This window comes from Pseudomonas sp. PGPPP1 (assembly GCF_002255865.1).
Classification (GTDB): domain Bacteria; phylum Pseudomonadota; class Gammaproteobacteria; order Pseudomonadales; family Pseudomonadaceae; genus Aquipseudomonas; species Aquipseudomonas cremoris.
Map to the genome: position 1 here is coordinate 1 of NZ_NKIG01000005.1, position 57671 is coordinate 57671.

Below are 57671 nucleotides of genomic sequence, written 5' to 3' on the forward strand. Positions count from 1 at the left end.
ACAAGATCCTCGATGCAATCGGTGACCTCTACCTGCTGGGCAATAGCCTGATAGGCGAGTTCAAAGGCTTCAAGTCGGGCCACGCCCTTAACAACCAGCTGCTGCGCAAGTTGATTGAGCAGACAGATGCTTGGGAAGTCGTGACCTTCGAAGATGCCAGCACCGCACCGATCTCTTACATGCGTCCCGTTGCGGCGGTGTAAGTAACAACTCTCTTTCTTTAGTTTTGAAAGGCTGCCTTCGGGTGGCCTTTTTTTATGCCTGATCGTTCCCACGCAGAGCGTGGGAACGATCAGTCGGACTCCACAATCCGATTCCGCCCCGTATGCTTGGCCTCGTACAACGCCTGATCCGCACTCAACAGCAACGCTTCCAGTGACATGCGGCTGCGCTTGTCCCAGGTGCTCATGCCAATACTCACGGTAATCGGCCGCTCATCTCCCGCCATACGGGGCAAATGCTCGATGCTGCTGCGGATGTGTTCGGCAATCACCAGCGCGCCCTTGGCGTCGGTGTGCGGCAGGACCACGGCGAACTCTTCACCGCCATACCGCGCCGCTAGATCGGCGGGACGGCGAATATTGGTGCTAATCACCTGAGCAACCCTACGCAATGCCTCATCGCCTCCGTGATGGCCATGGCGGTCGTTGAATGCCTTGAAGTGGTCCACGTCGATCATCAGCAGCGTCAAAGGATCAGCTGAGCGCTGGGCACGGTCCCATTCCAGGCGCAGACGTTCGTCGAGTACGCGACGGTTGGCAAGGCCGGTCAACGCATCGGTGGCTGCCAGTTCTGACAGCACGCGTTCGGTGCGATAGCGACGCCGCAGCTCTCGGCGCAACATCCAGGTCAGCCATAGCAGGCCAATGCACAGCACGCCGGTGGCGCCGCTGGTGAGCAGTGCGGCACGGTTCCAAGGGGCGAACACATCATCGCTGGCCAGGGCCACTACCACTATCAGCGGCAACTCACCGACGTTGCTGAAGGTATACAGGCGTTCTTGCCCGGTAATGGAGGAGATCGCCTGAAAGCTGCCTTCGCCTTCGAGCAGCATGCGTTTGAAGTTAGGGCGGTCGCTCAGGTCCTTGTCGATCATGTCGCGCTCGGACAACGGCTGCTGGGCCAGGAGAATGCCTTGGGCGTTCAGCAGGTTGACGGTGCTGCCATTGCCGATGGTCAGGCGGTTGAACAATTGGTCGAAGTACGCCAGCCGCATCGTTGCGACGGCTACCCCGGCAAACTCACCATTGGGCCCGGAAACCCGACGGCTGAATGCAATACGCCAGACTTGATCGCACGCGCAGCGGATCTTGAACGGGCGACTGATAAACAGCCCTGCTTGGGGATTGTTCAGATGGGCCTGGAAATAATCGCGGTTGGCGAAGTTGCGCGGCGTCGGCCACAAGGTCGAGGAGTCGGCAATCACCGCGCCGTTGGCGTTCAGCAACAGCACTTCGCCTTTGAAGGGGGCCGCGATGGACTGGTCAAACTGCACCAGATGCTGGATGTCCGGGGACACCAGGGATAAATCCTTGCGCGTGGTCGCGCTGATCAGCCCTTGTAGTGCAAGGTCGTATAGCTCGACGTTGCGCAGCACATCGGCATTGATCAGTTGGGTAATGTTGGTGGTCGAGCGCTGGGCAGCCTGCAGGGTGCTGGCATGTTCGCGAATCAGCAGCGCAGCAACGATCACCATGATCAAGACGACAGTGACGCTACTGCCCAGAATCAAAAAAAGCTCTGGGCGTGAGCGCCGGTGGCGGGCGTGGGGTTGACTCATCGGGCAAACTTCAGCGGTGAGAATACTGGCAGTTTAGTTCTACGCGATGAAAATTAAATGAGGCGTGGCAAAGAAAGATCCAGGTCTCAGAACACGTTGATCGGGTAGTCGATAATCACGCGGTACTCATCCACGTCCCGATCGACTGCCGAGTAGCCGTTGCTGCCCCGATTGGTAGCCCATTGCAGGCGCACGGCCAGGTCCTTGGCCTTGCCGCCTTGCACCACGTATTTCAAGTCGATGTCCCGTTCCCAATGCTTGGCGTCTTTGCCGTCAGCGCTGTACCAGCTGCTGTAGCCACGGCTTTGCGGGTCGACTTTGGTCAGGTCGGTCTTGCCGCTGATATACGACACCGCCGAGGTCAGGCCAGGCATGCCGAGCCCTGCGAAGTCATAGGCGTACTTGAGTTTCCACGAGCGCTCGTTGGGGCCGTTGAAGTCAGAGTACTGCTGGGAGTTGTCCAGGTACACGCTGTCGCCCTGGGCGATGTAGTCGAACGGCGTGTTGCCGTTAACCCGCTGGTAGGCGGCGGTGACGCTGTGGTTGCCCACGCCCACGGTGAAATGCAGGCTGTAGGTGTTGTTGTCGATGTTCCCCAGCAGCGATTGACCGGTGTCCTGGGTGTGGTAGTAGTGCAGGCCCGGGTTGAGGCTGACCAGGTCATTCAGCGCGTAGGTGTAGTCCAGGTCGTAGTAGTACTGATGCCATACGTCCTTGAGTTCGGACGCGTAGAGGTTGCTGGTCAGGCCAGGAATACCGCTGAACGACACGCCCGCCCAGTTCATGTGCTGGCTGTCGGTATTGGGCGGCAGGGTGCCATAGCTGGTGCCAATGCGCCGGTGGCCACTCTGGTTGTAGAGCTTGGTGAAACTGGCTTGGCCGCCTTCGAACATCCAACCGTCGAGGCTGTGATTGGTCAGGCTGACGCCACGGAATGTCTGCGGCAGCATGCGCGTCATGCCGCCGGCAATCACCGGGTTGTTGAGAAACAGGTCGCCGGCCTTTAACTCGGTATCGAACGCGCGCATTTTCAAGGTGCCGCCCGCTGTGGAAAACGAACCTGGCGCCTTGCCGTTGCCACTGCCGTACGGAAGGATGCTGGAACCGTCGGTGCCGCCACCGCCGTCAAGCTTAAGACCCAGCATTGCGTTTATGTCCAGTCCGAAACCCACGGTGCCTTGGGTGTAGCCGGATTCGAAGGTGCCGAGAAAACCCTGGCCCCATTCCTTGCTGTCATCGGTGTGGATATCGCGACGGTCGCGGTTCATGTAGTAATTGCGGGTGTTGAGGGTGAGGTGCGAGCCTTCGACGAAACCGTCGGCGGGGGTGGAGTCTGCCGCGTGGGCAAGAGGGGCGATCGTTGCTGTAATCGCTAGGAATAGCGGGGTGAACGTCAGCGAGTTCTTCACCGGTGGAGCTCCTTTGGTCAATCGAAAACGGCCAATGTCGTGGGGGTGTGCCTGGCCTTTTTTACGGCAAAAAAAAGCCGCTGAAGTCAGCGGCTTTAAGACAGATTCCCAGTGTAGAGCCCTGGAAAAAAGTCGAGGGAAATTCGGGTAAGCGGGGACTGCCTTTGCCGTCGCGCTCATCGATGCGTCAAATTAACGCAGGCGAGCGGTACGATACAGAGTGTAACAAGATAATGACTGTTGCCCAAATCGCAACAGTTAGAGACGCCGAGGTGTTTGGGAGCTACACGGGCAAGGTAATGCCAAATGTATTGCCGCCGTGCTCACTGCGCACAAACACATCACCGCCGTGCATCAGTGCAATCGCCTTGACGATCGCCAGCCCCAGGCCGTGATTGGCCCCGCTGTTGCTGCGCGATGCGTCCACTCGATAGAAGCGTTCGAACAAACGTGGCAGGTGCTCGCTGGCGATCGCGTTGCCAGGGTTGGTGACGCCGATGGCGACCTGGTGCTCCTGCACTTCAATGTTCACTTCAATGGCCTGCCCCGGCGCGGTGTGCCGTACCGCATTGCTCAGCAGGTTGATCAGCGCGCGGCGCAGGTGGGCTTTTTCGATTTGCACTTGGGCATCGCCGTGGACAAGCACCTTGACCTGGGCGTCCTCAAGGATGAAGTCCAAGTAGTCGAGGGTGGTCGCCACCTCATCAGCCAGTGAGCTTTGAATCAGTTTGGTGGCTTTGCTGCCCTGGTCGGCGCTGGCGAGGAACAGCATGTCGTTGATGATCGAGCGTAGGCGTTCCAGCTCTTCAAGGTTGGATTGCAGCACCTCGAAATAATGTTCGGCTGAACGCCCGCGTGTCAGGGCCACCTGGGTCTGGCCGATCAGGTTGGTCAACGGCGAACGCAGTTCGTGGGCCACGTCGGCGTTGAACGACTCCAGGCGCGAATAGGCCTGTTCGACGCGGTCGAGGGTGGCGTTGAACGAGTTGACGAACTGGCTCAGCTCCGGGGGGAGCCGCGACAGATGCAGGCGCCCAGAGAGTTTTGGCGGTGTGAGCTTCTGTGCTTCATCCGACAATTTGCCCAACGGCTTGAGCCCGATACGCGAGACCCAGAACCCCAATAGCGCAGCGAGCACCACGCCGACAAACGCCAGGCCGATCAGCGCCATCAGCAAATGATGTTGGGTGGCGTGGAAGTTTTCTGTGTCGATGGCAATGATGAAACGCAACGGCGGCCGCTGGTCCTTGGCCGGGAACTGACTCACCAGTGCCTTGAACGGATGATCGTAGCCCGGCAGATGCAAATCACGCTTGCCAGTACCACCCTGGGCAAAGGCGCGGATCTGCGCATCGGGGTTGCCGTATTCGTAGAGCGGGTCACCACTGATGACCCAGAAACGGATGCGCTGGTCTTCTTCACCGAGCAATTTGAGTTTGGCAGTGATCTTCGCCCAGTGATCGGGCGTGCCGAAGCGGCCTACTGATGATTCCAGCACGCTGTAGCGAGCGTCCAGTTCGGCCCCCGGCAACGCCCCGAGGCTCTGGTCCACCTGCTGGTACAGCGCACCGCCGATCAACATGAAGATCAGCAACGCCACCAACGTGAACATGCCGCTCAGGCGCAGGGCAATGGAGTTAGCCACCACTTGGGTTCTCCTGCATGCGGCTCTCCAGCACATAGCCCATGCCGCGGATAGTGTGCAGCAGTTTCTGTTCGAAAGGCCCATCGAGCTTGGCACGCAGGCGCTTGATCGCCACTTCCACCACGTTGGCGTCGCTGTCGAAATTGATGTCCCAGACCATTTCCGCAATGGAGGTCTTGGACAGGATCTCACCCTGGCGTCGCGCCAACACGCTGAGCAGCGAGAACTCCTTGGCCGTCAGGTCCAGGCGCAGGCCGTTGCGGCTGGCTTTGCGGCTGATGAGGTCGATCCACAAGTCGGCGACCGTCACCTGCACCGGCTCATGGCCACCGCTACGGCGAGTCAGGGCTTGCAGGCGCGCCACCAGCTCCAGGAACGAAAATGGCTTGCCCAAGTAATCATCGGCACCTTCACGCAAGCCACGAATGCGGTCTTCGACACGCTCGCGGGCGGTGAGCATGATCACCGGCGTCTGCTTGCGCGCACGCAGGGCACGCAACACGCCGAAGCCGTCCAGGCCCGGCAGCATCACGTCGAGCACGATCACTGCGTAGTCGTTCTCCAATGCCAGGTGCAAACCCTCGACGCCTTCGCGGGCCACATCGACGGTGTAGCCTTGTTCCGTCAGGCCGCGATGCAGGTAGTCTGCGGTTTTTTCTTCATCTTCAATAATCAGGACGCGCATGACACCGCCTCAGTGTGTGGTCGCCAACGCAGGCGTTGGTGTGGGCCGGTGGAAGAACTTCTCAAGGTACAAGTATATGACCGGTGTGGTGAACAGCGTCAGCGCCTGGCTCACCAGCAACCCGCCGACCACTGCGATGCCCAGTGGCTGGCGCAGTTCGGCGCCGACGCCGTAACCGAGCATCAGCGGCAGGGCGCCAAGCAGGGCCGCCAAAGACGTCATGATGATCGGACGGAACCGTGTGATGCACGCTTCGAAAATCGCATCCTGAGGCGTCAGCCCGCGTGTGCGTTGCGCCTCCAGGGCGAAGTCGATCAGCAAGATACCGTTCTTCTTGACGATGCCGATCAACAGCACCAGGCCGATCAACGCCATGATCGAGAAGTCCTGGCCCAGCAGCCACAGCATGATCAGCGCGCCCAAGCCTGCCGAAGGTAGGGTCGAGATGATGGTCAGTGGGTGCACAAAGCTCTCGTACAGCACGCCAAGAATAATGTAGACCGCCACCAGCGCCGCGAGAATCAGCCACGGCTGGCTGGCCAGCGAACTCTGGAATGCCTGGGCCGCACCCTGGAAATTGCCGATGATCGAGGACGGCATGCCGATCTCGTTCTTGGCCTGGTTGAGCAGAATTACCGCATCCCCCAGCGCCACGCCGGGCGCCAGGTTGAACGACAGGTTGGCAGCCGGGAACATGCCGTCATGACTGATGGACAGCGGCCCGACCGTGGGCGCATCGACCTTGGCCAGTGCCGACAGCGGCACCATTTCATTGGTCAGCGGTGAGCGCAGGTAGAAGTAGTTCAGGCTCTCGGCCTTGCCGCGCTGGCGGGTATCCAGTTCCAGCACCACTTGGTACTGGTTTATTTCGGTCTGGAACTCATTGACCTGGCGTTGGCCGAACGCGTCGTACAGCGCTTGGTCAACGTCGGTGGCGGTCAGGCCGAAGCGTGCGGCGGCACGGCGGTCGATGGTGATCTGGGTAATGCTGCCGCCCAGTTGCAGGTCGTTGGATATATCGCGGAACGCCGGAATGGCGCGCAGTTTTTCGGTCAAGCGCTGGGTCCAGGTGTTCAGCGTCGCACCGTCGTTACTTTTGAGCACATATTGGTATTGGCTGCGGCTGGGGCCGGAGCTGAGGTTGATGTCCTGACCGGCGCGCAGGTACAGGACAATCCCCGGCACAGCGGCCAGCTTGGGTCGGATGCGGTCGATGAATTGGCTGGCGGACACGTCCCTGTCACCCCGGTCTACCAGGGAGATCCAGAAGCGGCCGTTGGCGATGGTCTGGTTGCTGCCGGTCACGCCGACAGAGTGGGAGAACGCCCGCACGGCGGGGTCAGCCTTCATGATTTCGGCCAGTGCCTTGTGCTTGGCGACCATGTCTGGATAGGACACATCCGCCGCTGCCTCGCTGGTACCGAGGACGAAGCCGGTGTCCTGTACCGGGAAAAACCCCTTGGGGATAAACACATAACCGGCCACGGCCAGGCCCAGGGTCAGCAAGAAGATGCCGGCCATCGTACGTGGGTGGGCGAGGGCGCGGCGCAGGTATTTTTCGTAACCTGCCAGCAAGCGTTCGCCAAAGCCGGGGTTGTCATGGGGCCGATGGCTCGGCGCTTTCATGAACAGTGCCGCCAGGGTCGGTGCAAGTGTCAGGGACACTACGACGGAGATCAGGATGGTCGAGGTGGCAGTCAAGGCAAACTCCTTGAACAACCTGCCGACTACACCGCCCATGAACAGCAACGGAATGAAGGCCGCCACCAGCGACACACTGATGGATACCACGGTAAAGCCAATCTCACTGGCGCCTTTGATGGCGGCCTCGCGCTTGTCCAGGCCGGTTTCCAGATGGCGATGGATGTTCTCCACCACGACGATTGCGTCATCCACCACAAACCCCACAGCCACCACAATGGCCACGAGGGTCAGATTATTCAGGCTGAAGCCCATCACGTACATCAGGGCAAAGCTGGCGATCAACGACACCCCCAGCACGCTCGACACAATGAGGGTGGCCGACCATTGGCGCAGGAAAATCGCCATGACGCCGATCACCAGCAGAACGGCGATCAGCAGGGTCATTTCCACTTCGTGCAACGAGGCGCGGATGGTGGTGGTGCGGTCCATCAACACGCTGACCTGGACCGAGGCCGGTAGCATGGCTTCCAGGCGCGGCATTTCGGCCTGGATGCGTTCTACTGTTTCGACGATGTTGGCGCCGGGCTGACGGGTGATTACCAAGTTGACGCCGGGAGTGTCGCCGGCCCACGCCTGGACGTAGGCGTTTTCCGAGCCGTTGACCACTTTGGCCACATCGCGCAGTTGCACCGGTGCGCCGTTCTTGTAGGAAATGATCAGGTCGCCGTATTCATCCGGGTGAAACAGTTGGTCGTTGGTCGCGAGGGTCGACACGCTGTTCTGGCCGTACAGTGCGCCCTTGGCGAGGTTGAGGCTCGATTGCTGGATCGCCAGGCGCACATCCGCCAGGGTCAGGCCGATGGCGGCCAGTTTGTCGGGCGAGGCCTGCACGCGGATCGCGGGGCGCTGCTGGCCGGTGATATTGATCTGGCCAACGCCATCGATCTGGCTGATTTGCCGGGCGAGCAGGGTTTCCACCAAGTCACTCAATTCGGTGCCGGGCATGTCGTTGGAGCTGACACTGACGATCAGCACCGGGCTGTCTGCCGGGTTGACCTTGCGCCAGGTCGGCAGGCTTGGCATATCGCTGGGCAGTTTGCCGGCCGCGGTGTTGATGGCGGCCTGAACCTCCTGCGCGGCGGTGTCGATGCTCTTGTCGAGGGTGAACTGCAGGGTCAGCAGGCTTGAGCCCAAGGCGCTGCTGGACGTCATTTGGGTCATGCCGGGGATGGCACTGAATTGCACCTCCAACGGAGTGGCCACCGACGATGCCATGGTGTCGGGGCTGGCGCCGGGTAACTGTGCGGTGACCTGGATCGTCGGGAATTCGGCTTCCGGCAACGGGGCGATAGGCAATTTGGGGAAGGCAATCAGCCCCAACAACACCAGGGCGAAGGTGAGCAGCAAGGTGGCGACCGGGCGGTCGATGCACCAGGCAGAAACCGACCCCCGCGCCGTCATGGCTGCACCTTGACGTCAGCGGTCTCGATCGTCTGGGGCGGCTCTTTGAGAATCTCGACCTGGGCACCGGCCTTGAGCCGCGATTGACCATCGCTGACCAGTACGTCACCGGGCTGGACGCCCTTGAGGATAGAGCGCTCGCTGTCCTGGTACACCACTTGTACCGGCACGATGTCCACCTTGTCGCCGTTGACGCGGTACACGAAGTGCGAGTCCAAGCCGCGTTGCACCACGGTCGGCGGTACGGCCAGGGCGTTGCGGTCTAGGGCCGTCTGGATCTTGATTGTCACCAGTTGGCCTGGCCAGAGCTTCTGCGCGCTGTTGCGGAACTCGGCCTTGGCGCGAATGGTGCCGGTGGTGCTGTTGATCTGGTTGTCGATCAGGCTCAGGCGGCCTTCGCCCAGTAGCTCACTGTGTTCACCTTCGGTATCGGCACCGAGGAAGGCGTCGACGCTGGCCGGATACTCGGCGGCGATCAGGCCCTGGAGGGTCGGCAGCATCTGCTGGGGCAAGGAAAACTCGACTGCAATTGGGTCGATCTGGGTCACCGAGAACAAGCCTTGGGTGTCGCTCATGCGCAGGAAGTTGCCTTCATCCACCGTGCGAATACCGACGCGACCCGTCACCGGGGAGCGAATTTGCGTGTAGGAAAGCTGAACCTGGGCCGAATCGATCGCGGCCTGATTGCCTTGCACGGTTGCTTTCAATTGGTTGACCAGGGCTTGTTGCTGGTCGTAGGTCTGCTTCGACACGCCGTCATCGACACTCAGTTCTTTGTATCGCTTGAGGTTGACCAGCGCCACTTGCAACTGCGCCTGGCTTTCGCCCAATTGCGCCTTGGCCTGGTCGAGGCTGGCGCGAATCGAGCGGTCGTCGATGGTTGCCAGCAGGTCGCCGGCCTTGACCAGTTGCCCTTCCTTGACCAGCAATTTGGTGAGGACGCCGTCGATCTGCGGGCGGATCACCACACTGTGCAGCGACAGCACTGAACCGATCCCGCTGAGATAGCGCGGCAGGTCTTGTTCCACTACGTTGATCACGCGCACTGGCACGGTTGTCGAGGCAACCAGTTTGGTCTTGGCGGGCCGGGTGAAAAACCAGGCAGCAACGGCCACTATTATGAGGGCGCCTACGATCAAGGCGGTTTTGCGTTGAATATGCATGCTGTAGGGCGCCGGGACGAAAATTGGGAAGAATGACGCGTACTTATAGCGTGTGAACCCGGTCAACAAAGTGACCGCTATCTGACAGTGGCGTCAGTTAAGCCCTGACCATTCGTACGACAGTGGTTAAAGATTACGGGGCCGCAGGTATACTGCGCGCCAGTGTGGCCCGCAAGCCGGCCCGCCTCATTTTTTGCACGCTCCGGAGCTTCCATGACTTCCCCGACACAATCCCCTGTTGAAGCGGCCGACCTGGTCGATCCGGCAAGCGCCGAAAGCGTTGAAAAAACCGAGATTCCGGCGTTCAAGTTTCCGTTCAAGCCGGGTGAGCTGGCCGGGGCCAAGAATGCCGCCCAGCCTTGGTACAAGAATGGCGCCAAAAACGGCCATACGAAGTCTCCGGGCATGGCCCCACCGGGTACTCGCCGCTCGATGGGTAAACGCTAAGAGTAATAGGCTGAAGTCTGTTAGGGCTATTTCCTACAGATTGCGCTGAAGTTTCCGATTGTATGCCAGCGACCGTTTCTTGAAAGTTTGCACAGCTTTTGCTCTGCCCTGAGTTTTTTACCCGGGTGGAGCAGAGGTTGCTCTTTCCGGAAAAGGACGTTTCCCGTGGCGTTGATACACCTCTGTGCAGTGTTTGCTCTATTGCTCTCGGCGAATGCCGTTGCGGCCGTTGATCAACCGCGACGCGAGATCCGCTTCGCCATTGCTGCGCAATTCCCTCCTTTCCAGAGCCGCACCCCCCAAGGGCAGTTGGTCGGGCTGAATATCGAACTGGGCAACGCCCTGTGCCTGCAATTGAATGCGCGCTGCACGTGGGTCGACCAAGTACTGATCGAAAACTTCAAAGCCCTTGAAGCCCTGCAGTTCGACGCAATCATGGGCATCGCTCCCACGCCCGAGCGACGACGCTGGGTAAGCTTCACCGACAACCTTTATCCCTTCACCACTCGCCTGGTGGCACTTAAAAACTCAGGCCTGACACCGACTGCCAGGTCGCTGAAAGGCAAGCGAGTCGGCGTGTTGCTGGGGAGCAATCGTGAAGCCTTCGCCCGTTCCAAATGGGCACCCAAGGGCGTTATCGTCGAGAGCTTCTGGCTCAACGACGAGCTGGTCCGCAGCCTGGTGGCCGGTGAAATCGATGCAACCCTGCAGGGCACCGTGGAAATCCGCGACGTCTTGCTAGACACCGACACAGGCCAGGACTTCGACTTTGCAGGGCCCGCTGTTTCCGCGGAATTGCTGGGTGATGGTGCCGCGATCGCGCTGCGCAAACCGGACACGGCGCTGCGCAATGAACTCAACCATGCGCTTGAACAGTTGATGCAAAACGGCGAGTACCAGCGGATCGTCCAGCCTTATCGCTTGGAAATACAGTGATGGCCAATTAATTGCGCAGAACATGAGCTAGATCAGTATTTGCCCGATGGGGGCGCTTAGAGTCGACGCCCTGCCGACTCTTCTAACAATCACGAGCGCGCTTGCCCATGAAGATCAATCTGCCGGTCACCGGTCGAAATGTGGACTTTGCCCCTGACGCCAACATCCTTTCGACCACCGACCTGACGAGCGCAATTACCTACGCCAACCAAGACTTTATCGACATCAGTGGCTACAGCCGCGATGAGTTGTTGGGCACGCCGCATAACATCTTGCGTCACCCGGACATGCCGCCGCAGGCATTTGCCCACATGTGGCAAACCTTGAAAGCTGGGCGCTCATGGATGGGCATGGTGAAAAACCGTTGCAAGAACGGCGATCACTATTGGGTCAGCGCGTACGCCACGCCCGTGACGCGGGACGGTGTGACGGTGGAGTATCAGTCGGTGCGCACCAAGCCGGATGCGCGCACGGTAGCGGTAGCGGAACGGGCCTATGCGCGTTTGCTCACGGGTAAGCCCGCGCGCTGGCCGGTCGTGGGCCTGGGCCTGAAATTGTCGGCTTGGGTCGCTGCTGCCTGCGGTGTGACCGGGGCGTTGGTGTTGGGCTTGGCGGCCTATTCGCTGACCTGGCAACTGTTAGCGCTGGCTGCGGGCTGTGCGGCAGGCGCGGTGGGTGTAAGCGCGATCCTTCGACCTCTGGCCCAGTTGAGTCAGCGGGCACGCGTCATTGCCGATAACCCGTTAAGTCAGGCGATCTACACCGGCCGTCGGGATGAGTGCGGGCAGATCGCGTTCGCCCTGCAGATGCTCGAAGCCCAGGTGGGCGCGGTGGTGGGGCGTATCGGCGATGCTTCCCAGCGTCTGTCCGGGCATGCGTCCCAACTGGTGCGGCAACTCGATAGCAGCCACGCCAGTAGCCTGGGCCAGCAAGCCCAGACCGACCAGGTGGCCGCGGCGATCCATGAAATGGCCGCCAGCGTGGCCGAAATGGCCAACCATGCCCAGCAGGCGTCCAAGGCGGCAGACCAGGCCGGCAACGAGACCCGTGAAGGTCATCAACGCGTGGACGAGAGCCGCGACGCGGTATTGCGTCTGTCTCAGGAGTTGGCGCGCGCCACCGAGGTGATCCACCAACTGGAACACCACAGCGGCGAGATCAGCGGTGTACTTGAGGTGATACGCACGATTGCCGAGCAGACCAACCTGCTGGCGCTGAATGCCGCCATCGAAGCCGCGCGCGCCGGTGAACAGGGGCGCGGGTTTGCGGTGGTGGCCGATGAGGTGCGCGGCCTGGCCCAGCGCACTCAGCAATCGACCGATGAAATCCAGCGCATGATCAGCACCCTGCAAGGCGGCGCGCGGGATGCGGTGCAGGCCATGGCGCACAGCAGCGAGCATGTCGAGGCCAGTGTCCAACAGGCGCAACGGGCTGCTGCGGCGTTGGACGGCATCAGCCAGCGTGTCATGCAAATCACTGCCATGAGCCAGCAGATCGCGGCGGCCGTGGAGGAACAAAGTGCCGTGAGCGAAGACATCAATCGCAATGTCGTCGGCATTCGTAACGCTGGGCAGGCCACTGTCAGTGCCGGGCAGCAGAGCCAGCTCAGTTCGGAGGATGTGGCGGCGTTGGCGGAGGATTTGCGGCAGTTGGCGCGGGAGTTTTGGAGTGGGCGGCGCTGACTGTTGGTTTGATGGTGAATATTCCGGCCTCATCGCGGGCAAGCCCGGCTCCCACCTTTGACTGCATTCCAAAGTTGGAACACGGTCAAGTGTGGGAGCTGGCTTGCCTGCGAAAGCGGTGCTAAGGCTTACGCCGCCCTCAGCGAAATAAACGCATAATTGGCCGGCACCTGCGTCGCAATCTGCGCCCCGGCATCCAGCACCTGCTCGGCAATATCCATCCCCGACACATGAAACACCCACTCACTGGCCACCGCCGGCCGCTCCACCGCCAACTCAATCGCCTGTGCAAACGCGCCCATGTCCGGCAGGTACGCCGTAAACCCATCGCCCTTGAGCGCCGTGGTGCGAATGCCCAGCAACGCGCACACCGCCTCCTTGGCCTGCACGTCGTCGCGGTCGGCCTGGCGTGAGCGTTGGATCAGCTCGGCCAACGCCACGTCCATCAACTCACCCCCGACGATCAGCGCCGGCCCCTGCTCCCAGGACTCCGGCGGGCAATCCTTGGCGGCGGGGCTCAACGGGATATGTGGGTTGATCTCCATCGGATAAATGCGACACACCAAGGGCCGCCGTTCATAGATGCGGCAGCGATTGTCTTCGTCAAGATTCCGGCAGCGTCCGGCGTTGTAAGCGGCAAAAGTGATCGCCACAAACGCCTCGATGTTGCCGCTGGGCACCACCACCGAACGACGCTCGGCATGTTCGCGTTGTTGTTGGGGCAGGCCGAGGCCATTGCCGAGGAAACCTTCCACCAGAACAATGACATTACCGCCGTCGGCCGCCCACATACGGGCTTCGTCGAGGGTGAGGGGGACGTGATGGTCGGTGCAGCATTTACCGCAACCGACGCAGGAAAAGTGAGTGTTCATGGCGGATCTGTCACCAGGCAAGGTCAGAGGGCATGCTGGAACGGTGACGGGTTTTTACCTCTGTCCACCGAGCTGGCTCTCTGGAAGCAAGTTGTGCGCCAGCGCCTGTCAGTCCTCTTGCACTACATCCCGTAGGACGAATTTCATTCCCGCGCTTTCGTATAGCTGCCGGGCACGCAGGTTGCTTTCCAGCACCTTGAGGTCCACGTAGGGTTCGCCGCGCTGCTTGAACACCTGGAAACTGTGCAACAGCAGCGCGCGACCGAGCCCCTGGCCTTGGGCGCAAGGGTGCACGGACAGGTTCTTGATGAAGGCGCTGGTCCAGCACTGAGCTACGCCGATAATGCCCTCGGCGTTACTCGCCACCAGGCACAGCGTGGGGTCGAACTCGGCATCGGTGGTGAACTGGCGCTGCCAGGTTTCCAGGTTGGGCACGCGGCCGCCGCCTTGCTCCTGAGTCATGCGCAACACTGCGTGAATCGCTGGGGCCAGGTCGTCGCGGTAATGGTCCAACTGGGTATCGGCCGGCCATTGCGGGGCGGGCAGGCTGCCGGTGAGGTCGCGGCGCAGCAGTTGGAAATATTCGCTCACAGGCCTTTTTGCGCCACGGTTTGCGCAGCCACCACCAGGCACTTGGTCAGCTCGGGCGACGAGAACTTGGTCAGCACCGCGTCAGCGCCAGCCAGGCGGGCTTTTTCACTGTTCATCGCGCTGTCCAGGGAGGTGTGCAGCAACACGTAAAGCTCTTGGAAGTCTGGCGTTTCACGCAGGGTACGGGTGAGGGCGTAGCCGTCCATCTCGGACATTTCGATGTCAGACACCACTACGTTGATCTGCTGCGCGGTGCCTTGCAGTTCCAGCAGCACATCGATGGCTTCCTTGGCACTGCGTGCGGTGTGGCACGTGAGGCCCAGGTTGCGCAGGGTGTGCACCGACTGCTGCAGGGCCACTTGGCTGTCGTCCACCACCAGGATGCGCGCATTGCCGAGCACTTCCGCCTCTTCCATGGTCAGGTCGGTGGGCGCGGCTTCGATCTGCGCCGGGGCGATGCCGTGGATGACTTTTTCGATGTCCAGTACCTGCACCAGGCCGCCCTCTACCTGGGTAACCCCGGTGATAAACGAGCGATTGCCGCCGGACCCGAAGGGGGGCGGGCGAATGTCAGTGGTCAGGCAGTGCACGATCTTGCTCACCGCCTGCACATGCAGGCCCTGCTTGGAGCGGCTCACATCGGTGACGATCAGGCAGCCGCCGTCCGGGTCTTGCAGGGGCATTTCCCCCAGGGCACGGCTCAGGTCGATCACCGACAGCGAAGCGCCGCGCAAGGTGGCGATGCCTTTGACGTGAGGATGGGACTCCGGCAGCTTGGTCAGCGGCGGGCACGGAATGATTTCGCTGACTTTCAGCAGGTTGATCGCCATCAGCTTGCCGCTGCGCAGGGTAAAGAGCAGAAGCGAGAGTGAATCTGCGCGGGCTTTGGTGGTGGACATAAAAACCTTCTGTGGATCAGGGATGACATCTATAGAAGGTTATCGACTTGAGCGGCCCATGCTTTAGGGGCATGGGCCGCTAAAATCAGCCCTTCCAGACCTGCGGGTTCACGAGGTCCTGCGGACGCTGGCCCAGCAGGGCGCTGCGCAGGTTTTCCAGGGCGCGGTTGGCCATGGCTTCGCGGGTTTCATTCGTCGCCGAGCCGATGTGCGGCAAGGTCACCGCATTGCTCAACTGGAACAACGGCGACTCGCTCAACGGCTCCTGCTCATACACATCCAGCCCGGCACCCCGAATACGTTGGGTTTGCAGCGCTTCGATCAGCGCCGGCTCATCCACCACCGGGCCGCGAGAGATGTTGATCAGGATTGCGCTGGACTTCATCAGGCCCAGCTCGCGGGTGCTGATCAGGTGGCGAGTCTTGTCGCTCAACGGCACCACCAGGCACACGAAGTCCGACTCGGCCAGCAACTGGTCCAGGCTGCGGAACTGGGCGCCCAGCTCCTGCTCAAGCTCAGTCTTGCTGCTGTTGCCGCTGTACAGGATCGGCATGTTGAAACCCAGGCGACCGCGACGGGCCACGGCTGCGCCGATATTGCCCATGCCGACGATGCCCAAGGTCTTGCCGTGCACGTCGCAACCGAACAGCGGCGCACCCACGCTGGCTTTCCACTGGCCGGCTTTGGTCCAGGCATCCAGTTCGGCCACACGGCGTGCGCTGCTCATCAACAGGGCAAAGGCCAGGTCGGCGGTGCTTTCGGTGAGCACGTCGGGGGTGTTGGTGAGCATGATCCCGCGTTCATTGAAGTAGGGCACGTCGTAGTTGTCGTAGCCCACCGACACGCTGGACACCACTTCCAGCTTGCTCGCACCTTGCAACTGCTCGCGGCCCAGCTTGCGGCCCACCCCGATCAAACCGTGGGCGTGGGGCAGGGCTTCATTGAATTGAGCGTTGATATCACCCAGCTTGGGGTTAGGCGCGATCACCTCGAAATCCTGTTGCAGGCGTTCGATCATCTGCGGGGTGACACGGCTGAAGGCGAGGACAGTCTTTTTCATTGCAGGCGGGCTCATCGACTACGGAAGAATGCCAAGCACGCTAACATTCCTGCCCACGCTTGTCAGGACACCACCACGCTAAAGTGAGCAGCGTACCCCTGTGGGAGCTGGCTTGCCTGCGATAGCGGCGTACCAGGAAAACCGCTATCGCAGGCAAGCCAGCTCCCACAGTTGATCTCGGTTGTCTGGCAGGAATCAGTTCGCTAAACGAGCGCTGCCCAACCCGCCACTCACTTCATACGCCACCAACTCCGCCTGATGCGCCGCCAGAATCTCCGGCAACGAACCGCGCAGGTATTCCACCCAGGTCTTGATCTTCGCATCCAGGTATTGGCGCGACGGGTAGATGGCGTACAGGTTCAGCTCCTGGGAACGGTAGTTGGGCATCACCCGCACCAGGGTGCCGTTGCGCAGGCCTTCGATGGCCGCATACACCGGCAGCAGGCCAACGCCCATGCCGCTGGTGATCGCGGTTTTCATCGCGTCGGCCGAGTTCACCAGGAACGGCGAGGTGTTAATGGCCACGCTTTCCTGGCCTTCGGGGCCGTTGAAGGTCCATTTGTCCAACTGGATCACCGGGCTGACCAGGCGCAGGCACGCGTGGTTGAGCAAGTCATGGGGGCGTTGTGCGCAGCCCTTGGCCTTGACGTAATCCGGCGAGGCGCAGGCGATGCTGTAGGTGATGCCCAGGCGTTGGGACACGAAACCCGAGTCCGGCAGCTCGCTGGCCAGCACGATGGACACGTCGTAGCCCTCGTCGAGCAGGTCCGGTACACGGTTGGCCAGGGTCAGGTCGAAGGTCACGTCCGGGTGGGTGCGGCGGTAGCGGGCAATCGCGTCGATGACGAAATGCTGGCCGATGCCGGTCATGGTGTGCACTTTCAGCTGCCCGGCAGGGCGTGCGTGGGCGTCGCTGGCTTCGGCTTCGGCTTCTTCGACGTAGGCGAGGATTTGTTCACAGCGCAGCAAATAGCGTTTACCGGCTTCGGTCAGCGCTATGCGACGGGTGGTGCGGTTGAGCAAGCGGGTTTGCAGATGGGCCTCTAGGTTGGAGACCGCGCGCGAGACGTTGGCCGTGGTGGTGTCCAGTTGCACGGCGGCGGCGGTGAAGCTGCCAGCCTCGGCCACACAACTGAAGGCGCGCATGTTTTGCAAAGTGTCCATGGAGTGTTCTCAGGGGAGATAACAAATTGTGACAGAAAGTTACGCCGTCCAGTGATCCCTACCAACGGATTATCGCCTGAACGGTAACAAAGATTCACAGGAATGCCAGCTTATCGTCCTCAATGCCGCCGCCTAGAATTGCGCCACCTTCCCCCGCAACACCACCTCAGGAATTCGTTCGCCGTGCCGCGTCGCATCAGCAGAGAGCTCAAGACTCTCATTAACGGAGGGCTGAAGGCTCTCAGTGTTTGCGCCTTATCGTTAGCAATCAGCGGCTGTATCGGAACCGGAGGAATTGCCCCCCAAGGCCAGGCCCTCAGCGCCAACAACCTGGCCACCGACGAAGCGATCCAGAGCGCGGCCCAGGACGCCCATTGGCCCACAGCGCTTTGGTGGCAAGCCTATGGCGACGCCCAGCTCAACCATTGGGTCGACCTCGCCACCCAAAACAGCCCGAGCATGGCCATGGCTGCCGCACGCGTCCGTGAAGCACGGGCCATGGCCGGGATTGCCGAGTCAGCCGAGTCGTTGCAGATCAACAGCGACACCACCCTCAAGCGCCACAACTGGCCGAAGGACCAGTTCTACGGCCCCGGCGAGCTGAGCGGTGCCAACACCTGGGACAACAATTCCTCCCTTGGCCTGAGCTACGCCCTCGACCTGTGGGGCCGCGAAAGCAACACCACCGAGCGCGCCGTGGACATGGCGCACATGAGCGCCGCCGAAGCGCGCCAGGCCCAACTCGAATTGCAGAACAACGTCGTGCGGGCCTATATCCAGCTGTCGTTGCACTACGCCAACCGCGATATCGTCTCCGCCACCCTGGCCCAGCAACAGCAGATCCTGGACCTGGCCAACAAACGCCTGAACGCCGGGATCGGCACGCACTTCGACGTCAGCCAGGCCGAAACCCCGTTGCCGGAAACCCACCGCCAACTGGATGCTCTGGATGAAGAAATTGCCTTGAGCCGTAACCAGCTTGCCGCCTTGGCGGGCAAGGGACCGGGGGAGGGCGCAACACTGCAGCGCCCGACCTTGTCCCTCGCGGCCCCCTTGAAGTTGCCATCGAGCCTACCCGCGCAACTGCTCGGCCAACGCCCGGACGTGGTCGCCAGCCGTTGGCAGGTTGCTGCCCAAGCCCGTGGCATCGACGTGGCCCATGCCGGGTTCTATCCCAACGTCGACCTGGTGGGCAGCCTCGGCTACATGGCCACTGGCGGCGGCATGCTGGAGTTTCTGGCGGGCAAGAAATTCAACTACAACGTAGGCCCGGCGATCACCTTGCCGATCTTCGACGGCGGGCGTTTGCGCGCCGAACTAGGCGAAGCCAGTGCCGGTTACGACATCGCCGTCGCCAAGTACAACCAAACCCTGGTCAACGCGCTCAAGGGCATCAGCGACCAGTTGATCCGCCGCGAATCGATGGACAAGCAATCCAACTTCGCCGCCCAGTCGGTGGCCTCGGCGCAGAAAACCTATGACATCGCGATGATCGCCTACCAGCGTGGCCTCACCGACTACCTCAATGTGCTCAATGCCCAGACCTTGCTGTTCCATCAGCAGCTGATCGAGCAACAGGTACAGGCCGCCCGCCTGAGTGCACATGCCGAACTGGTCACCGCCCTGGGCGGCGGCCTCGGTGCCGGCAACGACGTACCCCAGGATGCCAAGACCCTCCCGAGCAAGACCCCGGCGGCACTCGCCGTGTTTGATCACTGAGTAGGACTGAATGACTCCCTTGCCTGCACCGCTGCGCTGGCTGCACTCCCTTGAGTGGCGCCGCGGTTTCTTCGACTGGGCACGCAGCGACGGCGTGACCTGGGTGTATATCTTCAAGGTGCTGATTGCCGCGTTCCTCACGCTGTGGCTGGCGATGCGTCTGGAACTGCCGCAACCGCGCACCGCGATGATCACCGTGTTTATCGTGATGCAACCGCAGAGCGGTCAGGTATTCGCCAAGAGTTTCTACCGCTTCCTGGGCACCCTGGCCGGGTCGGCGGTGATGGTGTTGTTGATCGCCTTGTTTGCGCAGAACACCGAACTGTTCCTTAGCGCGCTGGCGATCTGGGTTGGGGTTTGCACCGCTGGTGCAACGCGTAATCGCAACTTTCGCGCCTACGGTTTTGTACTCGCCGGCTACACCGCGGCGATGGTCGGCCTGCCAGCCCTGGCGCATCCAGACGGCGCATTTATGGCGGCAGTGTGGCGGGTGCTGGAAATTTCCTTGGGGATTTTGTGTTCTACGCTGGTCAGCGCCGCGATCCTGCCGCAAACCTCCAGCGCCGCGATGCGCAACGCCTTGTACCAGCGCTTTGGTGTGTTCGCGTTGTTCGTCACCGACGGCCTGCGTGGGCGCAGCCAGCGCGAAGGTTTCGAGGCCAGCAACGTGCGCTTTATCGCTGAAGCGGTCGGCCTGGAAGGGCTGCGCAGCCTGACCGTGTTTGAAGACCCGCACATGCGTCGGCGCAATGGTCGATTGAGTCGCCTCAACAGCGAATTCATGAGCATCACCACGCGCTTCAACGCCTTGCACCAATTGCTTGAGCGGCTGCGTACCGATGAGGCCGATCACGTGGTGGCGGCGATCAAACCCGGCCTGCACGAGCTGGCCGAGCTGCTCGATGGTTTCTCCGGACGTGCGCTTACCAGCCCCGATGCCGCGCGCCTGGTGGCGCAACTCACGGCCTATAAGGACGGCCTGCCGGCCAAGGTGCGTGCGTTGCGCGCGGCCTTTCAGGACGGCAACCCTACCGAAGCCGAGCAACTGGATTTCCACACTGCCTACGAGTTGCTCTACCGCTTTGTCGACGACTTGCACAACTACGCACAAACCCACGCCTCCCTGGCCGACCACAGCCACGCCCGGGAAGACTGGGACGAACCCTACACGCCCAAAACCAACTGGCTGGCCTGCGCGGCGTCGGGGATTCGCGCGTCATTCATCCTCATCGTGCTCGGCAGCTATTGGGTCGCCACCGCTTGGCCCAGCGGCGCGACCATGACGCTGATCGCTGCCGCCACCGTTGGCCTGTCCGCCGCCACGCCCAATCCCAAGCGCATGGCGTTCCAGATGGCCTGCGGCACCTTGATCGGCGCGCTGGTGGGTTTTGTCGAAATGTTCTTCGTGTTCCCCTGGATCGACGGCTTCCCGCTGCTGTGCGTGATGCTCGCCCCGGTGATCATCCTCGGCGCGTTCCTCGCTTCACGCCCGCAGTACGCAGGCGTCGGCGTTGGCCTGCTGATTTTCTTCAGCACCGGTTCGGTGCCAGACAACCTCACCATCTACAACCCCTACACCTTTATCAACGACTACATCGCCATGGTCATCGGCATGCTGGTGTGCGCGGCGGCGGGGGCAATCATCCTGCCGCCCAACAGCCGCTGGTTATGGCGCCGCCTGGAGCAGGACCTGCGCGAGCAAGTGGTGTACGCCATCAGCGGCAAGCTCAAGGGCCTGGCGTCGAGTTTTGAAAGCCGCACCCGTGACCTGCTGCACCAGGCCTACGGCCTTGCGGTTGGCCAGCCGCAAGTGCAGCGCGATTTACTGCGCTGGATGTTTGTGGTGCTGGAAGTCGGTCACGCGATCATCGAATTGCGCAAGGAACAGGCGATCCTGCCGGTGCACCCGGCGTACGCCGAGTCGCAGCCATGGCGCCAGGCGATCCGCGTGATGGGCCGCTCGTTGGTGCGGCTGTTCCTGCAACCCAGCGCCAGCAACCTGGAGCGCGGTTTGATCGCCGTCGACCATGCGATCAGCCGCGTGCAGGCCACCGATGAACCCTTCGCCCCGCACTTCGACACCTCGGCCCTGCGCCGGGTGAAAAGCTACCTGCACTTTATCCGCACCTCGTTGCTGGACCCGCAATCGCCACTCGCTGCCCTTAAAGGAGCTGCGCATGCCCCGTGAAATCGCGTTCCACGGCATCTACATGCCGACCATGACCTTGATGTTCCTGATCGCAGCTGGGCTGGCCTGGGGGCTGGATCGTTTTCTGGCCGGGTTCGACCTGTACCGTTTTTTCTGGCACCCGGCGTTGCTGCGCCTGAGCCTGTTCGTCTGCCTGTTCGGCGCCCTGGCGCTGACCGTCTACCGTTGAGAATGCCCCGATGAAAAAGTTTTTCAGCCTGCTTGCCACCCTGCTGGTACTGGCTTTGGCGATCTGGATTGGCCGCACGTTGTGGGTGCACTACATGGAGACTCCGTGGACCCGGGACGGCCGCGTGCGCGCCGACATCATCAACGTTGCCGCCGACGTGACCGGTGAAGTGGTCGACGTTCCGGTGCGTGACAACCAGTTGGTAAAAAAGGGCGACCTGCTGATGCAGATCGACCCCGAGCACTACCGTATCGCCGTCAAGCAGGCGCAGTCCCTGGTGGCATCGCGCAAAGCCACGTGGGAAATGCGCAAGGTCAACGCCCACCGCCGAGCGGATCTCGATGCGCTGGTGATTTCCAAGGAAAACCGTGACGACGCCAGCAACATCGCCGACTCAGCGTTGGCCGATTACCAGCACGCACTGGCGCAACTGGAAGCGGCCGAGCTGAACCTCAAACGCACCCAAGTGCTGGCGGCGGTGGACGGTTACGTCACCAACCTCAATGTGCATCGCGGCGACTATGCGCGCATTGGTGAGGCCAAGATGGCCGTGGTGGATATGAACTCGTTCTGGGTCTACGGCTTCTTCGAAGAAACCAAACTGCCGCATGTAAAGGTGGGCGACAAAGCCGATATGCAATTGATGAGCGGCGAGACGTTAAAGGGCCACGTGGAAAGCATCTCGCGCGGTATCTATGACCGTGACAACCCCGAAAGCCGTGAGCTGGTAGCGGATGTGAACCCGACGTTCAACTGGGTGCGCTTGGCGCAACGGGTGCCGGTTCGGATTCATATTGATGAAGTGCCGGACGGTGTTTTGTTGGCAGCCGGCATAACGTGCACGGTAATCGTCAACCAAACACCGAACTAACCGGTGGGCGCTGGCTTGCCTAAGGTCAGGCCTTGATGAAGGTTTCGTGCAGGTGGCGCCACAGCAGGGCGCCGCTGGCCTGTTTTTCGAATACCACGGTGGCGCGGCGATCTGTCTGCGTACCGCTGTCATCCACCTGATGCTCGCGATACGTCACCGTGGCACCTCGCGCATGCCGATCAATCCCGGCCATTTCACTCAAGGTGATCTTCAACCCCGGCCGCATGCCGCCCAGGCGCGTGAATAAAGCGTTGACCCCGGCAGCATTTACCCGTGTACCGGTGGCGGGGGCGATCATGCTGAACTCCGGGGAGAAGCGCGCGAGCAGGCTTTGCAACGTGCCTTCGGGTGCGACACCGGCGAACCATTGTTCGATCTCGACGTGGGTCTGGATCACTTCTTCGAAAAAGTCGCTGTAGTCGATCATTACAAACTCCGTTCCAAGCCAAAGCGCTTCTTCAACACGCTTTCCAATAAACCTTTGGGCAACAGGGCTGCCATCAACGGCAACGCCCGGCTGCCGTTTCCGGCGCGTAACAAGCGCGGTGGCGCGGGTTGTTGTACGCCTTTGAGCACTTGCGCGGCAAACCGACTGGCCGGTGTGGGGTTGTTCTGCGAGGCCTGAGAGCGTGCACGAATACCTTCACGCAGCGGCCACCAGGGAGATTTCTCGCTGATCAACAACTCAGCCTGCGCGCCCGCGTTTTTCGCGAAGCTTGTGTCTATCGCCCCCGGTTGCACTTCCATCACCCGCACTCCAAATGGCGCCAGCTCCATACGCAAGGCGTCACTCAGCGCATGCACGGCGGCTTTGGATGCGCAGTAAGCCCCGGCAAACGGCGTGACCAGCACCCCGGAAACACTGCCGATATTCACCACCAATCCTTTGCCGCGGCGCAGGGCCGGGAACAGTGCCTGGGTCACGCCGACGATGGAGAACACGTTGGTTTCGAATTGGCGTTGCATGGCTTCGGTGCCGCCGTCGAGCAGCGGGCCCATGGCGCCGTAGCCGGCGTTGTTGACCAGCACATCCAGTTCGCCCAGTTGTTCGGCCAGGCGTTGCAAGGCGACGCTGTCGTTGACGTCCAGTTCGACGGCGTTGAAGCCTGCGGCTGATAAACCGGCGACGTCTTCCGGGCGGCGGGCGCTGGCCCACACGTTGAAACCTGCGGTTTTGAAGGCATCTGCCAGGGCGCGGCCGATGCCGCTGGAACAGCCGGTGATGAGTACGTTAGGCATGGGGCAGTCCTGGCTCAGTTTGCGTTTAAACGATACGCCTACAGTAGCACCATGCTCTTCGTCGGAAATACGCCCCACCTGTTAGATTTCACAGGTTCGCCACCGCTTAAAGATGCCTAGGGTCTTCCAGTAATCACTCAAGCGACGCGGGAGCTGATCACGCAAGCCAGAGAAAAATACAAGCACCACAAGACCTCCGACCAAAAGTCAATCGAAGGCTCAATTTACGGCCAGCATTGGCCAGGAGTAGCCCTCATGAGTAATGACGAGTCACTGAACATCACCCCACCCAGCCTGCCCAAGGGCGGTGGCGCGATTCGCAGTATCGGCGATGGCTTGGGGGCCGTAGGGGCCAGAGGGGCGGCGTCTTACGAGTTGCCCTTGCCCATTTCCCCGGGGCGCGGGTTTGCGCCGGCGTTGGCGCTGAGCTACAGCAGCGGCGTGGGCAACAGCCCATTTGGCTTCGGCTGGAGCAAGACGATCAATGCCATTGCTCGGCGTGCATCCAAGGGGGGGCCCACCTATACCGATGAAGATTTATTTGTTGGCCCTGATGGCGTTGTGTTGATGCCGGAACGGGACAGCCGCGACGGCACAGTGACATCCAGGACCGAGACCCATTACCTCGCTATAGCCGTGGGCAGTCACCAAGTGACGCGTTTTTGGCCAAGGTCCGAAGGCGCATTCGCGTTGATCGAGCGCTGGACCGCCGACGCCGACCGCAGCGTGTTCTGGTTGATTCATACGGCGGACGGCAACCTGCATCTGTATGGAAAGACTACCGATTCACGCAGGGCCGACCCTGACGACCCGTCACGGGTAGCGGCCTGGCTGATTCAGGAAAGCGTCGATCCTCGCGGTCAACATGTGGCCTATGAATACAAGCCCGACAGTGATCCACCTAATCCAGACGAGCCCCACGACTATCGCGCCCAGCGTTTTCTGAGCTGTGTGCATTACGGCAACGCGCAAGCCAGTGAGCACCTTTACTCATGGGCGGCCGCTGGCTGGAACGATGTGCGGTGGCACTTTCACCTGGTGTTTGATTACGGTGGACGCCCTCACGCAATGGACGCGGTGCCCGGGTATGACGAAGTTCAACCTTGGAGCACGCGTACCGATGCGTTCTCGGACTACAGCTACGGTTTCGAACTACGGATTCGACGTCTTTGCCATCAAGTCCTGATGTTTCACAGCTTTACGCAGCTGAGCGACAAACCGGTGCTGGTGCAGCGATTGTTGTTTGAACATCGTGTCACTGCGCTGGGCTACACCCATCTGGTGGCGGCTCACTCCCAGGCCTGTGATGGAGAAGGCAGGCTCCACAGTCGTCCGCCTACGGAATTCGCCTACCAGGCATTTACTCCCCGGCTGGGCACCGTGGGCTACCAGCCTTTCGATGCAATGCCCGGCTTGAATGACGGCCTTAGATATCAACTGGTGGACTTGTTTGGTGAAGGGATGGCTGGCGTGTTGTATCGCAGCGACAAAGCCTGGTACTACCGCGCGCCCAGGCGCGCAGATCCGGCTGAGGTCCCCGATCAGGTCGCTTATGACGAGTGGCGTGAACTGGCGCGTATTCCTTCCGCCGACAGCACCAAATCGGTACGTCAATTTCTCGCAGATATCACCGGTGATGGCAGCCTCGACTGGGTTGTGTCCCAGCCGGGATGGAGCGGCTTTTTCACCTGCAAGACGGACGGCACTTGGGGCACATTCACCACCCTGAGTGCGGTGCCCAATGAGTTTTTCCATCCGCTGGCGCAAATGACGGACCTGATGGGCGCAGGTTTGCAAGACCTGGTGATGATCGGTCCACGTAGCGTGCGCCTTTACCCCAGCTACCGCGCTGAAGGTTTTGCTGTTGCCCAAGAGGTTGACCGCGATATCGACGATGACCGGCTGCCGGTGTTCAGCGATGCACGCAACCAACTGGTGGCCTTCGCTGACGTGCTGGGCAGTGGGCAGCAGCACCTGGTCGAAGTGCGCCATGACCAGATCAAGTGTTGGCCCAACTTGGGACGTGGCCGCTTCGGCAAAGGTTTTGTGTGGCAAAAACTACCGTTTACCTACGATGAATTCGACGCGTCCCGGATACTGCTCGCCGACTTCGATGGCTCGGGCGCAGTCGACCTGGTGTGGCTCCAGCCCGACTGCGCGCTGATCTACATGAATCGCTGCGGCAACGGTTTTGACGACGAGCCACTGCGCCTGCCCTGGCCATCCGGTGTCACGTGGGACCGCTTTTGCCAGGTCAGCGCCGCCGACCTGCAAGGGCAGGGGGTCTCCAGCCTGGTGTTGACCGTGCCGCATAGGGATCCCCGGCATTGGCGTTGCGACCTGATTCAGACCAAACCGTACTTATTGTGCGCGACGAACAACAACCTCGGCGCTGCGGGAAATATCGTCTACCGCAGCTCAGCCCAGGAGTGGTTAGATGAAAAAGCGGAGTTGACAGTAAGAAGCGCCGCTGCGGTCAGCCATCTGCCGTTTTCCATGCCCCTGGTCAGCGTCCAGACCCAAACCGATGAAATCACCGGCAACCAACTGACCCAGCGCTTTTCCTACCGCAACGGCTTTTACGACGGCGTAGAGCGTGAGTTCCTTGGGTTCGGCCAGCAGATTTCCAGTGACAGCGAAACCCAGGCTCATGCCGAGCGTGAGGAGGGCTACACCGCTCCGGTGCTGCGTAAAACCTGGTTTCATGTTGGCCCCGAACTAAAACCGCCCAGGGACGATTTCTTCAAGGGTGATCCAAAAGCTGAACCGTTGGGCGAGACGCTGCTCAGTCACTATCACCAGACCGACAAGGTCGATCAGTGGGTCGAAGCTGATGAGCTTGCGCGCGCGCACATGCGCTACGCGCTGGCGGGGCAGATATCGCGCAGCGAAACCTATGCACTGGATAAGCCTGATGGCGTGCCCTATGCCGTCGAGGAACACCGTTATGCGTTGCGCCGGCTGGACCCACCGATAGGGGGCACCCATGCGCGCTACCCCGTGATGCAAGTATTGCCACTGGAAAACATTACCTACCAATACGAACAAGACGCCACAGACCCCATGTGCCAGAAGACCCTGAGCCTGGCCTGGGATGAGTTCGGCAACCTGACCCAAGGGGTCGCCGTGGCCTACGCGCGGCGCCTGACGGCCGCCGACGACCCTGCCTGCGCCCTTGACCCTAGTACCATTGCGCCTGAAAAACGCTGGTGGTGCGACGCCCATGATTCGGCGCAACAGTCTTATTACCTGACAGAGACCCGCGCGCAGTTCATTCATCTGAACAATTTGCAGGGCTGGCGTTTGGGCCTGCCGTATGTGCAACGCAGCAACGCATTGGTCTTGAAAAAAGGCGCCGGGCCGGATGGTTTGACGCCCGAAAGCATCAGTTTTGAGCACTTCACCGCGTCAACGCCAGAGAACCCTCTCAACCTCAGCGCGCAGCGGGTACTAGTCGGGCAATCGCTACAGCGTTATCGCAAATTGCCGGAGAACACGACATGGGCCGAAGGGCAGGCCGATTTTTTGGCATTGCCGGACTATCTGGAAGTCGCCGAACTCGACAAGAACGCCCTGACGGCCTACTCGCTGCTCGAGAAAGATGGGGTTATGCCCTTTGATCTTGACAAAAAATTACTTGAGGTTGGCTATCACCCAATGGCGTGGGTCCTTGGCCCGGACTTGGATGGCAAACCGCTGTGGTCGGTCAAGCGCGGCTTCAACACTTATGGGAAAAAAGAAGACTTTTACCCGGTAATTGCGGTTCGCCAGACCCAGAGCCATGGCCTCACGTTGCTGGGTTATGACACTCATCTTTGTCTGAACACATCGCTAACGTTGCCCGATGGTTGCGAGACCCGGGTCGATAAGATCGACTACCGCCTGATGCAGCCCGTCCGCATCATCGACCCCAATCAGAATGTGAAGGAAGCCCTCCATGGTGCTTTCGGCCAAGTGCTTGCGACCAGTTTTCATGGCACCGAGCACGGTGTACCTGTGGGCTTCAAACCGATCGGTAATTACCACCGCCCGGAGGACGATAGCCCCGCCACGGCAATCGAAGCACCGGACGACGCACTGCAAGATGCCGCCACGGCCTATTTCGAGAACCCCTTCAGTTGGATGGGCCGCGTGTCGGAACACGAACGGCAGGACACGACCTGGATAAGCCAGTGCGTGACACAAGGCGACCTGTTGCCCAGCGGCTATGTACGCGCCAGCGTGCGCTGGTTGTTAGCGCCAGATGAGTTGACGCCCGCGCGGCAACGCTTGCTTGCGCTGCTGCCGAAGATACTGCGCGAACCAACCCATGCGGTGGGCCTGCAAGCGGATCGTTACCCTGAGGACCCCGAAAAGCAGATTCGCATGGCGATCAGCTGTTGGGATGGTTTTGGCCGCTCCTTGCAAACCAAGCACAAAGTCGAAGATGGCTACGCCTATAAGGTGTTGGAGGACGGAACACTGGCCCTGGAAGGGGGCAAGCCGGTCACCCTGCAGGACGTGGAGCGTTGGCGCGTGAGTGAACGCGTCGAATACAACAATAAGGGCCTGACAGTACGGGTGTATCGTCCTTACTTTGCTCAGGGCTGGCGTTACATCAACGATGCGAGCCTCCGTCAGCATGGCTATCACGATAAACAGTTCTATGACCCTTTGGGACGTCCGACCAACACCGTTCTGGCCAAGGAAGGCTACCTTCGGCGCGTGACTTACCGGGGTTGGTACACCATCAACGAGGATGAAAACGACACGTACGAAGAAGTGATGGCCGCCAAGGCGAGGCCGGCATGAGTCGTGTGGTGCACACGCAGACCCCGAGCCTGGCGGTGTTGGAGCCGCGTGGCCAAGTGGCGCTTGAGGTTGCTTATTGTCGAAGCCGTCCAGAGGATTTGGCGCAGCGCCGCATCACCCGGACGCGGTATAACACTGGTGGCCAGGCTGTGGCCCAGTGGGATCCGCGCTTGCATGACTTGCATAACGACGACCCGACAGTACCGCCCAACCTGGCGACGGTTTACTCCCTGAGCGGTCAGGTCTTGAGCACCCAAAGCGTCGATGCAGGTCTACGTGTCCAGCTATTTGGCGAAGCCGGGCAAGGCGTGTACTTCCAGGATGGCCGAGGCACGCAGCGCCAGGTTGAATTTGATGCCTTGTTGCGGCCGCTCGCTGTGTTCGAGCAAGACCTGTGCACGGAGCGTTTCAGCTATGGGGGCTCCTCTGCCGGGCATAACCAGTGTGGGCAGCTCATCCGACATGATGACCCTGCGGGCACAAGCCATTTCCCTGAGTACGCCATGGACGGCGCCGTGCTGGATCAGGTGCAGCAATTTCTGAAAACCCTGGATACGCCGGACTGGCCAGCGCCGCCGAATCAGCGGGATGACTTGCTCGAACTTGGCGAAGGCGCTCGCACCCTGTCGCAGTTCAATGCGCTGGGCGAGGCGCTGCAACAGACTGATGCGGCCGGCAATCGTCAGGGCTCCAACTACACCGTCGGCGGCCAACTTCGTGAGGCATGGCTGCAACTCACAGGTTCGCCGAGCCGCAAGATACTGGTGAGCGCCACCGCCTACGATGCTCATGGCAGAACCGAGCGCAAAAGCCTGGGCAACGGCGTCGTCAGCCAGTTTGATTATTGCCCCCAAGACGGTCGCTTATTGCGGCTGCACAGCCGACGCAGCAGCGGCGAACCGTTGCAGGATCTGCATTACGTCTACGACCCGGTGGGGAATATTGTCAGCATCGAGGACAAGACCCTGGCCGTGCGCTTTTTTGCCAACCAGCGTATCGACCCGATCAACCGGTACACCTACGACAGCCTGTACCAACTGATCGAAGCCACGGGGTTTGAAGCCGGCAGCGTGCGCCAAGGCCCGGATCACCGGGTCGATCCCCTGGCCGTTGCCAACTTTCGCCAGACCTATCGCTATGACCTGGGCGGCAACTTGCTTGAGCTGATTCACCACGGGCCGCAGAGCCACGGGCGGGTGTTGACGGCGGCTCGCTACAGCAACCGCTGTTTGCCTGAGCGCGATGGCGTACCGCCGACCGAGGCTGAGATTGCCGCTGCGTTTGATGCCAGCGGCAACTTGCTGGAGCTGGAGGCGGGCCGAGCGTTGCATTGGGATTGGCGCAACCAATTGGCGTACGTGCGGCCGGTTGAGCGCAAGTCTGCCCTCGACGACATTGAGTGCTACATCTATGGCGCCGAAGGTATGCGCCAGCGCAAGGTTCGCACAGCGCACACCAACGCCCGCGCGGTTGTCAGCGAGACGCGCTATTTGCCTGGGCTGGAGATCCGCAATGTGTACGGTGATGTGCTGCATGTTGTCAGTGCGGGCGAGGTGCAGGTGTTGCATTGGGAAACTGCACCGCCCACGGCGAATGATCAATATCGCTACAACCTGGCAGATCATTTGGGGTCCTGGTCATTGGAACTGGACAGTCAGGCGAAGGTGGTCAGCCGGGAAAGTTATCACCCGTTTGGCAGTACGGCGTTTTGGGAACGGGGTGATTCGAGTGAGGAGAGTTATCGAAGATTGGGGTATTCGGGGAAGGAGCGGGATGAGACGGGGCTTTATTACTATGGGTTGCGGTATTACTTGCCGTGGTTTCAGCGGTGGGCTAATCCGGATCCGGCGGGTGTGGAAGGAGGGCTTAATTTCTATGAAATGGTACGCAATAATCCGATTAAATATGTGGATAATTTTGGACTGTCTCCCAGTATATGGATTACGTATGAGGGGTGGCAGGAGCGCGTATTAAGCAATGCGGAACTTATAACCGAGTTTTCGAATGGGGTGCCTAAGATAATTTTTTCAGGTGACGGGCATGACGTTCCGCCATTGCGATATGCATTAGGTGTGCCTGATGTGATGGATGCCAATAAAAGTGGAACGTTAAGTTTGTATGTTGAAGCTACACAGGAAGATGCTGTCAATAAAAGTGAAAGATTTGTGCCGGAGTTTATTATGCAAGACAGGGTCGAGGTTGTAGGTTGGGAACCTGCTGAATTATCTACGTCTATGCTGGATCTTGTGACGATTCTGATGGAACATGCGGAATCAGATAAACTGTCGTCCTCAATAATAGTTGATCAAGTCGAAATGCTTGGTGCAAAAATTACAAGTGGCTTGTCTTTGAAGGCTGAGAAGCTGGCTAAGGAGTTTTCCTTATTGATTTCGGATTTTACTAGCCCCGAAGGGTATGCGCCGGAGGTATTAAGTCGTCTGATGAACATAACTACATCGGTATGGCGGGATGAATTTATCAACCCGTATTTGGCTGAAAAAATAGGTCGCGCTGCGGGCTCTGATAGCGGAAAAACTTTATTGGTCTCGGTAGGTTTTGCCCATCTTGATCCTCAGTACAATCCGGTTCAAAAAATATTAAGTGAAGAGCGGGAGATCTATGGCTTTCAACAAAAAATATTTTTTAATCGTTCTAACGTGCCCGTTTTTAATAGTGCGGGAAAATGATTTTTACGAGATTTGGTTTTTAGTACGAAAAAATTCCAGTGATTGCGGGCGATAACCATGGCGCAACGGCGGTGTGAGCAAGTCATCCTCTGAAGTTGCGCCGGCCTACAACTTACCTAGCTCGCGATAGCGTGCGGCGGCGTAGACGTTGTCAGCCAGGTCGACCGCGTCGCCCGGTGCATAGGCCGCCACGCAGCCCCCGCCCAACCTGCTGCGGATAGGGGACGCAGTCGGCTGGACGGGGGCTTCTTGTACGACTGTTTTACTGCGCGATAGTTTTCACCGACACGCCACGCTCAACCGGCGTCGAACGACCGTAGATATCTTCAAACCGCTCGATATCGTCTTCGCCCAGGTAGCTGCCCGATTGCACTTCGATGATCTCCAACGGGATCTTGCCCGGATTGCGCAGGCGGTGCACCGAGGCGATCGGGATATAGGTGGACTGGTTCTCGCAGAGCAGGAACACATTCTCATCGCAGGTCACTTCGGCAGTGCCGCTGACCACGATCCAGTGTTCGGCGCGGTGGTGGTGCATTTGCAGCGAAAGGCAAGCGCCCGGTTTGACCGAGATGTGCTTGACCTGGAAACGACCGCCCATGTCCACCGAGTCGTAGGAGCCCCACGGACGATAGACTTCGCAGTGGTTCTGGGTTTCGCTGCGGCCCTGTTCGTTGAGGGTGTTGACCATCTGCTTGACGCCCTGGACCTTGTCCTTGTGGGCAATCATCATCGCGTCCTTGGTTTCCACCACCACGATGTTTTCCAGGCCGATCACCGACACCAACTTGCCGTTGCCGTGAATCATGCAGTTCTTGCTGTCCTGGATCACCACGTCGCCCTTGGTCACGTTGCCGTTGGCGTCTTTATCGTTGACCGCCCACAGCGATGCCCAGCAACCCACGTCGCTCCAACCGGCGCTCAGCGGCACCACGCAGGCGCGTTGGGTTTTTTCCATCACGGCGTAGTCGATGGAGTTGTCCGGGCAGCAGGCGAACGTCGCTTCGTCGAAGGACACGGTGTCGGCGTCCTGCTCGCTGCGCTCAAGCGTCAGCAGGCAAGTGTCGTAGATGTCCGGATCGTGCTTTTTCAGCTCTTCGAGGAAGCGGCTCGCGCGGAACAGGAACATGCCGCTGTTCCAGAAGTAACCACCGCTTTTGACGAACTCGACGGCGCGTTTTTCATTGGGTTTTTCCACGAACTGTTCGACGCGGCTCACGCCTTCGGGCAGCAGCGAGTCAGCGGTGGACTTGATGTAGCCATAACCGGTTTCGGGACGGGTGGCCGGCACGCCGAACAGCACCATCTCACCACGTTCTGCGGCCACGGTGGCCAGGGCGAGTGCACGCTGCAGGGCTTTCTGGTCGTCGATCACGTGGTCGGCCGGCAGTACCAGCATCAGCTCGTCGCGGCCTTCATTGACCAGCATCATCGCGGTGAGGGCCACGGCCGGCGCAGTGTTACGCCCGAACGGCTCCATCAGGATGCGCTGGCAGTCCAGCTTTCGGGTGCTCAGTTGCTCGTTGACGATAAAGCGGTGGTCCTTGTTGCAGACCACAATCGGCGAATCCATGCCTTCGAACACCAGGCGCTCCAGGGTTTGCTGGAACAGCGTGTGCTCGCCGGTCAGGGCCAAGAATTGTTTCGGGAACTGTTTGCGGGAAAGCGGCCAAAGACGTGAGCCGCTACCACCGGAAAGGATTACTGGGATCATGTGTTTCTCCTTGAATCAATTTGGGTCAGAGCTACGAAGGTTTGTCGTTTCACTCTTGTTTTTGTCTCGGTCCGAATTGACCTGCTCGGTCCCTGTGGGAACCGGGCTTGTGTGGGAGCTGGCTTGCCTGCGATGCGGGCGACTCGGTGTTTCAGTGACACCGAATTGATGCCATCGCGGGCAAGCCCGGCTCCCACAGGGCCCTGTTTTCACACAGGGATTGGGGTCAGTTCGAGAAATTAATCAGCGGGTCGATACCGGGCGTTTCACCCAGACTGGCGAGAGGCTCGAACCGGAGCCCGTCACATACAGCACCGCTGCTTCACCACGTTCCAAAGCAACCGGCTTCACATCGCCGACTTTCTTGTCACCGTCATACAACGCCAGGCTCACCTTCACCGGGTTGATTTCACGTTCACCACGGCCCTTGGCGGCCACCGACTTGACCACATCGGTCTTGCCGTCAGCGGTCTTCAAGGTCAGGGCCTTGTCGCTGAGGTTTTGCACACGTACCAAGGATTTTTGCTTGTTCTTGAACGGCGGTTCTTCGATCAGTTGTGGTTGACCGCTGCCGCTGTTGACCAGGGTGTAGTAGTGGTCGGCGGCGAGCTTGACCGGTACGGTCTGGCTGCCGATCTTGGCGCTGTAGTCACCGCCCGGCATAAAGCTGAAATCGCTGCTGGCCAGTGGCGCAACGTCACTCAGGTTGGTAGCGCCGACAGTGGCGCTCACTTCCTGGTTGCTGGCGTTGTAGACCCGTACGAAGCTCGAACCTTTTGGCGCGGTTGGGCCGTAGAGGGCAGCGTCGCCACCGGCGAAGGCGGACATCGACACGATGCTCATGCCAGCAGCCAGGGCCAGGGTCTTGGCGAGACGACGAGGAGTAGTAGTGAAAGTCATGTGAGTTACCTCTCTTTCAGTTTTGCGCCCGGTCGGGCGTCTCGGATTTTGGGTGTTTAACTGGGGTGTTCAGTGCCATGTTCTGTTGGCGCGAACCGGCTTGTTTAAGTTGCGCAACCCACGACGGGTCGGCATCACCGATTTCGTTGTTCACAGGCAGATAACGTTCAGGAAACTCCCAGATCAGCACCTGGGGCGGGCTGTTCTTGAAGTCATCGCTTTTCAGGTAGCTGAGCATCGGCAGGATCGGCCCGTGGCCGTCTTCCGAGTAGTTGATGACATCGCTGTGCAGGGCTTGCTTGAGTGCACCCACGAAGTTCCAGTTGGGGTTGGCGCTGTAGCTGGTGCCCACCAGTGCCACCGGGGTTTCGCTGTCGGTGAACAGCGCGTCGTCGCCACCGGCTTGTGCCAAGTGCGTCACGCGTTTTTCCAGCGGCTCTTTCGGCGGCATCAGGTTTTCGAACAGCGGGTCCAGGGGCAGGAACAGACGCAGGTCGCCTTTATGCGGCTCGGTCTTTTCGGCCTCGGTGACAAAACGCTGTGGCTCGCCGCTCAGTGGGGTTTTCTCGCGAATGGTCTGTGCCAGTTGCTTGGCGGCGATTTCGGCACCATCAGGCGTCCAGTGGGTATCCGTGCGCAGGAACACTTGCTTGCCGCTCAGCTTGGCCTGTTGCAGCGGGCCGAGCAGGTCGGGGGCGATGATCTTGTCGGCCGCCACACGGGCATGGAAGTCCTGGTAGAGGTTGGCGTGGATGCTCGCCGGTTTCACTTCACCCAAGTGTTCCGGGTACAGGCGCACCTTGGCCGGCACAATCGCCATCACCAACTGAATGCCCTGGGCCTTGAGCTTCTGGCGCACGCCTTCGACCAGCGCGTAGTTGCCTTGCAGGTTCTGGTCTTCGTTGACGGCGGGATTGAACTCCTCGTCGCTGTACAACCAGTGGTCGCGGCCCAGCACCACGCCGGGGCGGCCTTCATTGAACAGCTTGTAGTCCAGTGCTGCCCAGAGGTTGGTGCCCAGGCGTTTGATCGGGAACTCGTCGTCGTAGTGGGTCTCGACGGCTTTGGTCCAGCGACCGTTAAGCACCGTGGCATCGGCATTGGTGCTGAAGCCCAGGAAACTGCGCAGCGACCAGGCGCCCAGGGCCAACAGCACCACCATGAACAGGCTGATATAGAGGACGCGTAATGAACGGGTCATGGTCGGCTCCCTCAAAATTGGAAGTAAAGGAACGGCGAGAAACTCTGCGCCGACAGTTTGAGAATCGACGCCACAAACAGCAGCAGCACCGCAGCGCGCATCGCGTAGCGTGGCAGGTCAGCGGTCCAGTAGGCCGGTTGCACGGTGGCATCTTTGCCCACGCTGAAACCTGGCTCGTGGATGCTGCCCGGGTTGTCGCCCGGTACCGCCTTGATCATGCTTGGGTCGGCTGGCTTGGTCTTCTCGGCAGGGCGGTTGGTGTAGAAATCGCGCAGGCCAAAGAACGCCAGTGTTGCGTACGCCACCACCAGGGTTGCCACTTGCAGGCCGGTGAGGTTGGCGCGGTTGAGTTCCGACAGCGACCACTCGCCAAAGCTGAACATGGCGCCGTACATACGGCCGGCGACGTGCAGGTTTTCGGAACGGAAGATCACCCAGCCCATCACCACCAGCAGGAAGGTGAAGGCCCAGCGCAAGACGTTGAAGCTGCGTGGCGCGGTGTTGAGGCCGATGGCTTTTTCAATCGCCAGCCACATGCCGTGCCACGCACCCCACACGATGTAGGTGATGTTCGCACCGTGCCACAGGCCACCGAGCAGCATGGTCAGGAACAGGTTGCGGTAAGTGGTCAGCGTGCCTTTGCGGTTGCCGCCCAGGGTGATGTAGAGGTAGTCACGCAGCCAGGTGGAGAGGCTGATGTGCCAGCGGCGCCAGAACTCGGTGATCGACTGGCTGATATACGGTTGCTTGAAGTTTTCCATGAAGCGGAAACCCATCATCAAGCCCAGGCCGATGGCCATGTCGCTGTAGCCGGAGAAATCGAAATACAGCTGCGCGGTGTAGGCCAGCGCGCCGAGCCAGGCGTCGCCCGTGGTGGGGTTTTGCAGGGCGAAGCAATGGTCGGCCACCACCGCCAGGGTGTCGGCAATAAACACCTTCTTGATGAAACCCTGCATGAACCGCGTGCAGCCCTCGGAGAATTTGTCGAGGGTGTGGGTGCGGTTGTTGAACTGGTCGGCCAGGTCGCGAAAGCGCAGCACGGGGCCGGCAATCAAGTGCGGGAAGATCGCCACGAACGCCGAAAAGTCGATCAGGTTGCGCGTTGCCGGCGTGTCGCCGCGGTACACGTCGATGATGTAGCTGATGGACTCGAAGATGTAGAACGAGATACCAATCGGCAGCAGCACATGGGTGAGGATGAACGGCTCCAGGCCCGCCGACTTCATCATCACATTGATGCTGTCGACGCCGAAGTTGGCGTATTTGAAGTAGCCGAGGATGCACAGGTCGACGGCCACGCCGAGCAGCAGCCAGCGTTGGGCAGGCTTGGTGCGCACGCCGGCTGCACCGACTTTGAGGCCGATCCAGTAGTTCCACAGCGTCACGGCGGCGAACAGCGCCAGGAAGTCCACTCGCCACCAGGCGTAGAACACATAGCTGGCAATCAGCAGTAGCAGATTGCGATAGCGTTGCCCGCTCAAGTAGTACAGGCCGAGAAAGATCGGCAAGAACAAAAACAGGAACACATTGGACGAGAAAACCATCCCGATCTCTCCATGTTTAACAGACAGTCAAGGGCCGCAGCCCCCCCAAACCCCCCCACGAAAATTCGGGGGAGGGCGGTACTACATTCCAACTGTCGAAACCGGTTCAAACTGTGGGAGCGGGCTTGCTCGCGAATGCGGTGGTTCAGTTACAGATGTGTTGCCTGACACACCGCATTCGCGAGCAAGCCCGCTCCCACATTGGGCCCCTGTTTCGTCAGCTGCCTTTGTTGCCTTTTTCATGCGCCGGGTCGTAGACCTTGGTCAGGTCACCCCCCAGGCGGAAAGTCTTGAACGGCTGCATCCCGTGCTTGCGCTCCACCACATCCGGGGCGCAGGTGTAGAGGGTGCAGAAGGGTTCGAGCCAGGCGAATTTCATGTCCTGCTTCAAATCCTTCATGTCCTGTTCCTTGCCGTTCTTCTGCTCGAAGATGTCCGGGTCTTTCACCCCGGCCAGCACCTTGTCGCCCAGGCGTTTGAGCGCGCTGTTGTTTTCCTGGCGCAAATCAACACCATTGACCAGGGCAAAACTGGCGATCATCGACAGTGGCGGCAGGGCGTAGTTGTGGTACGACAAGGCCCGTTGCTGACGCTTCAATTCATTCGGCAGGAAGCCTTGGTCGTCGACCTGGTTCACGCCGACCTTGTATTCCTTCACGGCCCAATCAAACAGATCACGACGATTGGTGGCGATGGACGTCGCCATTACCGACCAGGCGGCCCAATAGGAGTGGTTGTTGGTTTTTTCCAGCGGCAGGTTGTCCCAATCGCTCACCACTTGGTCAGCCAGTTTGTTGAACCAGGCCTCGATCAACTGCGACTCCTGCTGATGGTTAGCCAGCGGGTGCGAGTCGGAAAACTTCAAGCGCACATAGGCCGACGCCATGCTGCCCAACGCCCATTTGCGCATGGACTTGCCGGTGTGGTTGAAGTCCTTGGACATCAGCGCATCGGCCTTGGCCCAACTGGTGAGCCAATTCAGCGTGCATTCCAATTGCTCCGGACGACCGTCGCGCATGAACTGCATCACGCGCTTGCTGGTGTCTTTTTCCAGCTTGGTGATGTCGGCGGTGCTGTCGCGAAAGGCCTTTTCGGACTGGGTATTGAGCGTGGCGCGAGCCTTGTCCGAACCCTCGTACTTGCTGCGAAATTGCAGCGAGCCGGTGTACGGCGCCGGCATGGCGTCGCAGTCATTTTTGAAGTCGCCGGTCTTGAACGCTTCGATCGGGGCAAAGTAGCCCTGGGGCGGACGCAATGGTGCGGCGGCGTTGACTGAGCCGGCGAAGATCGCCAGGCCCAGCAACGTGGGGATCAATAACTTCTGCATAGGTAACCTCATTGCCCGAGTTGGGCGGTTTTTTGGCCGCCGCTTGGGAATACGTTGCGTGTGCAAATTTTCGCTTCAACCTTCTGCGCGGCCTGGCCCGCCTCGGGGCCCTGGACTTCCACGGCCAGCAAGTTCTGTGAGGCCCAGTCTTCATCGGTGCGCAGTTCGAAGGCGAAACGCCCGTCTGTATCGGATGTTTCGGGTTTTTCGATCTTGAGGTCCTCGTGGCGCCCGTTCATGTACCAGAGGGTGGCTTGCAGGGTTTTCACCGACGGGTCGGCGAAGCGGATATCAACCTGGTGATTGGCATTACGCAGGTCTTTGTTCGAACTGTTCACCAGCAATTCGTTCTTGCCGGGTTTCAAAGAAGTGCTGGCGGTCATCTGCGCGGTCTTGCCTTCGCAGCCGTTGTCGAGCAGCGACATCATCTGGCGGTAGATGGTCTCCTGGTCCAGGCGATACAGCGGCGAGAATTCCCAGATCAAAATCTTCGGCGGAGTCTTCTGGAATTCATCGCTGCCCAGGTACTGGATCATCGAGCCTTCCAAGCCACCGCCCGGGAAGGCGACGTTGAGAATGTCCGCACCGATTTCCTGTTCCAGGAAGCCCGCGAAGTTGTAGTTCTTGCCACTGTGGCTGGTGCCCACCAGGGTGATCTGCGGGTTGCCCGAATCGCCGAACAGGTCGCCGTCGCCCGCTTCGCCCTTCGGTTCAGTGGTGAACTGGTCCATGTACTGGACCGCGTAGCTGGTGCCGCACAATTGCCCGGCCATGTTGTGCAGGGTGCCGGTCTTGCCCATGCGCCCGGAGCGTGTGGTTTCGAATTCACGCTGCGGGATGCCGGCGAACTCCGGCATGGCACGCACTTTTTCGCCGACGATTTTCGCGGTGCGCTGGGCGCCGTAGGGGGTCCAGTGTTGGTCACCGCGGAAGTAGAAATCGTGGGCCGGCAATTCATCTGGAAGCTGTTCGTTGGTCAATGGCGATAGGTCTGGCACCACGTAGCCCATCTTGGCGAAACGGCCGAGCATGGTCTTGTAATTGGCCAGGGCCTTGTCGAAATCGAACTTGGCTTTTTCCTCAGGATTGAGTTTGTTGCGGTTCACCAACCCCCGGGTTGGTTGATAAACCACCACCAATTCCACGCCCTTGGCCTTGAACGCATCGTGCAGTTGCTGCATGCGTTTGTAGCCTGCCGGGCTGGTGTCGAATTCGGTGCGCAGGTCTTCCTGGGTACGGAACAACCAGTCGCCCTGGGCTTGTACCAGGGTGGTGAAGTTCTGCTGGTAGCGCGTGGTGTAGTTTTTCGCGTCATGGGCGGCGGGGCACAGGCTGCAGCACGGTTCGGCGGTGAAGGTCGGCGCCTTCACTTCATCGGCGCGCACGCCTTGGCTGGCCGCGAGCAGGCCGAGGGTCAGACCCGAGAGGCTCAGCAGTTTGATCATGTGTGGGTGCATAAGGGTCATCCTCAGTCCTGCATTTCGGTCTGGCGTTCGACAGGGTCGATCAGCACGGCTTTCTGCTGGCGCACCAGCAGGTCGAGAATCTCTTCCTGGCGATCACCCAGCACACCGTTGAAGCTGATGCCGCTGGATTTGGTCGGCGCCAGCATCGACACGCGGTACAGCTCCACGCTCAATGGCGAGTCGATGGACAGCGGCCCGCTGCCGTTACCCGCCAGTTCACCGCCGACCACAATCAGCGACACCTGGGCGTCGAACGGGTCGAGGGCGATGTCACGGTCGGTGTCGGTCAAATCCTTGATGTGGCCGTAGAGACCGGTCAGGCCGTTGGCCATCGAGGTGTTCTCGTACAGCTTGATGTTCACGCTGTTACGCACGCGGATGCCGTGGCGACGGTTGGCAATCACCTTGTTGCCCCACAGCAGGTTGTCGCCGCTCTCATAGAGCGTGATGCCGTCGGTGTGGTTGCGGTAGATCTCGTTGTCGGCGATCAGGTTGTTCACGCTGTTACGGTCGATCACCAGGCCCGAGAGCTTGTTGTCGTAGCTGCGGTTGTTGAAGATGAAGCTGTCGTTCACTTCCCGGGAAATGATGATGCCGTGCTTCTTCTTGGTGCCGTAGACGGTGTTGTCCGCGATGATCAAACCGTGGGAACGGTCATGGGGGTCAATGCCGTAGACGATGTTGTCTTTGTAGGTATTGCCCTTGAGCACAAAGCCCGTGGTCTCGTAGCAGTAGAAGCCGTACCACATGTCCGAGAACTCGGAGTCGATGATCCAACCGGTCGGTTCCGCGCGCTTGAGCACCTTGGCCATGTTCGGCGTGTACTGGGAAATACTCACCCCGTACGACTTACTGTTGGCGTAACCGAAACTGGCCATCTTGCTGTTGGCGACGTAGGTTTCGGTACCGCCCCAAGCCAGCAGGAACGGACGGAATTCCTTGGGCGACTTGAACAGCGCCGGGCCGTTGGCTTTTTCGCTCCAGCCGGTGATCTTGGTGTCGCGCACAAACAGCTGGCCGTCGTTGATCAGGAACGAACCGGCTTCCTGGGACAGGCGCAACTCCTGGGTCTTCTTGTCGATTTCCAGGATGCCTTTGCGCCCCACCACAATCGGCAGTTTGGCGAGGAACACACCGGGCGACGTTTCGCTGAAGTACTGCTTGGGCACCTTGCCCAGCAGGTCCTTGAGGTTCATGTAGCCGTCGTCGACAAAGATTGCCTGGGGAATGCCATGCTGGCGCACCACCCATTCGGCCATCTTGTTGTCACCGCCGATAAAGTCCTTGAGGGCGTCTTCCTGCATCATGCGACGGATGCTGATTTTGCCGGGCTTGGACTTGACGATTTTCTTTTCCATCGCCGCGACGGTGTAGCCCGACAGGTCTGGCAGGGCCGGCTTGGCCATTTCCAGCGGCGCGGTGGGCGGGCTGGAAATGGTGTAGGTCTTGGCCTGTTGCAGCTCTTTGGCGATGGTCGGCGCCTTCACCGCCGCACCGTCGGCAAAGGCCGAAGTGCTGGCGAGCAGCATGGCTGCGACCAGCAGGCTGACCGAGCCTTTGAGGGCTTGAGGGTTCATCGCGCAGGCTCCCATCAGAATTTCCAGATCACGTCGACAAACGCGCGATGCATGTACGAGTCAACCTGGCTGCCATAGGCGTCGCCCGGTTTGAACACACCTGCACGGAAACGCACCAGGGCCGACGGTTCGTCGATCGACTGGCTGAGCGCCGCCGGCAACAGGCCTTTCTCGAAGTACTTGGTGACCACCAGGTCCATCTCTTGGCCCAGGTCTTTCTTGCCATCTTCAAGCGGCAGGGACGTGCTGGACACAATCGCGCCGGTCACGTCATCGGTGTTGTTCTGCACGGCATCGATGCCGTTGCTGCCCACTGGCTTGTTGCCGTCGACGCGCCAGAACTTGTGGTACACCAGGCTGGCGTCGTAGTCCTCGCGCAGCTGCCAGGAACCGAACAGGCTCATGGACTGCATGTTGTTCATCTCGCCGCGAAACGCTTCGCCGAAGCGGTGTACGCGGGACTGGGTGCCGGTCCAGTTCGAGCGGTTGCTTTGCAAGCCGTTCTGCTCGTACTCGGCGCTGGCGCGCGAATAGGCCGCGCCCACTTGCCACTGCGGGTCCAGACGCAGGCGGATACCCAGGTCGGTGGCCCAGCCGCTTACGTCATCGCTGCGCTTGGCTTGGGCCGGGCGGCTGCCGTCGGCGGTCAAGGCGTTGACCTTGTCGCGATCACCGCGCATGCCGGTGATGCTTGCCCAGTAGTTGACGGTGTTGGTGTTGCGCCAGTTGTAGGCGTCGCTGTTGGCTTCGATACCGAGCCAGGACAGGTCGCCGTTCTCGCGTTTGTCCAATGAGTCGGTCGGTACACCCGGCTCCGGATAGTCGAGCTTGCCGTTGTCATGGGTGTGGTGGCCGCGCAGGCCGATCCACTGGCCGGGCGTCCACTGGTAGGCGGCGTCGGCGTAGAGGTGCTGGCGGTCCTTGTCGACCGGGGCCAGTTCCTTGAGGTCGGTGCGGTATTCGCTGAAACGTTCGGCGACGCCCACGTTGGCTTTGAGCAAGGTGGTGTCGAAGGTCCAGTTCAGCGCTTCGATATTGGTGTCGCGCCACTGGCCGTCGTCATTGCGCAGGCGTTGGCGACCGAGCTTGAGGATCTCGCCGGGGTAGGGCGTGAAGCCGCTGTAGCCGACCCAGAACTCACGCATGGCCAAATAGTTTTTCTTGGCCTTGCGGTCGCTGTTGCTGGTTTGCTGGTTCTCGTCATCGGCCGACTGTTGCAGGGGGTCGGTCTCGATGATGTCGCTCGATACCACGGCCTGGCCCATGGCGTAGGCGCTCCACGCGCCGCTTTCACCGTAGATCCAAGGACGCAGGTCGAGGCCGATACCGTTGACGTCACCGCCTTTCTGGGTGCCGAGGTCGCGGTCATCTTCGGACTGGGCGGTGGCTTTCACTTCCAGGCCGAAGTTCTTGGCTTCGGTCAGCGCGGCCAGGGTCGGGCACGACCACAGCAGGGCGAAGGTCAGGCCAATGCCGGCCTTGACGAATGGATTGAGCTTCATAGGGATTCCTCGCCGTCTTCTTCATCCAGGGCGTGCAGTTGCAACGTGCTCTGGGCCAAGGTGCCGCGGGTCGCCAGCTCTTGTTGCACCAGGCGTTGGCCTTGGGTGCGTTGCTCCGGTGTCAGCGGGGCTTCAAGTTGAGTGGCCAAGTCGTTGGCCTCTGGCGTGTCCTGGGCTTTAGCCAACTGGCTGAAGACATAGGCGTTCAATGGGTCGGGCTTGGTGCCCTTGCCTTGGGAAAACAACTGGGCGATAGCAAAGTCGGCGCTGTTCTGGCCGTTGCGCGCAGCGGTCAGCAAGTGGTCCAGGGCTTTTTGCGGATAGACCTTGCCCAGGTAGCCACGGCGGTAGATCTGGCCGAGGTAGTAATCGGCGGCCACTTCACGGCCGACGGCTTTTTCGAAATGTGCTTCGGCGGCCTTGGCGTCCGCCGGTACCCACTTGCCTTCGTAGTAGAGCTTGCCCAGCAACAGCTCGGCGCGCGGTTGGTCGGCGGCGCGGCCGTTGTCCAGGTACTTCATCATCTGGTCGACGTCGCCCAGTTCCGGGAAGTCGTAGAGCAGTTGCGCCAGGCTGACCCAGGACGCGGGGTAGCCCGGGGCGATTTTTTCCAGCAGCGCCTGGGCGGTTTTTTCGTCCGGTTGGCCGAGAGTGGCATCGCCCAGTACGCGAGCAACACTGTCGACACGTTGTGCGGTGACGGTTCCACGGCTGTAGCCGGCTTCCATCTGCTTGAGCAGCTCGGCTTGTTTCTCGGGTTCGGCCTTTTTCTGGTAGACCGTGGCCAGTTCGACGTAGCAGATATCGGTGGTGTTCAGCGCGGCCTTGCAGATGCGTTCCACATCATCCAAATGCTGGTCGTACGTGCCTTGGGTGCGATACAGCAGCACTTGGGCCAGACCCGCTTCCGGGTAACCCGCCGTTTGCCACTGGCTGATCTGCTGCTGGGCGTTCACGTTCGGGAAGCTGTGCGGGTATTGCAGGTACAGCATCGCCAGCGGGATCAGGGTATTGCCTTCGCCATTGGCAAAAGCTTTTTTCAGCAGGCCTTCGGCTTCGTGGTGCTCGGCTTCGGTGCTGCCGGGTTTGGCCACCAGCAGGCGACCGAGTCGGGCCTGGGCGCGGGGCGACGTATCAGCCGCCGCCCGGTAAGTGGCTTCAGCCTGTTTGATTTGCGCCGGATCGCGAGTGCCTACCTGGATATCGGCCAGGCCCACTTGGGCCTCGCTGTAGCCCAGGTCTGCCAGTTGCTGGTAATTCTGCTGGGCGGTGACGGTGTCGCCACGTTTCAGCGCTTCGTTGGCCAGGCGTTGGTCGGGTAGACCGGCGCAACCGGCAAGGCTGACTGCCAGTGCCAGAGCACAGCAGGCCATGGCTGAGTGAGATCTGCTTTGTGTGGGAGCTGGCTTGCCTGCGATGCGGGCACCTCGGTGTTGCAGGTGTACCGAGTGGATGCTATCGCGGGCAAGCCCGGCTCCCACATTGGCCGGTGTTGTTGTTGAAATAGGGTTCACAGGCATGTCCTCGCTTACAGACCGTTGGCCATGGCTTTGTCGATCAGCCAGTTCAGCGAGGGGCCACGGTCGCTGGTCACTTCTACCGGGCGGCCGGCGTAGGTGCTGTCCAGCGGTGCGTCAGGCTTGATCTGCACGCGGATGTCGGAGGACAGGTCGGCGCTGTTCAGGCTGGTGCTGCTGACGATGGTGCCGGTGCGGGTCTGCTCTTCGTCGGCCACCTGGAAGCTCACCGGCGTACCTGGTCGAACATCGGCGAACTGGCGATAGGTGAAGCGCGCCTCCACATTGGCCAGGCTGCCACGGGGTACCAGTTGGAAGATCACGTCGCCTTTGTTGGCGTATTGACCGTCGGCGACCATTTGCTGGGCCACCACGCAATCGCACGGCGAAGTCAGGGTGCCGGTCATTTGCTTGCCGAACAGTTCTTCAACCTTGGCCGGTTGCAGCTGGTCTTCGTCCAGGTGGCCCTTGAGCACATCCAGCATGCTGGTGCTGAACGTCGCCAGTGGTGCGCCTTTGGCGGCAATCCCATCACCCTTCAGCAGGCTTTGCACGGTGCCATCGCGCGGCATGGTGACGTTCATGCCGGGCACGCTCACCAAACCGGCCTGGGCGTGGCTGACGAAGTACATGCCGTACACCGATTTGAAGACGAAACCGAACGCCGCCAAGCCGACGATAAAAATGCCGGCGCTGAACGTCACCGCACGCAGGCGACCGAAGGCGGTCATGCCGCTGCCGCTGTCCTTGACCTTGCGCGCCTTGGTGAAGTTGTCGCGTTGCAGGGTCGCCAGCACGTCGCCCATGGTCACGATGTCACCGGACAGGTGCGAGGTGATCAGGTGGCGCAGGGTGGAAATATCTTGCTGCTCCAGGTTCTGGAACTGGCAACCGGCACGACCGGTCTGGCGGTCGTAGGAGCGGATTTGCAGCTCGACGTCCATGGCCAGGCCGAGGTTATCGATCACAAACTGCAGGCGGCCCTTGTGCACTTCGCCGACGGTCAACGGCTGGGTGGAGGTGAATGCCAGGCCGCCGGCGGACAGGTCGATCACCCGGGCTTCGGTCGGTGTGCGGTCAGTGTTGAAAAAGCGCAGCTTGGCCGGGATTTTGACCCGGGCATGTTGGCGCTGGGCTTCGGATTCGTGGACAACGTTGACGTTTGCTTGGCTATTCATCAGGTGTATTCCTAAGTTAATTCAGGCTTGGCAGGTTCAGACCATCATCAGCAAAACGGCGACGAAGATGCTGCCGGCGGAGAAGGTCATGGTCCGAGACGACCAGGTGTTGAACCAACGTTGAAAGCTGGCCAAATCGCGGGTCAGTTTGGTGTCCTGGCGGGTCCAGGACTGTTGATCAAGGCGGAAGAACACGTAGATCTTCACCAGCGCGCCCATGATCTGGTTGTAATAGAGAATCACCGGGTAAGCCGGGCCGATCTTGTGGCCGGAGCACGACAGCAACAGGGTGAGAATCAAGCGAGTGATGCCGATCCACAGCAGGTACGCGAGGATGAACGCGCCGCCGTACTTGAAGGTGGCAATGATCGCGACCGTCAGGCCGAGCAACGACGTCCACATCGACACACGCTGGTCGAACAGCACCACGCTGGTGAACAAGCCGAGGCGACGCACACCCAGGCCCAGCGCACGGGAGTTCTGGCGCAGGTTGTTGCCGTACCAGCGGAACATCAGCTTGCGGCTGGCCTTGATAAAGCTTTTTTCCGGCGGGTGTTCCACGGTGTTGATCGCGGCATCGGGCACGTAGAAGGTGTCGTAGCCCAGGCGCATCAGGCTGAACCAGCTGGACTTGTCGTCGCCGGTCAAAAACTTGAAGCGGCCCAGGCGCCAGTGTTGCAGCGAGTCGCTTTCCACGTCGGCGATAAAGCCCGGGTCGGTCACTACGCTGGCACGGAACACCGACATACGGCCGGTCATGGTCAGCACGCGCTTGGACAGGGCCATCGAGCACATGTTGATGTGGCGTTGGGCAAAGCGCAGTTTGTGCCACTCGCTCATGATGTAGCCGCCACGCACTTCGCAGAACTCGTTGGTGGTCAGGCCGCCGACATTGCCGAACAGCTGGAACCACGGCACGGTCTTGCGCACGACGCCTTCGGCCAGCACGGTGTCGCCATCGATCACGGCCACCACGGCGCGGTCATCCGGCAGGTGGCGGGAGATGGCGCGGAAACCGAAGGCCAGGCCGTCGCGTTTGCCGGTACCGGCGATACGCACGAAGTCGAGCTTCACGTGCTCCGGTGGGTTCATGCGTTCCCACAGGCTTTTCACCAGCAGCTCATCGGACATTTCCACCAGCGAGCACACCACGGTGGTAGGGAAACCACATTCGATGGCTTCGCGAATCACCGAGCTGTAGACCTGTGCGGTGGTCAGCGCATCGATGCGGAAACTGGTGACCATCAGAAACACATGGGACGGGTCGGCGGCCTTGCCCAACTTGCGCACTTTGCGGCGCAGGTGCGGGTAGACCACGTACAGGAACAGCATGCCGCGAAAGAAATGCGTAGCACCCATCGAGTAGCGCCAGATACCCACGGCGCCAATCAGGAAAATAAAATTCTTCGACTCGGAGTCGAACGTACTCGCCGGCAGCAGCAGGGCGAGTCCCATCAGCAGGCTGAGAAAAAACAACCAGCCGGCAGATTGCAGTAGTACATGTTTTAACTTGGACATGAGCGTCATCCGAAGGTGGTGAAGGCTTCAGGCGACGGGCGCTGGGGATGGAAACGCACGCCGCCTGAAACTTGCCGTTGCTGTTACCAGCAAATGCCTTCGGTACGACCGGTCGCACAGGTGGCCTTGGCCATGAAGCCCACCAGGTCGATCACTTGCTTGCCGTGCGGTGCGTTCTGCGCCAGGGCGCGGAATTTCTCGTCACGGTTGCCGAGGATGATCACGTCGGAGTTGTTGATCACCTCATCGAAGTCCGAGTTGAGCAGGGACGACACGTGGGGAATCTTGCCTTCGATGTAGTCCTTGTTCGCACCGTGGACACGGGCGTACTCGACGTTGCTGTCGTAGATACTCAGGTCGAAGCCTTTGCCGATCAGCATTTCGGCAAGCTCTACCAGCGGGCTTTCACGCAGGTCGTCGGTGCCGGCCTTGAAGCTCAAGCCCAGCAGGGCGACTTTGCGCTTGTCGTGGCTGTTGACGATGTCGAAAGCGTTTTGTACCTGGGACTCGTTGCTGCGCATCAGCGAGTTGAGCAGCGGGGCTTCTACGTCCAGGGAACCGGCGCGGTAGGTGAGGGCACGCACGTCCTTTGGCAGGCAGGAGCCACCGAAAGCGAAGCCTGGGCGCATGTAGTACTGGGACAGGTTGAGGGTCTTGTCCTGGCACACCACGTCCATCACTTCGCGACCATCGACGCCGACGGCCTTGGCGATGTTGCCGATTTCGTTGGCGAAGGTGACTTTGGTGGCGTGCCACACGTTGCAGGTGTACTTGATCATTTCGGCAACGGCGATGTCCTTGCGGATGATCGGCGCATCGAGCTCTTCGTACAGCGACTGCAAGACATCGCCGGAGGCTTTGTCGAACTCGCCGATGACAGTCATCGGTGGCAGGTCGTAGTCGGCGATGGCGGTGGATTCACGCAGGAATTCCGGGTTGACCGCGACGCCGAAGTCGACGCCGGCTTTTTTGCCTGAGCAGTCTTCGAGGATTGGGATCACCACATTGGCGACAGTGCCTGGCAGTACGGTGCTGCGCACGACGACGGTGTGGCGGGTGGCTTTGTCACGCAGGACAAAACCGATCTCGCGGCACACGGCTTCGATGTAATCGAGTTCCAGGTCGCCGTTTTTCTTGCTCGGCGTGCCGACGCAGATCATCGACAGGTCAGTATCGCGGATGGCTTCGGCGAAGTTGGTAGTGCCGCGCAGGCGACCGGTTTCGATCCCCTTGCTCAACAGCTCGCCCAGGCCTGGTTCAACGATCGGCGATTTACCGGCATTGATCAGGTCGATCTTGTCCTTGGAGATGTCTACGCCGACCACTTCGTGGCCACGGGCAGACAGGCAACCGGCACAGACTGCGCCAACGTAACCTAGACCAAATATGCTGATGCGCATCGCATTTACCTCTTTAATAATCACGCCACTAAATGGCCGGAGTTCATGTTTGCAAGCGTCACTGATGCCACGAAAGTTGGGCGAATAGACGCCGACTTACCGCGTACAGGCATGTTGAATAACGAGTGACTAACTATTGCACTCAAGTTGTGCGCAACTTGGCCTTGTTATTGGGGCTTGCCCTCAAATGCAGCCGGCCTTCTGTGGAGAAGGTCCCGACGCCAGTGCCGCAAGGCGCAGATAGAGGCATAAAGCCCTTTTTTATCAACGTCTTGGGTGTCATCACTGACACATTTGGGTAAGCGCTGCCTTGGCCTATAGGGGATAGCAATTGATCCTTATCGCCGCCCTCAACTCATATCAGTTGATAATGTGACCCGTGAGTCGAAGTTGATGGGGCAACTTCGCTACTTCCTTGGGCCGCTGTGTAAGTTATCTCCTACAGAAACAGAGAATTTCGTTACCGGTGGTATGAGCCATGGGTTTAGGCGAAGTTCCGGGCCGCTCATCCTGTTTCCAGAAATTTCTTGAAATATTAGAAAAGATGGCACTAGTACTATATTGATAGCACTTGCTATTTGGGCCTGTAGTTATGGGGAGTTGGTGCGGGGGGATAGTTTTGTGCCACTAGTGTTTGAAAAAAGTGGTGCCACTACGAAAAAAAATCGGAAATGTCGAGTGAAAGAATCGTTAGGAATGCGTCAAGATATTTTTTGACGTCAAATTAATGACTATTTCGATGCTGAAATGCAGACAAAAATGTGGGAGCGGGCTTGCCTGCGATAGCGGTGGGTCAGTTGGCACATCGGCTACTGATACACCGCTATCGCAGGCAAGCCAGCTCCCACCTTTGAACACCTGCGCTGGCGAAAGCCTTATTCCGGTGCGTGATCGCGCAAAAACACCAGGTTATCCGGCTTGGACTGCTCTGCATTGAAGCGATAGCCCTGCACATCAAACGCCTTGAGCTTGGCCGGGTCGTTGATGCGTTCTTCAATCACAAAGCGGCTCATCATTCCCCGCGCCTTCTTGGCGTAGAAGCTGATGATCTTGTACTGGCCGTTCTTCAAGTCCTTGAACTCGGTGTTGATGATCCGTGCGTTCAGCGCGGTGCGCTTGACCGCCGAGAAGTACTCGTTGGAGGCCAGGTTCAGCAGCACGTCGTCGCCTTGCTCGGCCAGGGCTTCATTCAGCCATTCGCTGATCCGCGTTCCCCAGAAGGCGTACAGGTCTTTGCCACGGGCGTTGGCCAGCTTGGTGCCCATCTCCAGGCGGTACGGCATCATCAGGTCCAAGGGGCGCAGCAAACCGTACAGGCCGGAGAGCATGCGCAAGTGGTCCTGGGCGTAGGTGAAGTCGGCATCGCTGAAGGTTTCGGCGTTGAGGCCGGTGTACACATCGCCCTTGAACGCCAGCAGCGCCTGCTTGGCATTGGCCGGGGTGAACGCCGGGTTCCAACTGCCGAAGCGGGCTGCGTTGAGGCCGCCGATCTTGTCGGATACGTGCATCAACTCGCTGATTTGCGCCGGGCTGAGCTCGCGCAATTGCTCGATCAGCTCCTGGGAATGGTCCAGGTACTGCGGCTGGGTAAAGCGCTCGGTGGCAGGCGCAGTCTCGAAATCGAGGGTCTTGGCGGGGGAAATCACCATCAGCATGAAGTCGTCTCCTTAAATCGTGGACGGGATTCTAGGGGCTTGGGCGTTTTGACTCCACCTATGATGGCGATAGGTGCCTGTGAGTGCTGGCTAAATGACCAAAGTGTCTCGTGGCATGGGCCAGCAGAGTAAGAGCATCCAGGAAATGGATTAGAGGTTGAGAACCCGCTTCAGAGACACCAGCACTTGCTGGGTGGCACGACGTTGGTCAGCGGGTCGGTCAGGTGCTTGGGCGTTTCACCCCGCAGCGGGCGCAGCAGGGCGTGAAGTTGGGTGATGATCTTCTGTACTTCGTCATCGCTATTGTCGTGGGCGCCCTATTTGCGCTTTAGGCAGGAGACCAGGCACTGGTACATGAGCTCCAGCACATGCTGGTACCGGGCCGCTTCGGGGATCATGTTGTTCATGACGGTGAAGAATTTTTCGCCGCCTTGGGTTTCGCCATGGAATTGGCTGGGCAACGAACGCTCGCTCCAACTTGAGAGCCTGCCCCACGTGGTTCTTATGACTACCTCGTCCAGCAGCAGGCACAGGCTGTAAGAGTAGGTCTTGAGCATGCCGGCGTCGTAGCCGAACTCGACGGTATGGCCGAGGGCGTCAATCCGCTGGATCAGACGACCACTGCGGTCGTAACGCAGGCGGGTGATGCGCTGGGCCGGGTCGGTGTAGGCGATCAGTTGGCCGGCGGCGTCAATGTCGTAGCGGTCGATGCGCCCGTCGGGGCGCTCGCTTTCAATCAGGTAGCCGCGGGGGTCATAGCGATAGTGAGTGTGCTCGCCGCGGGCATTGACGGTTTCGCACAGGCGCCCGTCGGTATCGTAGTGGTACAGCGTTTGCGCATTGGAACAATCGCGGTAACTGAGCAATTGGCCGTGTAGGTTCCAGCTCAGGTACTTGGTCTTGTCCAGCGTGTCGGTGACACGTACCACTCGGCCTTCGGGGTCGTATTGGTAGTGAGTCTTGCGGCCCAGCGGATCCGCTTCCCAGAGCAGGTTGCCCTGGGCATCGTAGCCGGAGCGGTACGTGCGCCCCGCACCGTCGGTGACTTCGATAGGTAGTGCCCAGTGCCGGAGATAGCGGATGTGTTCGCTACGCCCCAATGGATCGCGCGTCTCGATCAGGCGGCCAATATCATCGTAGCTGTAGCGCCATTCGCCACCCTGTGGATCGACGCTCTTCATCAATTGCCCGGCGATGATCTCCTCTTGCCAGCAGTTACCGAGGGGGTCGATGTGTTTGTAGATCTCGTAGAAGGGGCCCCAGTAGTAATGGTCTTGGCGACCGAGGCTGTCGGTGACGTGGGTTTCGCCGCGTTCCAGGTCGTATTTGAATCGATACTCTTCGCCGTCGCTGCCCCAGTGGCGGGTGACGCGCCATTCGTGATCGGGTTGTGGCTCCAATAGCGGCGGAAGTTGGTACCCGGTGCCATCTGCGCGCTTGGGTGTGGGGCGGTTCTCGGGGATGGTAAAGCATGCCCATTCGTACTCGCGGATGGCGCCACTGGCGATCTGGTGGCTGTTCAGATAGCCCTCAGCGGTGTACGTGAAGCGACGGACCACGTGGTCCGTCGCGTCCAACACTTCATGCAACTGGCCACTGCGTGTATAGCGATAGCTGGCCAGGGTCTTGTTGCGCTCAATGCTGATGCTGTCGCCTGCATGCAGGAATACGCGAGACACCTTGCCGACACGGTTTGTATGTTGTTGATCATAGTGGAGCTGTACGACGGTTTGGCTGTACTTGTCGACCAGGAAGTGCAGGCGGCCCTGTTTGTCGTACAGCATGTCGAGGACATTGAGGTTACGATCGCCCAAGCGAATCAGTCGCGAGCGTTGCGGGTTGTGCGGATCAGTCTGGAAGACCTGATAGCGCCCTTCGTAGATGTCCTCGACAACGGTCTGACCATCCTCCAACTGGAAGAAGGCCAAGCCATCTATGACGCTGACGAAGGCGTTGCCGGCTATGAGTTGTCCCAGTTCGAGGCGGTTGCCTGTCTCGTCGACGTAGATCCATAGCTCGCCGCCGTGGGGATGTTGAACACGGACGATTTGCACCTCATAGGGAACGCTCCAGCCCATGCCCAACAGTCCGTCGGTTCGGGAGTCGTTGCTGTCGTAGCTTCGGGCCCATTCGATGCCCAGCAACCCAGGGAGGCTGAAGTCAACGTCTTCTGTACCGCCGAGTACTTTGCTGCCGGTGGAAACAAGCACAGGATTGCCTACGCCTGGACAGATTACGGAGTTGTTTTCTTTTGCTCTTTGAGAGCGGCGAGAACGAACCGCCATTCTTCTGGATATAAGCAGTGCCGCAACAATCCCTACGATCTGCGCAGTCTTGCTTTTGCCATTGTGAATGTTTCGAACGGTCACCGTTGCGCCGCCAATACGCACATTGGGAGAGACGTTGGCGTTCACATCGATGGTGGCATCGCAGGTGGCTTTATCTCCCGAGCGTGCCGCAGGTCGACTATTGATCAGCACCTTGTCTGAGCCCTGTGCTATGTAGGTCTCAGGCATGGGCGGATGACGGGAGCATTTGATCTTGTCTTCTTCTTTGGGGGTGAACCCCGGCGCTGCTGGGGTCGTGACGGGAGGGTTGAAAATTTGATGAACTGTGTCAAAGAGGTCCTTGACCAACTTGAGGGGAGGAAATGCAAATCCCAAAGCGGTTTGGGCCATCGCACTTACGTTCTCCAGAACTGAAGGCTCTTCTCCTTTTGCCTCTTGGTCAGACCCATTGGGGGAGCTGATCGCCGCAGCGCGAGCAGCGGCTTTGCCGTTGATGAAGGTATTTTCGGAACCGCTTTCGATCTGGCCATACACCTTCGGTGACGACATGGCGTTGCCAACGGAGTCGCTGAAGTCGGAGATGGCATCACCGATGCTCCGGTCCTCTCCTACGGGCATCGAACTCATGGCACCCACCGCAACGCCTGCCGCCATCCCGATCACCACACCGAGCGCACCACCCGTGAATGCAGTGCCCACGACGGCAAGGCCAATAGCGGCAGTCACCGCCAACGCGGCTGCCGCATAGATGACAGTTTCCACTGCTGCGCTGATCAATTCAGCGAGCAGTGATGGGTGAAGAATGGCGTCACCCTGCCGGGCGGCGTGGACAATTTGTGCCATTGGCAAAACGCTCCTTGCTGATCGAGAACGGGTTTCTTAGGGGCGGTAACGTTCAGGAGAAGCGGAGCGTTTGCTTGATGGCGCGCCAGTGCGTGATGTCGCCGTCGCTGAATGGGCCTTGTTTGCTGTAGTTGAGAACCAGCATGCGTTGTTGCCCAGGAATCAGGCAGGCGACTTGCAGCTGAAAGTTTGATTTGTCTCCCGTCATGAACTGGACGGCCATTTCTCGGCCCTCCACTGACTGCTGGCTTCCCAAGTGAGTGACTTGTGCTGGTGTGATGCTCAATGCTTGGGTCTTGTTGCGCAGTTGATCCAGCTGGACAGTCAGTGCCTCGTCCAAGGTCTGGCGTTTATCAACAGGGCTGCGGGCAATCACCAACGTGGTATCTCGCGCTCGAAAGCGCAGGACGTTCAGAGTCGAGTCCTCGGGCGTTTCATCGGCAAAATTAAGGATTACATCGTGGGTCAGATAATCAGCCATTGCAGGGGTGTCCTTTTCTTTAATGGTTGGGTGATGGGAAAGGTGGCAGCTATTCGAAATGCCCATCGACACTGGCCTTTAACGCACCACCGTCTTGCCCATTCGCGCTAGCACTGGCCGTCCCACCTGCAAGGTTGAGGTCGAGATTCGCGCCCAGGGTGTTGATCTGGCCGGCCTGCATGCCAGTGATGTTGAAGTCCTCGCAGGTGATGTTCAGCTTCCCGTTTGCATGTAGCTCAATGAGCGTCTTGCCACACTTCAAACGGAGCGTGCCGCCTACTTCGATTTCGTATTCGCCGGCTACCGTGTCGTTCTTGCTGCCCCCCACTTTCAAGGTGTCGTTGGCCTTCACCACCCGCAAACGGGTGCGGCCGACGGTGATGGTCTCGTCCTGGCCAATTTGGCTGCTTCGGTTGGCACCAATCGATTGGCTCTGGTTATTTTTCACCACCGTGTTCTGGTCTTTCTCGGCATGGACAAACACTTCCTCCTGGCCCAGCTCATCCTCAAAACGCAGCTCATTGAAACCTTCACCCTTATGGGTGCGGCTTTTGATGGTCATCCGCGTCTTGTGTTTGGGCAGCGAGTAGGGCGGCAGATTGGTCTGGCGGTAGGCGGTCCCCGTGGCGATGGGCTGGTCGGGGTCGCCGTCCAGATAGCTGATCACTAATTCCTGACCCACCCGCGGGATGGCCATGGAGCCCCAGGTCGCCCCCGCCCAGCCCTGGGTGACGCGGATCCAGCACGAGCTGTGGTCGTTGTTTTTATCCGAACGGTCCCACGGAAACTGCACCTTGACCCGGCCCCATTCATCGCAATAAATCTCCTCGCCGGGAGGGCCAACCACCGTGGCGATTTGCGGGCCGTCGATGCACGGTTTGTCACGCATCGGCGCTTTCCAATCCGAGGTCCAGCGAATGGCGCTGGCTTTCAACGAGTAAGACGTACCAAGGCCACTGCCGAACGACTCTTCCTGCAAGCTGGTGTGCTGTTTGCCTTCGTGTCTGATGGCGATGGTGCGCCAACGGTCATTGAAGTCTTCACGCGGATGCTCGTTGAGGTCGAACGCCAGCCCCGGTTGCAGGCGCTCATCGTCGCCCTCCAGATGCGCCAACTTGGCGTCGTTGCGCAGCGCGGCCAGGCGCGTTTTGGTGAAGGGCTTGCCGGCGATGTCGCGTTTGTAGCGGCCTGGGTAGTCGTAGCGTTCGTAGTCCTTGTGCTGGTTGTTCAGGTCCTGATCGCCAGTGGCTTTGTGCTGCTGGTTGTAGCGCGGGTGGGTGAAGGTGTAGTCGCGCTGCACCTGCACGGCGGTGCGCACTTGTTCGGTATAGTGGAAGCGGTTCAGCGCCGGTTCCTTGGAGTCGCCGCCACCCATGGGCTGGTAGATCACCGGGCAATCGGTGTGGGTGCCGATGGTGCCGAGGCCGCCAACGCGGTCGGTGAGGATGAGGGTGTGGCCGTCGGCGCGGTGTTCGAAGGTGTAGAGCAGGCCTTCTTCGGCGGCGAGGCGGGCGATGAAGTCGAGGTCGGTTTCGCCGGCCTGTACGCAGTATTCGCGAGGTTGGTGCTCGAAGCAGATCTCGCTGCGGATGTCGGTCAGCTTTTGCTCGGCGAGCATGCTGGTGATGATGTCGGGTACGGTCTGGCCCTGGAAGATGCGCCAGTTGGAGCGCAGGTCGAAACGTTTCAGAGTCGGTTCAACTATGGCGGTGTAGCGGGTGCGGCGAAAGCCGGTGTCACCTTGCTGGAACAGGCTGACCAAACCGTGGACGTAGCGAACCGGGGTGTCATCGCGCCAGATCGTGAACACTGCCGCCAGGTCGAGCATGCGGTAGAAGTCGATGGCCTGGTGATGGCTGACGAGTTCGAGTTCCAGTTTGAACGGTTGGGATAGGCCTTCCTGAAGGGTAAATGAGACCACTTCGAAGGGATCGCCCCGCAGCGGTTCGAAGGTGTAACGCAGGTCGCTTTGACGGGGCATGGGGCTTCCTCTTCTCTCGACGCGGCTAGCGCGGTCCATCCATGTGGGGGACGCGATCTTAGGAAGCGCTAAGCAAGCCCTTCAATAGCTTGGAGGGAATCCAGAGGTCTCTTACCCGTGTGGGTGCAATGGATGTCGGACGTTTCTGTGTTTTTCCAGAAGAAGGGCGCTCAAGTCGGGCCTAGCCTATTTCCATGCTGGCCAATGTGATCGGCTATAGTGGCCGACGACTCTGGAGAGGAAGACCTTGCGTGCGAATAGCGCTTTTATTGTCGGCATTCCTGCTATGCCTGAATGCCCAGGCTGCGCCGGCGGATGTGGCCAGCCTGGACCGCGGTACATGGCCTGAAAAGCTCAGCAGCCCAGCGCTGTTCGATGTGGCCTCACGTGCGGAGATCCTGATGTTCGCCCACAGCCTGTTGGCCAGCGAATCTCAGGATGAAACGGCGCTAAAGCAGCGCCTGGGCTTGAAGATCATCAACCAGGCGTCCATCGACGACCTGCGTCGCCAACTCTGGCAGCGCCTGTTGGAGAACTACACCTTCGCCCAGCAGAGCTGCGAGGAAGACGCGTCGTTCTGCTACCTGGTGGAAAACATGGACGACCTGCGCGAGCAAGCCGGCAAATTTGAGGTCAGTGAAAACTCCTTCTACATAGGCTGGGCCGGCCCCAGTCACGCCTTCCACGAGCGCTATCTGGACGAACTGCTGCGCAAAGCCGCGCTGTTTCCGCAGATCAGCAGCGAAATTGCGCGGTTTGGCGACCATGAGCGCAATGGCGATGAATTCAACGACCGAATGTTCCTGCTGACCTTTGATGGCGGCCCGGCCCCCGTCAGCGGCAATACCGACTGGCTTGCCGACTACCTGCGCAAGCAGAAGATGAACGCCACGTTCTTCATCCTCGGCAGCAGCTTGCAAAACCGAATTGAGCGCAGCTCCGCCAGCGATGTACAGGCGCTGTACCAAGGCCAGTGCGTCGGCACCCAGGGCTGGCAATACCGTTCCCATAGCCATTGGGTGGAGTGGCAAAGCTCTATCACCCGTACGGCTTCGTTGGCGCAGAACCTGATGCCGGAAAACTACGTGCCGCTATTCCGTCCGCCATACGGACAGCGTCGTGCAGACAGCCAAGGGTTCTTCCAGGGCCAAGGCCTGCAGGTGGCGTTGTGGGACATCGACTCGCAGGATGATCCGGGCAAACTCAAGGCTGATGAGTCGGCGCAGCGGGTACTGACGCTGATGATGCTGTGGCGCAAAGGGGTGATTGTGTTTCACGACACCCAGGACAAGGCGCGGGTCGCTTTGCCTATGTTGTTACAGTCAACGGCGCAAAGTGGGTTGGGTTGGCAGGACTGCCGGGAAGCATTTCGTTAAAAAGACGAAGTGCCCGGCCCTGTTGGGGCTGAGGACTTTTTGGGGTGGTTTTGTGCGACATATCGATGCAGGCGGACTTCCGACTTTAACGGGGTGGCTGGCACTCGGCTAGTGCTATTCGTCATCCTGAAAAATAAACTTCAAAAAAGCGTCAAAGTGCTTTTTCCTGTCACATGTTTTGCGGTATTACGAAGTCAGATCGCCGAAACCTGCAACACAGGTGGCGTCTTCCAAGACTCCTCATGTGGGCATGCACTTGACGTCCCTCAGGTGCATTCGGTGGTCGAATCGAGGCGCAGCACTGTCGTGGTATTGCGTCGACTGGCTCCCACAAAAGGTGACCGAGTATGGATGATCATGGACGCACCCCTTCTTCCGACCAGCCAATCCTTTATGTGCTTGATACCAACGTACTGATTCACGATCCAAACGCTCTGCTCAACTTCGAAGAACACCACGTCGCCATCCCGATGATCGTGCTGGAGGAGCTCGATAAGCTTAAAAGCGGGCACCACAGCGTTGCCGCCGAATGTCGCCAGGCCATCCGCCTGATCGACAAGACGCTGGGCGAAGCGTCTCCGGAAGATGTCGAACTCGGCGTGCCGATCCAGCGCGGCAAAAGCGGGCCCAAGGGCTTGCTGTCGATCCTGATGAGCAAACGCAGCGAGCCCAACAGCCTGCTGCCGGAAAACCTCAACGACAACAAAATCATCAACCAATTGATCGACCTGCACGCGCGCGACAAGGACCTGCGCCTGGTGCTGGTGACCAAAGACATCAACATGCGCCTCAAGGCCCGTGCGTGTGGGATCGCGGCCGAGGACTACAGCACCGACCAACTGGTCGACGACGTGTCGATGCTGTCCCGTGGTTATCACATGATTACCGGCTCGTTCTGGGACCGCGTCAGCAAGGTTGAAACCCGTCAGGACCATGGCCGTACCTGGCACCAGGTGCAGTTGATCGAAAACCTGCCGGCCGTGCATATCAATGAGTTTATCGTCGACGAACAGGGCTTTGTGGGCTGGATCAAAGAGATCCAGGTCGACAAGCTGTTGATTCTCGACCTGCATCAGGAAC

41 protein-coding genes and 1 pseudogene (1 of these 42 running past the window's edge) are annotated in these 57671 nt (G+C 59.9%); 12 read left to right on the plus strand and 30 right to left on the minus strand.

The features are described 5' to 3' along the window. A partial coding sequence (locus CFE47_RS08670; RefSeq protein WP_286818606.1) for a UDP-3-O-acyl-N-acetylglucosamine deacetylase occupies nt 1-203 on the plus strand: 203 nt, incomplete at its 5' end. A gap of 89 nt (nt 204-292) precedes the next feature. Here the strand turns inward: CFE47_RS08670 and CFE47_RS08675 are convergent. The 6 genes from CFE47_RS08675 to CFE47_RS08700 form a co-directional block, all read right to left on the minus strand. Beyond that, the gene (locus tag CFE47_RS08675; protein WP_286836287.1) at nt 293-1780 is read right to left on the minus strand and encodes a sensor domain-containing diguanylate cyclase; all 1488 of its coding nucleotides are present in this window, start codon (nt 1778-1780) and stop codon (nt 293-295) included. 86 nt (nt 1781-1866) lie between these two features. Further along, nucleotides 1867-3189: an OprD family porin gene (locus CFE47_RS08680; RefSeq protein WP_286836288.1), complete on the minus strand. Its 1323-nt coding sequence runs from the start codon at nt 3187-3189 to the stop codon at nt 1867-1869. Between the two features lie 283 nt (nt 3190-3472). Then, nucleotides 3473-4837 (minus strand): heavy metal sensor histidine kinase, encoded by a 1365-nt coding sequence (locus CFE47_RS08685; RefSeq protein ID WP_286836289.1) that lies wholly within the window; start codon nt 4835-4837, stop codon nt 3473-3475. Next, nucleotides 4827-5519: a heavy metal response regulator transcription factor gene (locus CFE47_RS08690; RefSeq protein WP_286836290.1), complete on the minus strand. Its 693-nt coding sequence runs from the start codon at nt 5517-5519 to the stop codon at nt 4827-4829. Before CFE47_RS08690 ends, CFE47_RS08685 begins: the two co-directional genes overlap by 11 nt. Nucleotides 5520-5528: 9 nt before the next feature. Further along, on the minus strand, nt 5529-8624 hold the full coding sequence (locus CFE47_RS08695) for a multidrug efflux RND transporter permease subunit (RefSeq protein ID WP_286836291.1): 3096 nt from the start codon (nt 8622-8624) through the stop codon (nt 5529-5531). Continuing rightward, nucleotides 8621-9787 carry an efflux RND transporter periplasmic adaptor subunit gene (locus CFE47_RS08700; protein WP_286836292.1) on the minus strand — a complete coding sequence of 389 codons (1167 nt, stop codon included), beginning with the start codon at nt 9785-9787 and terminating at the stop codon, nt 8621-8623. Before CFE47_RS08700 ends, CFE47_RS08695 begins: the two co-directional genes overlap by 4 nt. Before the next feature lie 213 nt (nt 9788-10000). Here CFE47_RS08700 and CFE47_RS08705 point away from each other — a divergent pair, with 213 nt between their 5' ends. The 3 genes from CFE47_RS08705 (at nt 10001) to CFE47_RS08715 (ending at nt 12852) form a co-directional block, all read left to right on the plus strand. After that, complete coding sequence (locus CFE47_RS08705) at nt 10001-10234, plus strand: hypothetical protein (RefSeq protein ID WP_286836293.1); 234 nt, start codon at nt 10001-10003, stop codon at nt 10232-10234. 165 nt (nt 10235-10399) lie between these two features. Next, nucleotides 10400-11170, plus strand: a complete 771-nt coding sequence (locus CFE47_RS08710) for a transporter substrate-binding domain-containing protein (protein ID WP_286836294.1) — start codon at nt 10400-10402, stop codon at nt 11168-11170. A 107-nt stretch (nt 11171-11277) separates the two neighbouring features. Next, nucleotides 11278-12852 carry a methyl-accepting chemotaxis protein gene (locus CFE47_RS08715; protein ID WP_286836295.1) on the plus strand — a complete coding sequence of 525 codons (1575 nt, stop codon included), beginning with the start codon at nt 11278-11280 and terminating at the stop codon, nt 12850-12852. A 128-nt stretch (nt 12853-12980) separates the two neighbouring features. Here the strand turns inward: CFE47_RS08715 and CFE47_RS08720 are convergent, their stop codons facing one another. The 5 genes from CFE47_RS08720 to CFE47_RS08740 form a co-directional block, all read right to left on the minus strand. Further along, complete coding sequence (locus CFE47_RS08720) at nt 12981-13724, minus strand: YkgJ family cysteine cluster protein (protein WP_286836296.1); 744 nt, start codon at nt 13722-13724, stop codon at nt 12981-12983. A gap of 108 nt (nt 13725-13832) precedes the next feature. Continuing rightward, entirely contained in the window at nt 13833-14315 is a 483-nt protein-coding gene (locus CFE47_RS08725) for a GNAT family N-acetyltransferase (RefSeq protein ID WP_286836297.1), read from the minus strand. Next, the gene (locus CFE47_RS08730; RefSeq protein WP_185708421.1) at nt 14312-15214 is read right to left on the minus strand and encodes a chemotaxis protein CheV; all 903 of its coding nucleotides are present in this window, start codon (nt 15212-15214) and stop codon (nt 14312-14314) included. Before CFE47_RS08730 ends, CFE47_RS08725 begins: the two co-directional genes overlap by 4 nt. 85 nt (nt 15215-15299) lie before the next feature. Then, nucleotides 15300-16274 (minus strand): 2-hydroxyacid dehydrogenase, encoded by a 975-nt coding sequence (locus CFE47_RS08735; protein ID WP_286836298.1) that lies wholly within the window; start codon nt 16272-16274, stop codon nt 15300-15302. Between the two features lie 195 nt (nt 16275-16469). Continuing rightward, nucleotides 16470-17438: a LysR family transcriptional regulator gene (locus CFE47_RS08740; RefSeq protein WP_286836299.1), complete on the minus strand. Its 969-nt coding sequence runs from the start codon at nt 17436-17438 to the stop codon at nt 16470-16472. Nucleotides 17439-17621: 183 nt separating this feature from the next. Between CFE47_RS08740 and CFE47_RS08745 the strand changes: the two genes are divergently transcribed. From CFE47_RS08745 to CFE47_RS08760, 4 genes are read left to right on the plus strand one after another with little or no spacing between them, the layout of a single operon-like run. Next, nucleotides 17622-19157 (plus strand): efflux transporter outer membrane subunit, encoded by a 1536-nt coding sequence (locus CFE47_RS08745; protein WP_286836300.1) that lies wholly within the window; start codon nt 17622-17624, stop codon nt 19155-19157. A gap of 10 nt (nt 19158-19167) precedes the next feature. Next, a complete protein-coding gene (locus tag CFE47_RS08750) occupies nt 19168-21345 on the plus strand; it encodes an FUSC family protein (protein ID WP_286836301.1) in 2178 nt (725 codons plus the stop codon). Beyond that, complete coding sequence (locus CFE47_RS08755) at nt 21335-21535, plus strand: DUF1656 domain-containing protein (RefSeq protein ID WP_159962590.1); 201 nt, start codon at nt 21335-21337, stop codon at nt 21533-21535. Before CFE47_RS08750 ends, CFE47_RS08755 begins: the two co-directional genes overlap by 11 nt. Before the next feature lie 10 nt (nt 21536-21545). Further along, nucleotides 21546-22406 carry an efflux RND transporter periplasmic adaptor subunit gene (locus CFE47_RS08760; RefSeq protein WP_185708426.1) on the plus strand — a complete coding sequence of 287 codons (861 nt, stop codon included), beginning with the start codon at nt 21546-21548 and terminating at the stop codon, nt 22404-22406. Nucleotides 22407-22431: 25 nt separating this feature from the next. Here CFE47_RS08760 and CFE47_RS08765 read toward each other — a convergent pair whose 3' ends face one another. Beyond that, nucleotides 22432-22833, minus strand: a complete 402-nt coding sequence (locus CFE47_RS08765) for a DUF4440 domain-containing protein (protein WP_185708427.1) — start codon at nt 22831-22833, stop codon at nt 22432-22434. Continuing rightward, a complete protein-coding gene (locus tag CFE47_RS08770) occupies nt 22833-23645 on the minus strand; it encodes an SDR family oxidoreductase (RefSeq protein WP_286836302.1) in 813 nt (270 codons plus the stop codon). Before CFE47_RS08770 ends, CFE47_RS08765 begins: the two co-directional genes overlap by 1 nt. A gap of 255 nt (nt 23646-23900) precedes the next feature. Here CFE47_RS08770 and CFE47_RS08775 point away from each other — a divergent pair, with 255 nt between their 5' ends. Both CFE47_RS08775 and CFE47_RS08780 read left to right on the plus strand, forming a co-directional pair. Then, nucleotides 23901-28436, plus strand: a complete 4536-nt coding sequence (locus tag CFE47_RS08775) for a SpvB/TcaC N-terminal domain-containing protein (protein ID WP_286836303.1) — start codon at nt 23901-23903, stop codon at nt 28434-28436. Beyond that, on the plus strand, nt 28433-31123 hold the full coding sequence (locus tag CFE47_RS08780; protein ID WP_286836304.1) for an RHS repeat domain-containing protein: 2691 nt from the start codon (nt 28433-28435) through the stop codon (nt 31121-31123). Before CFE47_RS08775 ends, CFE47_RS08780 begins: the two co-directional genes overlap by 4 nt. Nucleotides 31124-31126: 3 nt before the next feature. On the opposite strand, the pseudogene CFE47_RS08785 reads toward CFE47_RS08780, so the two are convergent. The 17 genes and pseudogenes from CFE47_RS08785 to CFE47_RS08865 form a co-directional block, all read right to left on the minus strand. Beyond that, nucleotides 31127-31315 (minus strand): annotated as a pseudogene (locus tag CFE47_RS08785) (hypothetical protein); the annotation flags it as partial. 70 nt (nt 31316-31385) lie between these two features. Next, nucleotides 31386-32837, minus strand: coding sequence for a mannose-1-phosphate guanylyltransferase/mannose-6-phosphate isomerase (locus CFE47_RS08790; protein WP_286836305.1), 1452 nt, complete (start codon nt 32835-32837; stop codon nt 31386-31388). Between the two features lie 243 nt (nt 32838-33080). After that, nucleotides 33081-33737, minus strand: a complete 657-nt coding sequence (locus CFE47_RS08795; protein WP_185708431.1) for an alginate O-acetyltransferase AlgF — start codon at nt 33735-33737, stop codon at nt 33081-33083. Nucleotides 33738-33753: 16 nt separating this feature from the next. Continuing rightward, nucleotides 33754-34938, minus strand: coding sequence for an alginate O-acetyltransferase (locus CFE47_RS08800; protein ID WP_286836306.1), 1185 nt, complete (start codon nt 34936-34938; stop codon nt 33754-33756). Between the two features lie 11 nt (nt 34939-34949). Next, a complete protein-coding gene (locus CFE47_RS08805; protein ID WP_286836307.1) occupies nt 34950-36482 on the minus strand; it encodes an MBOAT family O-acyltransferase in 1533 nt (510 codons plus the stop codon). A gap of 217 nt (nt 36483-36699) precedes the next feature. Continuing rightward, nucleotides 36700-37809, minus strand: coding sequence for a mannuronate-specific alginate lyase (locus CFE47_RS08810; protein ID WP_286836308.1), 1110 nt, complete (start codon nt 37807-37809; stop codon nt 36700-36702). A gap of 8 nt (nt 37810-37817) precedes the next feature. After that, complete coding sequence (locus CFE47_RS08815; protein WP_185708456.1) at nt 37818-39266, minus strand: alginate O-acetyltransferase; 1449 nt, start codon at nt 39264-39266, stop codon at nt 37818-37820. 11 nt (nt 39267-39277) lie between these two features. Then, the gene (algG, locus tag CFE47_RS08820; RefSeq protein ID WP_286836309.1) at nt 39278-40867 is read right to left on the minus strand and encodes a mannuronan 5-epimerase AlgG; all 1590 of its coding nucleotides are present in this window, start codon (nt 40865-40867) and stop codon (nt 39278-39280) included. Beyond that, a complete protein-coding gene (locus tag CFE47_RS08825) occupies nt 40867-42354 on the minus strand; it encodes an alginate export family protein (RefSeq protein ID WP_286836310.1) in 1488 nt (495 codons plus the stop codon). Before CFE47_RS08825 ends, algG begins: the two co-directional genes overlap by 1 nt. After that, a complete protein-coding gene (gene algK, locus CFE47_RS08830; protein WP_286836311.1) occupies nt 42351-43727 on the minus strand; it encodes an alginate biosynthesis TPR repeat lipoprotein AlgK in 1377 nt (458 codons plus the stop codon). Before algK ends, CFE47_RS08825 begins: the two co-directional genes overlap by 4 nt. 155 nt (nt 43728-43882) lie before the next feature. Next, the gene (locus CFE47_RS08835) at nt 43883-45049 is read right to left on the minus strand and encodes an alginate biosynthesis protein Alg44 (RefSeq protein WP_185708438.1); all 1167 of its coding nucleotides are present in this window, start codon (nt 45047-45049) and stop codon (nt 43883-43885) included. 36 nt (nt 45050-45085) lie between these two features. Then, nucleotides 45086-46567 (minus strand): mannuronan synthase, encoded by a 1482-nt coding sequence (gene alg8, locus CFE47_RS08840; RefSeq protein ID WP_164445076.1) that lies wholly within the window; start codon nt 46565-46567, stop codon nt 45086-45088. 83 nt (nt 46568-46650) lie between these two features. Further along, nucleotides 46651-47967 (minus strand): nucleotide sugar dehydrogenase, encoded by a 1317-nt coding sequence (locus tag CFE47_RS08845; protein WP_286836312.1) that lies wholly within the window; start codon nt 47965-47967, stop codon nt 46651-46653. An 875-nt stretch (nt 47968-48842) separates the two neighbouring features. Continuing rightward, nucleotides 48843-49622 (minus strand): peroxide stress protein YaaA, encoded by a 780-nt coding sequence (yaaA, locus tag CFE47_RS08850; protein ID WP_286836313.1) that lies wholly within the window; start codon nt 49620-49622, stop codon nt 48843-48845. A 317-nt stretch (nt 49623-49939) separates the two neighbouring features. Beyond that, nucleotides 49940-52753: a DotU family type IV/VI secretion system protein gene (locus CFE47_RS08855; protein WP_286836314.1), complete on the minus strand. Its 2814-nt coding sequence runs from the start codon at nt 52751-52753 to the stop codon at nt 49940-49942. Between the two features lie 52 nt (nt 52754-52805). After that, entirely contained in the window at nt 52806-53234 is a 429-nt protein-coding gene (locus tag CFE47_RS08860; RefSeq protein ID WP_286836315.1) for a DcrB-related protein, read from the minus strand. 49 nt (nt 53235-53283) lie between these two features. Beyond that, entirely contained in the window at nt 53284-55215 is a 1932-nt protein-coding gene (locus CFE47_RS08865; RefSeq protein ID WP_286836316.1) for a type VI secretion system Vgr family protein, read from the minus strand. A 251-nt stretch (nt 55216-55466) separates the two neighbouring features. Here CFE47_RS08865 and CFE47_RS08870 point away from each other — a divergent pair, with 251 nt between their 5' ends. Further along, nucleotides 55467-56591 (plus strand): polysaccharide deacetylase family protein, encoded by a 1125-nt coding sequence (locus CFE47_RS08870; RefSeq protein WP_185707833.1) that lies wholly within the window; start codon nt 55467-55469, stop codon nt 56589-56591. A gap of 347 nt (nt 56592-56938) precedes the next feature. Further along, nucleotides 56939-57671, plus strand: partial view of a PhoH family protein gene (locus CFE47_RS08875; RefSeq protein WP_185707832.1) — the 5' portion only. 662 nt of this gene lie beyond the right edge of the window; the window shows 733 of its 1395 coding nt (coding positions 1-733); its start codon is at nt 56939-56941; its stop codon lies off the right edge, out of view.

Coding starts and splice junctions, on each gene's coding strand:
- CFE47_RS08705 (WP_286836293.1), top strand. CDS start 10,001: ATGACTTCCCCGACACAATCCCCTGTTGAAGCGGCCGACCTGGTCGAT.
- algK (WP_286836311.1), bottom strand. CDS start 43,727: ATGGCCTGCTGTGCTCTGGCACTGGCAGTCAGCCTTGCCGGTTGCGCC.
- CFE47_RS08865 (WP_286836316.1), bottom strand. CDS start 55,215: ATGCCCCGTCAAAGCGACCTGCGTTACACCTTCGAACCGCTGCGGGGC.
- CFE47_RS08760 (WP_185708426.1), top strand. CDS start 21,546: ATGAAAAAGTTTTTCAGCCTGCTTGCCACCCTGCTGGTACTGGCTTTG.
- CFE47_RS08860 (WP_286836315.1), bottom strand. CDS start 53,234: ATGGCTGATTATCTGACCCACGATGTAATCCTTAATTTTGCCGATGAA.
- CFE47_RS08800 (WP_286836306.1), bottom strand. CDS start 34,938: ATGACCCGTTCATTACGCGTCCTCTATATCAGCCTGTTCATGGTGGTG.
- CFE47_RS08805 (WP_286836307.1), bottom strand. CDS start 36,482: ATGGTTTTCTCGTCCAATGTGTTCCTGTTTTTGTTCTTGCCGATCTTT.
- CFE47_RS08720 (WP_286836296.1), bottom strand. CDS start 13,724: ATGAACACTCACTTTTCCTGCGTCGGTTGCGGTAAATGCTGCACCGAC.
- CFE47_RS08845 (WP_286836312.1), bottom strand. CDS start 47,967: ATGCGCATCAGCATATTTGGTCTAGGTTACGTTGGCGCAGTCTGTGCC.
- CFE47_RS08750 (WP_286836301.1), top strand. CDS start 19,168: ATGACTCCCTTGCCTGCACCGCTGCGCTGGCTGCACTCCCTTGAGTGG.
- CFE47_RS08690 (WP_286836290.1), bottom strand. CDS start 5,519: ATGCGCGTCCTGATTATTGAAGATGAAGAAAAAACCGCAGACTACCTG.
- CFE47_RS08765 (WP_185708427.1), bottom strand. CDS start 22,833: ATGATCGACTACAGCGACTTTTTCGAAGAAGTGATCCAGACCCACGTC.
- CFE47_RS08715 (WP_286836295.1), top strand. CDS start 11,278: ATGAAGATCAATCTGCCGGTCACCGGTCGAAATGTGGACTTTGCCCCT.
- CFE47_RS08815 (WP_185708456.1), bottom strand. CDS start 39,266: ATGCACCCACACATGATCAAACTGCTGAGCCTCTCGGGTCTGACCCTC.
- CFE47_RS08795 (WP_185708431.1), bottom strand. CDS start 33,737: ATGACTTTCACTACTACTCCTCGTCGTCTCGCCAAGACCCTGGCCCTG.
- CFE47_RS08855 (WP_286836314.1), bottom strand. CDS start 52,753: ATGGCACAAATTGTCCACGCCGCCCGGCAGGGTGACGCCATTCTTCAC.
- CFE47_RS08835 (WP_185708438.1), bottom strand. CDS start 45,049: ATGAATAGCCAAGCAAACGTCAACGTTGTCCACGAATCCGAAGCCCAG.
- algG (WP_286836309.1), bottom strand. CDS start 40,867: ATGGGAGCCTGCGCGATGAACCCTCAAGCCCTCAAAGGCTCGGTCAGC.
- CFE47_RS08825 (WP_286836310.1), bottom strand. CDS start 42,354: ATGAAGCTCAATCCATTCGTCAAGGCCGGCATTGGCCTGACCTTCGCC.
- CFE47_RS08790 (WP_286836305.1), bottom strand. CDS start 32,837: ATGATCCCAGTAATCCTTTCCGGTGGTAGCGGCTCACGTCTTTGGCCG.
- CFE47_RS08780 (WP_286836304.1), top strand. CDS start 28,433: ATGAGTCGTGTGGTGCACACGCAGACCCCGAGCCTGGCGGTGTTGGAG.
- CFE47_RS08755 (WP_159962590.1), top strand. CDS start 21,335: ATGCCCCGTGAAATCGCGTTCCACGGCATCTACATGCCGACCATGACC.
- CFE47_RS08695 (WP_286836291.1), bottom strand. CDS start 8,624: ATGACGGCGCGGGGGTCGGTTTCTGCCTGGTGCATCGACCGCCCGGTC.
- CFE47_RS08740 (WP_286836299.1), bottom strand. CDS start 17,438: ATGGACACTTTGCAAAACATGCGCGCCTTCAGTTGTGTGGCCGAGGCT.
- alg8 (WP_164445076.1), bottom strand. CDS start 46,567: ATGTCCAAGTTAAAACATGTACTACTGCAATCTGCCGGCTGGTTGTTT.
- yaaA (WP_286836313.1), bottom strand. CDS start 49,622: ATGCTGATGGTGATTTCCCCCGCCAAGACCCTCGATTTCGAGACTGCG.
- CFE47_RS08700 (WP_286836292.1), bottom strand. CDS start 9,787: ATGCATATTCAACGCAAAACCGCCTTGATCGTAGGCGCCCTCATAATA.
- CFE47_RS08730 (WP_185708421.1), bottom strand. CDS start 15,214: ATGTCCACCACCAAAGCCCGCGCAGATTCACTCTCGCTTCTGCTCTTT.
- CFE47_RS08770 (WP_286836302.1), bottom strand. CDS start 23,645: ATGCCTAACGTACTCATCACCGGCTGTTCCAGCGGCATCGGCCGCGCC.
- CFE47_RS08675 (WP_286836287.1), bottom strand. CDS start 1,780: ATGAGTCAACCCCACGCCCGCCACCGGCGCTCACGCCCAGAGCTTTTT.
- CFE47_RS08735 (WP_286836298.1), bottom strand. CDS start 16,274: ATGAAAAAGACTGTCCTCGCCTTCAGCCGTGTCACCCCGCAGATGATC.
- CFE47_RS08810 (WP_286836308.1), bottom strand. CDS start 37,809: ATGCAGAAGTTATTGATCCCCACGTTGCTGGGCCTGGCGATCTTCGCC.
- CFE47_RS08775 (WP_286836303.1), top strand. CDS start 23,901: ATGAGTAATGACGAGTCACTGAACATCACCCCACCCAGCCTGCCCAAG.